The sequence below is a fragment of the Dendrosporobacter quercicolus genome, from assembly GCF_900104455.1.
Lineage (GTDB): Bacteria > Bacillota > Negativicutes > DSM-1736 > Dendrosporobacteraceae > Dendrosporobacter > Dendrosporobacter quercicolus.
Genome location: NZ_FNHB01000006.1, coordinates 115,343 through 158,203, shown reverse-complemented (window position 1 = coordinate 158,203; position 42,861 = coordinate 115,343). Strand labels below are relative to the sequence as shown.

Genomic DNA, 42,861 nt, shown 5'->3' with positions numbered 1-42,861 from the left:
TCCGTAGCGGCGGATTTCCCTGCGGCCGGCTCCAGGCTGACTTTATAAGCCGGGGAACGACGGTTAACCGCGAAGTACTCGAAGGACGCGAAGGGACGGGATTTTTTTGATGAACCACAGAGGGCACGGAGGACTCAGAGGGGCCGGGGGTATTGGGGGGCGGTTTTCCTGCCGCCGGTCGCAAGGCTTAGTTTAAAGGATGGGAAGGCGGCTCTTATCATAGTATGCGCACAGCAGATAAGCTGAGATTAACAAAAACCGGGAATATTCCCGGTTTACATTGCGGATTTGCAGGACTGATTATTGGGAATTGCGCTTTATTTTGGCCAGGCGCCCGCAGGTCATCGGCCCTTCACTGCAGTAGCCTTCGGCGACACAGGTTGGCCCGGCTTTTTTAAACAACAGCGGTGCAGCCCGCCTGGCCTGTTTGAGCATTTCTTCCGCCATTTGCCTGATTTCCCACTGCGCCCGCTCACAACAGCGCAGGGTAAAAAAATTCAATAAAGCCCTGGCATTCATCGTAACAACGATTTTGGTTTCAGTGGCATTCGCCAGGCAATAACGGGCATCCTCCCTATGAACGCCTAAAGCAATCAACTCATCATATGTATCGCGAATACGCGCCATCAGCTCGCGGAATCTGGCTTCGGCTTCAGCATTGGCGGCCACCGAGGGCGGTACAATATATTCAAAATCATGCTCGCTTACATAGCGCTGCGACTGCTGGGAATAAGAAGCAATCCGGTGGCGCACCAGTTGATGCGTCAAAACTCTCGATATCCCTTCAATGGCAAATGTAAAACTAACATGCTCCAATGTCGACCAATGCCCTAAATCGACGATTTTTCCGACAAGCCTGCCGACCTGCTCTTCCGACATGCTTTCCGCCAGCTGCTCAGCCCCAACCGGCGAATAACACAGGCGCGCCGCCATTGCCACTACTCTTTGCGGTTCCGGCGTATGCCAGATTAAATTTACCTTCATTTCTCTCCCACCAAGTTTTAGATTTTTTTCGCTGTATTTGTCATTTCCCGGGAAATGACCACGAATGCATTTTCAGCAATTTCCGACAGCCGGTCAAACTTTTCGCCAAGATACAGATATCCCAGCAGTGCTTCAAAACCAGTGCTGCAGCGGTATTCCGCGATGGTGGCGCTTTTGGGAACATTCACCTTGGCATTACGGCCCCGGCGAACGACAGACAATTCCTCGTCCGATAATATCGGCTCAATGCTGCGGTAGGCATAAGCCTGCATCACCGCCGATACCATTTTAGCGTCAAAACTATGCAGCACCCGGACTTTATTTTGCTCATAGGCCAACAATCTGGTGCGGACATATAACGCAAAATAAGCATCCCCGACATAAGCCAGCACTAAAGGATTCAGCCGTTCCACGGGAATACTGTCATATTTGGCCGGCAGGGCGCCATCTCCTTCAGCGCCCTGCTTAAATGCATTTGCAATTAGAAATTTAAAATGCTCAAAGTTCATCGATGCTTCCACCTTACGCCCTGCGGTGAATCCTCCAGCACAATTCCGGCGGCATTCAGCTTATCACGGATCTTATCGGCAGTACCCCAGTCTTTTTGCTGCCGGGCCGCCTGGCGCAGCTCAATGATAATATCCATCAGCTGATTGATCAGTCCGGCGCCGCCCTCAAGCTTGCCGGCGCGTTCTTCCACCAGTATTCCCAATACCTCGGCCATGGAAAAATAAATGTCTCTGGCGATAGCGTAAGCCTCGGCATCATGTTCCGACTTGCCGGAAGAAACAGCGCTATAATAAATATTCAGTTCCTTGGCCAGGGCAAACATACTGCTAATGGCCAGCGCAGTGTTAAAATCATCATCCATTGCCGCAAAAAATTCAGCCTGCGCCTGAACAGCCGACTTATGCAGCAATTTAGCGGCATCATTTTCACCGGTGTGTTCGACTTTGTTTAGTTCCAGACAATTGCCCACCGCTGTCCGCAGACGTTCCAGGCTGCGGCCGGCTTCGGTCAAACGCTCATCACTGAAATCCAGCGGACTGCGGTAATGGGTTGAAACAATGAAAAAACGTAGAATTTCCGCCGAATAATGCGCCAGAATATCCTTTACCAGGAAAAAATTCCCTAAAGATTTACTCATTTTTTCTTCGTTGAGTGTAATAAAACCATTATGCAGCCAATAGCGCACAAACGGCTCGCCGCCGATACAGGCTTCAGACTGGGCAATTTCATTTTCATGATGGGGGAAAATCAAATCGCTGCCGCCGCCATGAAAATCGAAACTCTGCCCAAGGTACTTTAGCGACATGGCCGAGCATTCAATATGCCAGCCAGGCCGCCCCGGCCCCCAGGGACTATCCCAGGACGGTTCTTCGGGCTTGGCGCTTTTCCAGAGCGCAAAGTCCATGGGATGCCGCTTGCGGTCATCAATATCTACCCGCGCGCCGGCTTTCATATCCTCCAGATTTCTCCCGCTCAATTTGCCGTACTCCGGAAACTTTTCCACACTGTAATAGACATCGCCGTCAACGGCATAGGCAAAGCCTTTATCCACCAGCCCCTGAACCATCGCTATAATTTCGGGGATATGCTCGGAGACCCGTGGGTAGCGGTCGGCCCGGCGAACATTCAGCTTATCCATAACCGCAAAGTAAGAAGCTATATAGCGGTTGGCAATGACCTCCCAGGTCACGCCTTCCTGCTTCGCGGTCCGGATAATTTTATCATCAATATCGGTAAAATTTTGCACATGGTGAACCTGATAACCACACTGCTCCAGGTAACGTTTAATAATATCCCAGGTAACAAACGGCCGCGCATTGCCTATATGCGGATGATTATACGGCGTTACGCCGCAAACATACATACTGACTTTGCCGGGATCTCTCGGCACAAACTCTTCTTTTTGCCTTGTCAAGGTATTATACACTCTCACTGTCATATTTCCTCTTCAGCTCCTCTTCTAGCTGGGTTACCCGGTCCTCAAGCATCAGGACAGTTTGCTGCAAACACATGATCATTTCCATTTCGGGGTCAGGCAGCATGCCATGCTCCAGATCAACCTCCGGCCGGTTAACCTTTTCGCCATACATACAGACAACCTTGCCCGGAATGCCGACAACCGTCGAATAAGGGGGAACCTCTCTGAGCACTACCGAACCTGCCCCGATTTTCGCATAATCGCCAACTGTAAAGGATCCCAGAACCTTTGCCCCGCTTGCAACCACAACATTATTGCCAATTGTGGGGTGCCGTTTCCCTTTTTCCTTGCCGGTCCCCCCCAGCGTCACTCCCTGGTAGAGGGTTACATTGTCACCAAGTTCAGCCGTTTCACCAATGACCACACCGGTCCCGTGATCAATAAACAAGCCTTCCCCAATGGTGGCGCCGGGGTGAATTTCTATGCCAGTAAGAAAACGGCCAAAGTTAGAGATCATCCTAGGTAGTATTACCCAACCGCGCTTAAAAAAATAATTTGCAATACGATACAGCCAAATAGCATGCAGCCCCGAATAACAGAGCAGCACTTCCAGCGAACTGCGCGCCGCCGGATCACGGTCAAAAACCACCTCGATATCCCGCTTCAAACGCTCCAACACAATATTCCCCTCCCACAAAATAGCACTTTTGCGCAAACAAAAAGACCATCGTCTCATACAGAGACGGTGGTCCGTGGTTCCACTCTGTTTGGGTAAATAATACCCCGCTCGAATGCAGGTAACGGGTGCCACCGGACTGGCCTACTTCTTTCGGCCAACCTGCTCCTGGGTGCATTTCTGTAACCGTTACCCGGTACCGCTCTCAGCCTATGACAGTACCTCTCTGCCGGATAATTGATCACATACTCTCCCAATCAGCGCAATTTTGTTATATAGCTTATGCCAAGATTATACTAGGGGTAACTATCAGTGTCAATGAAATTTAGCCAAAGTGGCGTTTAAACGTTGCAGGGTTCGTTCCTTGCCGATAATCGTAATCAGCTTTCCTAAATCAGGACCGTGCATTTTGCCGGTAATTGCCACCCGCACCGGCATGTAGACCTTCTTGCCGCCAATCTTTAACTCCTTAGTAATACTTTTTAAAACCGTCTGAACAGCGCCGCTGCTTAATTCTTCTAAAGCGGCGAGCTTTTCTTTAAAGCTCTGCATTACCAAAGGAATATCAGCGTCCAGCAATACCTGCCGCGCTTCCTCGCTTTCAAATTCAACCTGATCATTAAAATATACATCGACATGCTCTACCGCCTGGGCAGCATAGCTCAGCTGCTCCTGGATGATTTCAAGAAACTGAATCAAATTGCCCCGGGCCGTTTCATTCAGACTGCCGTCAATATAACCGGCCGCTTCAAGATGAGGGAAAACCAGTTCGGCAAGCTGCGGCGGCGTCAGTTGTTTAAGATAATGAGCGTTGATCCAGTTTAATTTATCAATATCAAAAACGGCCGGATTTTTGGCTACCCGGTCCAGAGAAAAATTCTCGACAAGCTCCTCCAGCGTAAAGATCTCCTGCTCACCGGCCGGCGCCCAACCCAGCAGCGCCAGGAAATTAACCAACGCTTCCGGTAAATACCCCAGTTTGCGATATTGCTCAACAGAGGTAGCGCCATGCCGCTTGCTCATTTTACTCCGATCCTGGCCTAAAATGAGCGAAATATGGCCAAATTTCGGTACTGGCAGGCCTAACGCCTGATACAGCAATACCTGACGCGGTGTATTTGACAAATGTTCCTCCGCCCGGATGACATGCGTAATTTCCATTGCCGCGTCGTCAATGACAACCGCATAGTTATAAACCGGAATGCCATCTGATTTTACGATAACAAAATCGCCAATTCCGTTTGAATCAAAACTAACCGTATCACGAACCAAATCCTTAAACGCGATTTGCTGGTTCTCCGGCACCCGGAACCGAATGGCCGGTTTTCGGCCTTCGCCAGCCAGCCGGATCTTATCCGCTTCGGAAAGACTGCGGCAACGCCCCTGATAACAAGGCGTCTTCCCTTCAGCCAATAACAACTGCCGTTCTGCTTCTAATTCTTCCTCGGTACAGAAACAGTGATAAACCTGTCCGCTCTCCAGCAATTTGTCCGTATATTGCCGGTAAATATCCAGGCGTTCAGTCTGGCGGTACGGCGCATACGGTCCGCCGATATCGGCGCCTTCGTCCCAGGTCAGCCCCAGCCAGCGCAATGCTTCCTTGATATTTTCCTCCGACTCTTTCGTTGACCGGTCTAAATCAGTATCTTCAATCCGCAAAACAAATTTACCGCCATTTTTTCTGGCGACCAGCCAGTTAAACAGCGCCGAACGGGCGCCGCCAATATGAAACGGACCGGTTGGACTAGGCGCAAACCGTACCCTAACTTGCTCAGACATGTACAACCCTCCAAAAGATTTCTGCATCCTATTCTAGCAGATTTTTCCCATTGATGTAAAGAAAACTTGGCAATAGCCAAGTTTTCTGTTGCTTAAACCCCGTGATTTGATTTTTACATGCCCGTTACCGGATTTTGAAGACGAAAAAACCATCGACGATATCCGGCGTTACCATTGTAGCAGGTTCATAGCCGCCGGTTGAGGCAGGCTTTGCACCATCCGGCGAAAACGCCAGCCGCCATACAACCTGTTCGTTATACCGCAACTCGCCCAGGGCAGTGCCGTCAGCCTGCCTGGCGATGCTTATATTTACTCTGAAACCGGCGGCGGAAGCACTGGCCGGCCAGATTAAGATCAGGGAAAGAGCCAATATCCACAGAAGCTTTTTCATATAGAACACCTCCGGACTATAGATTGCCGCCATCTCGCAGAAACGACGAGCCAGCTTGGCATTATCTATAATATATGCCCAAAAATTAGTTTTATACAAAAATTTTTCAACCTTCAACCGCGGCCACAGCATAAGCTGCAATCCCTTCCTTTTGCCCGGCAAACCCCAAACCTTCGGTCGTAGTTGCTTTTACATTCACCTGCCGGCAGTCAAGCTCCAGAACTGCTGCAATATTCCCGTTCATTGCCGGAATAAAAGGCGCCAGCCTGGGTTCTTCAGCCACAATGGTGGCGTCAATATTATTTATCTTGTAGCCATGCTCCCGTAAAATTTCGCCGATCCTGGCCAAGAGCAGCAGGCTTGACGCCCCTTTATACCGGTCGTCGCTATCCGGAAAATGACGGCCGATATCCCCCAGGGCCGCCGCTCCCAGCAGTGCGTCCTTAACCGCATGCAACAGAACATCAGCGTCGGAGTGTCCCAGCAAACCATGACTGTGAGGGATGTCTACCCCGCCTAAAATCAATTTACGGCCTTCCACTAACCGGTGGACATCATATCCCATGCCAAACCGAACCATTTCATCACACCCCTGTTTTAAAACTGCTGTTGCCAAACGCAAATCTTCCGGCGTGGTTATCTTTACATTATCGTAAGCGCCGTCAACGACTTTAACCCTAACGCCAAGCTGCTCTACCAGCGCCGCATCATCGGTCGCCAGCAACCCGGCTTTCGCAGCGTACTCATAGGCCTGCCGCAATACTGCACAGCGAAAAGCCTGCGGCGTCTGAACAGCCCACAACGAATGCCGCGGCAAGGTGGCGGACACAAAGCCGTCTTTATCCACTGCTTTAATGGTATTTTTGACTGGCACAGCGGCAATTGCCGCCCCATGGCGTCCGGCGGCCTGAATGACGGCGGCAATCAGCCCAGCCTCAACCAAAGGCCGGGCTCCGTCATGCACCAGTACAACCTGTGTGCCGGCCGCAACCGCCTGCAACGCATTGGCAACTGAATACTGTCTTTCACTGCCCCCGCTCACCAGCTTATACGGCTTGAGCCCCTGACAACCGCCTAGCAGCCGCTCGACAGCCGCCAGTTCTTCAGGCGCCGCCACAATGATCAGTTCGTCTATCTGGGGACACCGGGAAAAAGTTTCTATACAATGCAGCAAAACCGGTTTGCCCGCCAGCGGTAAAAGCACTTTGTTTACCCCCGCGCCCATCCGCTTGCCCTGCCCTGCTGCCGCAATAATTACCGAAACCACAGAAATACCCACTTTCGCGCTAAATTTATCCTCGGTGTACATATTCTAGCAAAAACGGCAGATCCCTGTCAAAGGCGGGGGAAACGACAGTTAACTGCGAAGTACCGCGAAGGGGGCGCGGAGGCTACTTATAGGCCGGGGAACGGGTTAACCGCAAAGTACTCGAAGGACGCAAAGGGGACGCGGAGGAACGGGACTTTTTTGAACCGCAGAGGGGACGGAGGAAGGCGGGAATATTGTTTTGTTGAAATGCAAAAGCCCCGCACGCGCAGCGTGCGGGGCTGGGGATTTTTTGGGGCAACAAGGCGCTAGGCTCCTCTTTCCATCGCTTTGGGTTTGGCAAAAATCATCCTGCCTGCCGCGGTTTGCAAAACAGATGTAACTAGCACGTCAATGGTCTCGCCAATGTGCTTCTTACCGCCATCCACAACAATCATTGTGCCGTCGTCAAGATACGCGACGCCCTGGCCAAATTCCTTGCCATCCTTCACGACATGCACGATCATATCCTCACCCGGCAGAACAACCGGCTTTACGGCATTTGACAATTCGTTAATATTCAAAACCGGTACACCCTGCAGCTCAGCCACCTTATTCAGGTTATAATCATTGGTGATGATCTTGGCATTGAGCACCTGAGCAAGCTTAACCAGTTTCGAGTCAACCTCGGCAATGTCATCAAAGTCACGATTGTCAATCTTAACATACATACCCATTTCTTTTTGAATACGGTTTAAAATATCCAGGCCTCTGCGACCGCGCGTGCGTTTTAATAAGTCCGATGAATCGGCAATATGCTGGAGTTCTTCCAATACAAAGACCGGAATCACCAAAGTTCCTTCGATAAAACCGCTGTTGCAAATATCGGCAATACGACCATCAATGATGACACTGGTGTCAAAAATCTTATACTGTACGTTGTCGGAAGTTTTATCTTTCGGCTTATCCTTCCCCATCCAAGGTATCACCTCGAACAGAGCAGCTAATTCATCTTTTTTCCGGATCGTTAGATTGATTCCCAAATAGCCCAATATTATGCTCAGCACTCCGGGGACATAACTGCCGACAATCGGCACAGGCAAAAAAGCTGTACCCAGCAAATTAGCAATGATAAGGCCAATAGCTAATCCCAGCGCCCCGGCTAAAACATCGTAGACCGGCATTTTATTCAGCCGCGCTTCCACCCAATACGTAAATTGCCAAAGATGCTTAATTAAAAATGGCGCTACAAGAAAACCAACAAAACCACCCAAAATACCGCCAATCAAAAATGATAGAATAGCGGTCATCGTCAAACCAAACAATCCCATTTGCAAAAACTCCGCGCCAATAATTGACGTTAAAAACGGATTGATTAGCTTAACCAGCATTAGCCCGGCAATAGCCGTTAAAATCGTAATAATAAATCTCAATACTTTATCCAACAAAGTCTCACCCCCTTCCATTGTTCGATTTTTTCACCAAAGCAAAATACAAAGGCGGAGCGTTTCCACCAAATTGTGGAAATCTAAAAATAGTTTACCCCAAAATTAATAAAAAAATACGTCAGTCGCCTGGCGTATTTTCTTTTAACAGTTCATATACCCATGCTTCGATACTTTCAGCATCCTTATCACAAGCCAATACCAATTCACTAACTAATATTTGCCGGGCAGTATCCAAAAGCCTTCTTTCACCTGTCGAAATTTTCTTGACCCTATCCTGCAGCATCAGGTTACGCACTACCTCCGCAACTTCATAAATACTGCCGCTTTTGATTTTTAATAAATTTGCGTTAAATCGCCTGTTCCAGCTTCCATTGACCTGACCTGGAGGCGTCCGGAGAATGTCGATGACTTTTTCTACCTCCGGTTGACCGATGACTTCCCTCAGACCAATATTTTCGACATTGTTCATCGGTATCATGACCCGCATCCCGCCGAAAGGCATGGTAAGTATAAAATAGAGCTGCCGCTGTCCCATCACTTCATGTTCTTCGATACCTTCGATAATCCCAGCGCCATGCATAGGATACACTACCTTATCTCCCACCGTCAACATCGCAGCACCTCCTGACGTTGACTATGATTATACCATGAATAAACGTTTTTGTCAAAATTTTATATTTTAGCACAATGACGGGATTATTGTCAATTGTCGATTTTCATTTAGCGCCATTGACAACGGTAGTTTTATGTATATATAATAATTTCAAAGCGAGGTGTTCACCGTGCATGATAAATGCTGCATTGACTTTCAAAACGCTGTTGATGATTATCTTATCCGTCATCGCAGTGTCTTAGATGTACTGACGAAATACCAGGAATCCGCCGCCCGCGTTAATCGGGCCTTTGCCAAGGCCGTAACCGAATGCGGTTGTGTGCAGGTTACCGCTTCCCGTCAACAAGTACCCTCCGATACCGACTATAGCAATATTAAGCAATTTATGTCTTCCCATTTGTCAGGCAAGCCGTGTAGTCACTGTCAGGAAATCATTGGCAAGGAATTGGGGCATAGTATTTTTTACTTAACAGCGTTATGCAACTTAGGCGGCGTAAGCCTGGCTGAAGTAATGCAGCAGGAATGTAAAAATGTCAATACGCTCGGGGTATTTCATTTGACCTGAACGGTAATGCAGCCGCACGGCTGCATTTTTATTACATAAACGGCCGAACGAAAGGACATGATAAGACTAACAATAGCTAGTGCTGTTGCAGTTTTAAATCCGGTGCATTCCTCCCTGGATTGAGCTGACACCGTACTAGGAAGAGGTGTTATCATGCGCTGTTTTGCTTTTCTCATTGCCTTGCTGCTGATCTGCAGCGCACCGGCCAACGCCAGCTTGCCGGACGGCGACAGTGATGAACTTGAATCCGGTTATATCACCATTATTGATGAGGCCGGAGAGATTGTTATGCAAACCGGCCGTAACGTCAGGCCTGGCGATCAATATATCAGTGAAGAAAACCACCTGTATGAAGTGACTGCCGTAGAAGGCCTGTCAGCCAAAGCCCGATTTATCCGAACCGAAACAGATATTGCAATGGAGGCCTCTGCCATACCGGCTCAAACCCAGTCGAATCCGGCTTTGCCAATCATCAGCGTCTATCACACGCATACCGACGAATCCTACATCCCTACCGACGGACGGTCGTCCATACCCGGCCGGGGGACCATTATGCTGGTTGGCGATGTTTTTACCAACCGGCTGAGAGAGCTTGGATATGAGGTCAATCACAGCAAGACCCTGCATGATCCGCATGACGCCAATGCTTACCACCGCTCCCGCCGGACCTTTATGAAACTGCTTCAAAATCAGCCGGTCGCCTTATTTGATCTCCATCGCGACAGCGGGCCGTTAAGTGCTTACAGCGTTACAATTAACGGCAAGCCGACAGCAAAAATCCTGCTGGTTGTTGGATGGCAGAACCAGAACCGCCGGACAACGTTAAACTATGCCAAACGGATCAAAGCAGCCGCTGACGCCAAATATCGCGGCCTGATCAGAGGAATATTCGTCGCCCGGGGCAATTACAACCAGGACCTCAATCCCCGCGCCATGCTGGTCGAAGTTGGCACACAGTATAACTCCCGCGATGCCGCCGAGCACAGTGTGGCTTTACTGGCCGATGTCGTCCCTTCTATTTTGCAGATAAGCGCGCGCAACAGCGCCTCCGCCTCGCCGGTTGAAGGAGCGGCGGATCAGCCCGGCGCAGCGGAGTCGCCGGCGGAAGAGTCTTATGCCGGCGACCTGCTGTATATCATTGGCGCAGTGGTGATTGGCGGGCTTGGCTATCTGTATCTTAGCACCGGCAGCTGGAACGAAGCAATAAACAAATTAAATCGTTTTATAAAATACGAGTTCAGGGATATTTTCAACTCCCGCCGGCGGCGAAAGTAAAGAAGGGAGGCCTTCGCATGCTCAAACGGCGACTTTTACTAATCGCGGGAGCGCTGCTGCTGATTGGGTGCATCGCGGTTAGTTCAATTCATCTCCTGCCTTTGGAAAACTTTTTGCTCATCCAGCAGAAACCTGAGCAAACACCGCAAAAAGTGTACGATTACTATATCATTGTTGATGAAGAAACAGGCAATCATTTGATGTATGTGCCATTGGTCGTCGGAATTGGCGATGAGGTGCTGTCGGAAGATAATAAACTGTACCAGGTCGTCAGGGTGGAAGGAAATCAGGCTTATGCCCGGTTTGTCCGGGATGTCGACTTAAATCAATAGCTCACGTACAACGGTCCAGAACGGCCTGCTCACGCAGCCTTCTCAGACCGTCTTTTATTGACTTGGCCCGAACCTCGCCGATTCCCTCGACATCGTCCAGTTCGGCAATACTGGCGTTATAAATGTGGTGGAGCGTTTTAAAACGTTCCACCAGGTTTTCCACCACCGCCATCGGCAAGCGCGGAATACGCCTCAGCAGCCGGTAACCACGGGGTACCACCGGCATATCCACCGAATTGGCAGTTACCCCAAAACCTAAAATACGGCAGACGGTGTGCGGATCCAAAGTTTCCTCCGGCAGCGCGGCTAGCTGCTCCCGGATGGAATGATGCGTTTTTTCGTCCGCACTCAGACAGTAATCCTTGATTAAATAATAAATGTCATTTTCGTCCGAAACCAGCTCAGCCATCTGCATACTAACCAGACGGCCTTCGGTGCCCAGTTCGATAATATTGCGTTCCACTTCTCTGGCGATTCTGCTGACTTGTTCAGCCCGGATAAGCGGGCCGGCAACATCAGCCATTGTCGCCAGATCTTCAAATTCCAGGCCATTCAAATGGGTAAGCCCCTTCATCAGCACAGCCTGATATTTTTCAAACGTTTGCAAGGCTTGATTCGCCCGGTTTAAAATCACCGTGATGTCCTTTAACACATACCTTATATTGCCCACATACACCGAAATAAGGTTGCGCCGCTGGGAAATGGAAACAACCAAAGCTCCGGTCTGGCGCGCCACCCGCTCGGCGGTTCTATGTCTTGTGCCGGTCTCAGAAGTGGCAATAGCCGAATCGGGTACCAGCTGAGCATTGGCCGATAGAATTCTTTTGGCGTCATGCGACAAAATAATTGCGCCATCCATTTTTGCCAATTCGTAAAATGCAGAAGGGGTATAATCGCAATTCAGCAAGAAACCGCCATCGACCAGATCCATAATGGTCGGGCTGTCGCCGACGACTACCAAAGCCCCCATCTTTGCCCGTAAAATATTTTCAAGACCCTCTCTAAGCGGCATTCCCGGAGCCAGCGACTTAATAATATTGATAAATTTCGCATCCCATAACCGTTCAACTCTAATAATTGTCATATTAACTGCCTCCAACACCGCTCTTTGCTGCATTCATAATCATCGCCACAGTACCTTGCAAACTTATACTCACTGTTTTAAATGACGCCAAGGCACTATTTATCCAGCTATGGTCAAATCATTACCAAATTTTTCATAATAGCTTAACATTACACCAAATTTTTAAAAAATCCTTCCGGATTTTAAATTTTTTCACTTAATCTTTATTCCAGTCCGGCCTCCAGCGCTTCAGCCACTGTTTCCACTCCCACCAAGGCAATTGACCCGCCATCGGGTAAATTTTTTAAATTTCCTTTAGGTAGTATCATCCGGCTAAAACCCATCTTAGCAGCCTCGCGCAGGCGCACTTCAACCTGCGACACCGCCCTGACCTCACCGGCCAGGCCCACCTCACCGACAAGAACGGTGTTAGCGGCCGTACGCCGGTTGCGGAAGCTTGACGCCAGCGCCAGGATAAGGCCTAAATCGACTGCCGGTTCATCCACCTTAATGCCCCCGGCTATTTTAACATAAACGTCGGAAGTGCCCAGCAGCATTCCAACCCGTTTCTCCAAAACCGCCAGCAGCAGCTGAATCCGTTTGATATCAACGTAATCCGCCGTTCGGCGCGGCGGCATGAAGGGTGAGTCGCTGACAAGCGCCTGAATTTCCACCAATAGCGGCCGGGTACCCTCAACGGTGGGAATAACCACACTGCCCGGCACAGCCATCGGCCGCTCGGATAAAAATAATTTGGAAGCGTCAGGTACATCAAGTAAACCTTCGCTTCGCATCTCGAACAGACCAATTTCATTGGTGCTGCCGAACCGGTTTTTCACCGCCCGCAATACCCTGAACTGGGCATTGCGCTCCCCTTCAAAATATAACACCGTATCTACAATATGCTCCAGCACGCGCGGTCCGGCCAACGCTCCGTCTTTTGTCACATGCCCTACCACAAAGATTGCAACAGCGTTATTTTTCGCCAGACGCAATAACTGCACCGCACTTTCCCTCACCTGGCTTACACTGCCGGGCGCGCTTGACAGCTCCGGCCGGAACATCGTCTGAATGGAATCAATGACCAGCAGCTTCGGATTCATCTTCATTGTTTGCTGTTCGATAACCTCCAGATTGGTTTCGCTTAACACATATAGCTGATCATCAATTGCAGCCAAGCGATCAGCCCGCAAACGCACCTGCCGGACACTTTCCTCCCCGGTTACGTATAGCACCTTGCCGGAGTGTTTAGCAACATAGGCGCAGTTTTTTAAGGTCAGGCTGGATTTGCCGACACCGGGATCGCCAACAATAAGCACCATGGAACCCGGGATAATCCCGCCGCCAAGCACCCGGTCCAGCTCACCTGAGCCTGTAGCAAACCGGGGCATATCGGCCACCTCCACCTCCGCAATCGGCACCGGCGGCCGACCGCCGGCCAAACCGCCCGTCCCGCCCCGAACCGGCTCAGTCCTGACCGTTTCTTCCACCATAGTATTCCAGGCCCCGCAGCCCGGACAGCGCCCCAGCCATTTGGGCGAATCATAACCGCATTGCTGGCAACAAAAAGCTGTCTTACGTTTACCCATAGGTTAACTCCCTTCAATAACGAAAAGCACTCTTATTAGAGTGCTTTTCGTTGTTTGTTATTTTATTTCCTGCACTGCGGGCGATTCCGGTTGGGAATCCCTACGGGAGAAGACCAGCTTGCCGTCACTATCGGCATCAACAACCACCGTAACGCCGGCCACAGCTTCCTGACGCAGCAGCATATCGGCAATTTCATCTTCAATCAGCCTTTGAATAGCCCGGCGCAGCGGGCGGGCGCCATAGGCATAATCCCGGCCTTCCTTCAATAGCTCACCTTTGGCTTTATCAGTAATCGTAAGCCCGATACCGTTATCAGCCAGCCGTTCGGCAACGCTGCCCAGCATAATGTCCACAATTTTGATCAGCTCATGATCGGTCAGGCTGCTAAATACAATCAGCTCGTCAACCCGGTTGAGAAATTCAGGCCGGAACGTCCGTTTTACTTCATCGAGAACCCGTGTCTTGGCATTTTGGTCGGAAGCGGCCCGGCTGTCGGTTAAAAAACCCATTGTACCGCTGTCCTGCTTAAGGTGTTTGGCTCCAACATTGGAAGTCATAATAATCACCGTATTTTTAAAATCGACCGTTCTGCCCTGACTGTCAGTCAGCCGCCCATCCTCCAGCACCTGCAACAGAATGTTAAAGACATCGTAATGGGCCTTTTCGATTTCATCCAGCAGGATTACGGCATACGGTTTCCGGCGGATCGCGTCGGTCAGCTGGCCGCCTTCATCAAACCCGACATAACCGGGGGGAGCTCCCACCAGCCGCGATACCGTATGTTTTTCCATGTATTCCGACATATCCAGTCTGATCATCGCACTTTCGTCGCCAAACAACGCTTCCGCCAGCGCTCTGGCCAGTTCGGTCTTGCCTACGCCGGTCGGTCCCAGGAAGATAAACGAACCAATGGGGCGTTTGGGATCTTTTAGGCCGGCCCGCGCTCTGCGCACAGCCCGGGCTACAGACTTGACGGCATCCTCCTGTCCAATCAGACGGTTGTGCAATACAGCTTCCAGTTTCAACAGCCGCTCGGCCTCGCCTTCAGCCATTCGTGCGACCGGAATGCCTGTCCAGGCCGCCACCACATGAGCAATATCCTCGGCGGTAACCACACTGCGCCCGCTCTGCCGTTCCCGCCATTGTTTCTGTTTGCTTTCCAGCTCGGCTTTCAGCCGGCCTTCCTCATCGCGCAGCTGCGCCGCCCGTTCATATTCCTGGGCAGTAATGGCAGCTTCTTTTTCAGCCCGCAGTTTTTCCAGCTTCTTTTCGCTATCCTGAATATCGGGCGGAGCCGAGAAAGACTGCAAACGCACCCGGGAAGCCGCCTCATCCATTAAATCGATGGCCTTATCAGGTAAAAACCGGTCTGAAATATAACGATGGGATAATTTGACGGCCGCGTCAATTGCTTCATCAGTAATCTGCGCCCGGTGAAACGCTTCGTATTTGTCGCGGATCCCCTGCAAAATGGTAATGGCATCCTCTACCGACGGTTCGCCTACAACAATGGGCTGGAAACGTCTCTCCAGGGCAGCGTCTTTTTCAATGTATTTTTTATATTCATTTAAGGTGGTTGCGCCAATGGCTTGCAATTCACCCCTGGCCAGAGCCGGTTTCAGGATATTCGCCGCATCGATTGCTCCCTCGGCCGCTCCGGCCCCAATCAAGGTATGCATTTCATCAATAAACAAAATCACATTGCCGGCTGTACGGATTTCTTCCATCACCTTTTTCAGGCGTTCTTCAAATTCACCGCGATATTTTGATCCGGCCACCAGGGAAGCCATATTGAGCGAAACAACCCGTTTGCCGCGCAAAACCTCCGGAACCGCACCCTGAACGATACGCTGGGCCAGCCCCTCCGCAATCGCGGTTTTACCGACGCCAGGCTCGCCAATCAGCACCGGATTATTTTTGGTCCGGCGGCTTAGGATTTGGATTACCCGGTCAATTTCATTATCCCGGCCCACCACCGGATCAATTTTGCCCTCTTTCGCTAGACTATTCAAATCCCGGCCGAATTCGTTTAAATTCGGCGTATTGCCGTTGGCGTTCTCCGGGCGGGCGCCGTTATTAGCCTGAGGAGCCGCCCCGGCATGATCGGCGCCGCCCAGCATTTTGATCACCACCTGCCTGACCACATTCAAATCAGCGCCCAGGCTTGCCAGCACCCGGCCGGCAACGCCTTCGCCTTCTCTGATCAGACCAAGCAGGATATGTTCAGTCCCGATATAATTATGCCCCAGCAGCTTGGCCTCCTCTACCGCCAGCTCCATCACCTGCTTGGCCCGCGGCGTATAGCCAATCTCAGTGGAAGCGCTGTCGCCCCGCCCGATTAAGGCCTCGGTCTGTGCCCGCACTGCGGCGAGATTGATATGAATCGAGGCAAGCGCTTTGGCCGCCACGCCTTCGCCTTCATGAACCAGGCCCAGCAGCAAATGCTCAGTGCCCACATACCCATGCCCCAGCCTTCCGGCTTCCTGCTGGGCTAACTCCAGAACTTTTATCGCTCTACCGGTAAATCTGTTGTACATATTATACCACTCCTTTAGCATTGTCTTGATCCATTGCCTCCAGCGTCTCCCGGATAAGCTGGGCGCGAAAACGGTTTAACTCCGATTGATTTAAGTCGTCATTGCCAATTATTTTCTGCAAATAATTGGGCCTGGTTGTCACCACCAGTTCATTGAACAGCGCGGGGCGTATTGCGTCAATGATATTCAGATCAACGCCCAGCCTGAGCTCACTTAACAAGGACAACGCCTCTTGCCCGGACATGCTGCGGGCATATTTAAGCAGTCCATAGGCCCGCCAGACTTTATCGGTCAGCGCAACCGGCGAGTGCTTATATAACGCCTGCCGCGCCGACCGCTCATGATTAAGGATCTGCCTGACGGCGCTGGTCAGGTTATCAATGATTTCCTGCTCGCTGAAGCCAAGCGTTATTTGATTGGATATTTGAAAAATATTTCCTGCCGCCTCGGTGCCTTCGCCGTAAAAGCCCCGGACCGCCAGGCCCAGCTGCGTAGCGGCATTGACAATCCTGGTTATCTGCCTGGTAAATACCAGGCCAGGCAAATGCATCATGACTGAAGCTCTCAGGCCTGTACCGAGATTGGTCGGGCAGGCGGTCAAATAACCAAGCTGCTCATTGAAAGCGATATCGAGCCTGGCCTCCAGCGTATCATCAATTTTATGAGCCAATACCAAAGCATCACCCAGGTTCAAGCCCGGAAACATGCATTGGATGCGCAAATGATCCTCTTCATTTACCATCACACTGACGGTGGCGTCATTGCTCACAAGCAGCGCCCGGTTTTCCGGCTGAGCGGCATGATTGGGACTGATGATATGCTTCTCAACAAGCACATTCCGTTCCAGTGACGTTAATTTATCAAGTGCAATGAACAAATAGTCATCACCGGTATCGGCCATCAAGTCCTCAGTCAGCCCCTCCAGTTTGTCCTCAACCTTGCTTAACTGGGCCGCTTCAGCCTTATTGGGAAAAGGAAGCTCACAAATATTGCGCGCCAGGCGAATACGGCTGGACAATACAACGTCGCCATCCTTGCCCGGATGGTTCATCCAGGGAGTAAGGGGTTGATCCAATAAATATTCATAAGCCATGCTCGCTCCTCCTAATCCTTAGCATTGAGTTCTTTCTCCAATTGCCTTATTTCATCCCTGAGACCGGCCGCCTGTTCGTACTCTTCATTCAACACATATTGTTCCAGGCGTTCCCGCAGCCCCTTCACCCGCTGCCTGAGCTTGAGATCGCCTTCCGATCGTTTTGGCACTTTGCCAATATGGCTGCTGGCGCCATGAATACGGCGCAATAACGGCTCAAGCTTGTCGCCAAAAACACCATAACACGAACTGCAGCCAATTTTTCCTGTCCGGCTGAAATCACGGTAGGTCATGCCGCAATTTGCGCAGGCTTTATCCTGCGGCTGAGCCGTTTCAGCCAGACTATTGCTGAACATGCCTTTAAGAAAATCATGTACGGAAAATGTATGATCTGTGGAAAAAACCAGCTCACCGCTTTCCCTTGCACATTGTTCACATAAATATTTATCCATTTTTTGATTATTGGTTATTTTCGTAATGTGTACACAGGCCGGTCTTTTCTTGCAATCATCGCAAAGCATATCTGATGCCTCCTCACGTAAAATCAGCTAAAGTCAAAAAGACTGAACGTAATAAGCCAACCCGTTCCTGCGGCGCCGCTTTTTGAAACATAAACGTTGCCACCTGCATAATCAGCGCCGCTTCCCGGCCGTTAATCAGACTATTGGCAGTCAGATAACGCACAATTTCTTTAATTTCAGCAAAAGAAGTGGCGTCATCTATTTGCTCGGCTATATTTTGATAAATCATATTTTGAATGGGCACGCGGGCAATCCGGATAAAGCCGCCCGACCCCCGCCTTGATTCCACCAAAAAGCCGCGGTCAATGGTAAAGCGGGTATTAAGCACATAGCTGATCTGAGACGGTGCACACTCAATTTCCTCAGCAATCTCATTACGTCGCAATATAACTATATTATTTTGTTCTGCTGATATGCGCCGCAAAATATATTCTTCAATAAAATCAGCAAGGTTGCTCATCCATATCACCTTCTGTCTGTATTGCATTAAGATCATTTTTTGACTTTTTGACCTTTGCCTATATTATATTTGACTTTTTGACCTTTATCAAGTATTTTTTCAAAAAAAGGGAACTATATTCAAATTCTTTCCTCATTATTGCCGGAATGCCCTCAAATTATGAACTGCCGCAGTCCGGGACGGAGCTTGTTATGCCGCCAGAGGCTGAAATTTAGTAGTACTATTATAGTGTGGCAGATACGTCCCCTGCTATTCGTAAAAAAAGAGGGCCTGCGCCCTCTTCCCTTTACCCATATTTATTGCGCCGTCACCTATTGTTAACAGCCAGGCTATAAGCTTCCCTTTATACAAGTTCAGGCGCTTTAACCAATACAGCCTGCGCTTCCCTGACGATGCGTTCAAGGATATCCCTGGCCGGCTCTATCTGTTTGAGCGGCAGCAAGGACTGGCCGGCCTGAATCATGCCATTCTCAATATCTCCGTCCACAGCCGCCAGACGGTTAGTGCCGGTTGCAAGCTTAATCAATTGCTCCTCAGGCGTTCCCTGTTGCTCCAATTCAACAAAATTCAGAGAGAATTTATTTTTCAGCCCGCGAACAGCATGCCCGATACTTTGTCCGGTTACGATGGTGTCGGTATCCACTGCATCAATCAGTTTTTGTTTAACTTTGGAATGAACTGCGCATTCTACAGCTAACAGGAATCTTGTGCCGATCTGCACACCGGCGGCTCCCATAACCAGAGCAGCCGCCAAACCGCGGCCATCGGCAAAACCGCCCGCAGCCACCACCGGTATGCTAACCTCAGGAATTACCTGGGTCATGAGCGCCATGCTGGTCAAAGCGCCAATATGGCCGCCAGCCTCCATGCCCTCAATCACTACCGCATCAGCGCCGGCGTCCTGCACTCTCTTCGCCAGCTTAACATTGGGCACCACCGGGATTTTTTTCACACCGGCCTGATCCAGTTTTTCAAAAAACGGCACAGGATTGCCGGCCCCCAAGGTGACAAAAGCCACCTTCTCTTCGCAGATGACATCAACAACTTCCTCTTTATTCGGAGCCATCAGCATAATATTAACGCCAAACGGCTTATCGGTCAGGGACTTAGCCAGCCTTATCTGCTCACGGACGAAAGCAGTATCGCGTCCGCCAGTGGAAATAATGCCGGCGCCGCCGGCCTCGGATACCGCAGCCGCCAGCTTCCCGTCGGAAATCCAGGCCATAGCGCCCTGAAAAACCGGATACTTAATCTTCAACAATGCAGTTAATGCTGTGTTCATGAACATATCTCCTTTGATTAAACATAGTATTTTATGGGTAATTTTTATACAACAGCGTGTATTCCTGCCAATGCAAAATCAGCTGCTGAACGAGGAATTAAAAAATCTTCTTTACAATTATGGTCAAGCAATCTATAATGAAAAATTGTATAATACTGAAAAGCAACTGCACTTATACTCATTATCCCGGTAAAACTTGTTATTTTATCAGGCCTTCACCATCAGGATCTTAAAAAGGGGCGATGTGATGAAAATCATTGGCAAACATCTTACTGTTGATATGTACGGCTGTAATTTTGACGCCTTAAATAATCTTGAGTTTGTTAAAAATGCCATGCTTACTGCTGTAAAAGAAGCAAATATGACCTTGCTGGATTTTTCTTCCTTTAAGTTTGAGCCGCAGGGACTGACGGCTCTGGCGCTATTGGCTGAAAGTCATATGAGTATTCATACCTACCCTGAGCTGGGCTATGCGGCAGTTGATGTTTTTACCTGCGGCGACCATAGCCGCCCGGATAGAGCCGTGGCAGTGCTGAAAACTTTCCTTAAACCGGAAAAAACAAAAACAACGCATATCAAACGCGGTGATTTTGGGTCAGAAAAAGACATGAGGCCCAAAATCAAAATAAGCGTCGCCCCGTTGCGCCGCATTCGCAACACCGGAGCCAGAGTAATCAAAATGCTGTCCCGTTCCAAGTAAAAAAGTTCCAGTTGCCGACCACTGCCAGAGCGGTGGTTTTTTCTATGACCAGCAGTAAGGGCGCTACGACAATAATAGCCAAACCGAAGACAATCCTCCAGCTTGGCCTCAATGCCAATTAGGCGCGGTCAGCGATAACCTTGTAGCCATCAACTACAATTTCGATTTCGCCAATTGCCGGATCGAACATCAGGCCATGAATAGGCACATCGTCCGGGATTAAAGGATTGGTTCTGATTTTAGCTACTGCCTGTTCCACATTCTCAACCGGATGATGGAATTTGTCAAGCCATTGCTCCAGTTCCCCTTCAACCATTTTAATAGCCTCAGGCGCAATGCCGCGGGCCAGCATTTTGGCTGTTAGCTCCCGGGAGCTGGTATGGGCTATGCCGCAGTCATAATGACCAATCACAATCACTTCATTGACATCCAGCTCAAAAATGCCCACAATCAAGCTGCGGATGGTAGCCTCGAATGGCCCGGTAATGGTATTGCCGGCATTTTTTATAATTTTGGCCTCACCGCGGCCAATGCCCAAAGCCGGTTCCAGAAATTCCACCAACCTTGTATCCATACAGGTGAACAGCGCTAAACGCCGGTTGGGAAACTTACTGTTTGGCGAGTAAGTTCGCAGCGGATCAGAAGGCAGATTCTTAATAAAGCTTTTATTTGCCTGTAGGATTTGTTCCAGTATATTCATCGCCAATCCTCCATCATGCCTCTAAAAATGCAGTATATTCAAATTATATATAAAAAACTTTCAGGTGTAAATGGAAGCATAAACAGCCGGAAAAGTCTGAGAATTTCATCGTTTATCGTATACATCGAAACACTCATCAGCCGATGAGTGTTTCGGTGTATACAGAAAGCAGATTAATCCCGGTGGCGCATATGCGGGAAAAGCAATACATCCCGGATGGAGTAACTGTTGGTCAATAACATAACCAGACGGTCAATGCCAATGCCGAGCCCTCCCGTTGGGGGCATGCCGTATTCCAGAGCGGTGATATAATCGGCATCCATCATATGGGCTTCATCGTCGCCGGATTCACGCTGAGCCGCCTGGGCTGAAAAACGGCTCTCCTGATCAATGGGATCATTCAGCTCAGAAAAACCATTCGCCATTTCACGGGCAAAGACAAAGGCCTCAAACCGGTCGGTAATTTCCGGATTGTCCTTATTGCGTTTAGCCAGCGGCGAAATTTCGGTTGGATGGCCGGTAATAAAGGTCGGCTGAATCAGATGTTCCTCAACCTTCTCTTCAAACACGCGATTTAATATACCGCCAATGCCGTCTTTTTTCTCATATTTAACTCCCAGCCGGTCGGCGGCCGCCCGCGCTTCCTCCAATGTTATAACAACAGAAAAATCAGCGCCGGTATATTTTTTTACCGCCTCGGTCATACTCAGCCGGTTCCAGGGCGGGGCCAGTTCAATTTCCTGCTCCTGGTAGGTAATTTTCGTAGTCCCCAGTACATCCTGGGCGATGCTGGCGATAATCCGCTCAGTTAGTCGCATGACATCCTCGTAATCGGTAAAGGCCTGATAAATTTCAGCCATCGTAAATTCAGGATTATGGCGAATGGAAATGCCTTCATTCCGGAAAGAGCGGTTAACTTCATAAACTTTCTCAAAGCCGCCGACAATTAGCCGTTTTAGATAAAGCTCCGGCGCTATCCGCAAATATAAATTCATATCCAGCGCATTGTGATAGGTGATAAAGGGCCGGGCGGCCGCTCCGCCGGCGATTGGCTGCATCATTGGAGTTTCAACTTCCAAAAAGCCCTCATTGTCGAGAAACTGTCTCAGGCTTTTCACAATTTTACTGCGCAATACAAAAGTATTCCGTACGTCAGGGTTGACAATAAGATCCAGGTATCTTTGCCGGTAGCGGGTTTCAACATCCTTTAGGCCATGCCACTTTTCGGGCAGCGGGCGCAGGGATTTAGCCTGGAATTCCACACTGACGGCCTTAACGCTTATTTCACCGCGCTGCGTTCTGAATACAACGCCTTCTACGCCAATGATATCGCCAATGTCCCATAACTGGAATTGGGCATAGGCTTCTTTGCCTAAAACATCCTGACGCAGATACAATTGAATCTTACCGGACATGTCCATCAAATGAATAAAACTGGCCTTGCCATGCCCGCGGATGGCCGTAATGCGCCCCGCTAAACGTACCGTTTGACCTTCCAGGCTTTCAAAACCGGCCAGGATATCGGCCGCGTGATGCGTAAAATGAAATTTACGGCCAAACGGCTCAATCCCCTGCGCCGCAATAGCTGACATTTTTTCCCGTCTGACCTGCATAATTTCATTCAGTTCTTCGCGTTGAATTTCTTGCTCATTTACTTCTGACATTGCTAAAGCTCTCCCCCAATGATGCCGCGTTACTGCCGCTTAATTTCTAATACTTCATATTTCAGCACACCGGCCGGAACATTTACTTCGACAACGCTGCCGACCTTTTGGCCTAAAATAGCCTGGCCCACCGGTGATTCGTTGGATATTTTAAACTCCGTAGGATCGGCCTCGGCTGAACCTACAATTGAATACTCCAGATCCTCATCAAATTCCAAATCTTTGAGTCTGACTATACAACCAATGCTGACGACATCGGTGCCAATATCGCCTTCCTCAATAATCTTGCTGTTGCGAAGCATTTTTTCCAGGGTCATGATTTCCCCTTCAATAAAAGCCTGCTCATTTTTAGCATCTTCATACTCGGAATTTTCGCTGATATCGCCAAACTCAATCGCTTGTTTAATTCGCTCCGCCACATCGGTGCGGCGAACGGTTTTCAGATGCTCCAGCTTTTGCTCCAGCTTTTTTAATCCTTCTAAAGTAAGCATAATCTGCTTTTCAGCCATGGTATTGCTCTCCTTTTGTGCATGTTAATCTCTACTATAGTATTCGGACCAAACCTGTTATGACAGTAAAATTCTTTGAATATAAGCCTGACAGACAATATAAATAGTGTCAAGTATAACTTGACACTTTTCATACTATCGGAAGCTATGCGCTTTCCTACAGTACAAGAATGACCAAAACTGCTGCTACTTAGGATGATCTGTAAACAACCAGACCTGTGCTAAACATGCCAGGCTATTCCTTCCTTACTTACTTATTGCAATATTATATGTTTAAAAACAGCTTTTGTCAATAATTTCTAGCTAATACTCCGGCATTTGGCTTCCATAGCAATCATGGCGTTATTTTTTATTGAACTAATTTCCTCGTAGGTCAGGGCGCATTCAAAGCTTCGCAGACCGGCAAGCTTGAACCCATGCTTTTTTGCCAGCTGCGTGATTGTTTCAATTTGTTTGACCGTTAAATTGCGGCCTATCGTGAAATTCTCATAGCGCTGTTCAAGAGCTAGAATCATTGTTTCGGCCATGCAGGCATAGGCGGTGCCTTCAGGAAAACCAAAATTAAGGCCAAAACTGATATCTCCCGGTACTTCAACAACTCCGCCTTCAATAACCAACACATCATTGCGCATTTGCGCCACACTGCGGGAAACATTGCGCGGCCGGGATACGTCACAGACAATAGCGCCCGGCTTTAGGTCCTCAGGCTCAATAATACTGTCAACTGCACTGGTTACAGCAATGATGATATCGGCTGCTTTTATTGCAGCCTTAGTATTTGCCGTCACCCTGACCGCTAAACCTGTCGTCCGTAAAATTTGCTCGGCAATTTTTTCCAGCTTGGCTTCATTCCTGGCCGCCAAGGTAAGAAATCTGATCTCCTGCGCTAAAATCTGGGCGCAGGCTGCGCCGATTGAGCCGGTCGCTCCAAGAATGAGCACATTGGCCCGTTCCAGTTCCACTCCCATCACCTTCGCCGCTTCGCGCGTACCCTCCAGTGCTGTCGCTACCGTATAGCTGTTGCCTGTCGTTACGGCAATATTAAGGTTTTTGGCAATGGTAACCCCTGCATCGCCGACAATAGATGAAAAAGCCCCCAGTCCGACAATTTTTGCTCCTAATTTCTCAGCCATTCGTCCTGCTTTGATAATTTTATTCAATACATATTGCTCCGGCAGGTCCAGCATTTGCCGGGACGTCAGCGGGCAAGCCACAAACCAGCCCTCGCCCTGTGCGTAAGGGGATCTCAGTCCCGTAATATGCGAAACCTTTATCGGCGGAATATGCTTCATAATCCCTTCAAGAAACCCATCAGAGCATTTTTTTGCAATGGGAAATTTACGGGCAAAATCTTTCGCTGTCAGCGGATGCAATATAAATGCAAACCTCTCCAAAGGTGAATCCCCCTTTCACCGGTCAAAGTGCTTGATCCGGGGCGCAATGCCAAACTCATTTAATAAATTTTCATACTCATTAGCCGTCAGTTCTTCCGGTCGCTTACCGGCGGCGGCCACAAGCATTCCTTCCAGGGCATTGGTGCCAAAAGAACGCCCGCCCATATCGGGAGTGGTTGTTACCAGTGTACGAACCCCGCGCTCTTTCAGCAGTAATTCATCTTCGGCAGTCACAGTGTTGGTAATGATCAGCTTGCCGTCTAAACACTCCGGCATATGCCGGCGAATAAAATGAAAGTCGCCGGCGATCATCTCGGCTGCCGCAAAATAGGCCCGGAAGCGTGGCTTTGTTTCATTTTGCCGGTCGCCGGTCGGATAAAACCAGCGGACCGGCAGCTTCGTTATCACCGGCGCAATGACCCGGGCTAATCGTGCTAAGCCGTCCAATGTACGAATGGGCAGTTCGAGGCCTAACCCAAACATGAGATCACCGAAAACGGTCTGGCTGCCGGCCTCAACCAGAGCCTCAGCCAGCCCGAAACGGTCAACCGCGCACATAACCAGTACCGGCTTGCGCTTAAACCTGATATCCTCGTGACGGGCTAAATAATTTACCACCCGCCGTTCCAGTGTGTTTTTCAATCCGCTGCCGTCAACAATCGGCGTAATTTTAGCTGCAGCCGCAATCTTCGCCGACTCCCGGAAAGTATAACGCCGGTTGCCGGCATAAATATAGAGGTCGGTACCGCCCAATCCGAATGCATCAACGCTTCCGTCCAAATTGCCGATCAGCTCAATCGCCTTTTGTTTATCCCCGTCGACGCCGATACGTTCAATACAAAAAGTATCCCTGCCAAGCTTTACAACCGTTTTATGATTACGTTTGGACGAGCCCAGGCTGATACTTACCACACGCTTCATGATTGCCCCCTTAGCCCTTATTAAAACCTGAGCTGCCTGACAATATGCATTAATTGCTCCGGCTCAACATATTTATCCTCTGCAATCGGCGACTCGCCAATGTTTATACCGATGACTTCCTTGTCCAGCAAGGCCTCCATTAGCTTAATACGCATATTGGAACCAATTATGATGACAACATCGTACTGCCGGAGCATGGCAACAATCTCCATTACCTGATTAAACAACTGCACGCCGGATTTACTCTCAACATAATCCCAGCGTTCGCGTTCCGACATCAACAGACAATAATCAATTCCCTGCTGGCCGGCAATTCGGCCCAGTTCCTCGCAGTTTTCGATCGGGAAACCAACCAGGGCAATCCGGCCGCCTTTGCGTATTTCTCCCAGACTCTCAAGTTTGGATATCACCGTCCGGTCAAGGCCAACCCGCTTGGCCGTATCCTGCTGAGACGAGCCTTTACTCCGCAGCTCCAGCGCCTCATCAATCACCTGATAAATCTTTTGACGGTTGATTATCTTATCGCCAATCCTCAGCAGCATCCAGACTCAACTCCCGCTATGTACTCAATATCATCAGCAAAATCCAGTTCCAGCTATAGTATATGTACACAATGTTGTGTACATACGTGATATACATATTTTAACACTAAAACTGGAAATTCACAAACCTGTACAGCAAATAGCTCCCCCGGCTGCAGAACAAGCCTCGCCGGTAAACTACTCTGATTGATACCTCTTTCAGTCAATGATTGCCGTCGTATGCCAAGCCGGTAAGCGCCGGTATCTGGAGTAAAATTTTCCTGAACTCCGCTTCGGACTCCGCCTGATTAAACCTTAGCCGCAATTCGGCCGAATGAGGCAGCCCTTTTGTGTACCAGGCGGCATGGCGCCGCATTTCTCTGATACCGACATATTCTCCTTTATACGCAACAAGCCTGTCCAAATGTCGAAATAGAACTGTCAGCCGCTCATCTAACGACGGAGCTGCTAAGAATTGCCCGGTAGCCAAATAATGCACCACTTGTTTAAACAACCAGGGATTGCCCTGACTGCCGCGACCAATCATAATGGCGTCACAGTTGGTTTGAGCCAGCATTTGCGCCGCATCCTGCGGTGAACGAACATCGCCGTTGCCAATGACCGGAATACCAACGCTTTGCTTGACCTCACGAATAATCCCCCAGTCAGCCTGGCCGCTGTAAAACTGTTCCCGGGTCCGGCCGTGAACAGCAATTGCGGCAATACCCGCCCGTTCGGCCAGCCTGGCCATTTGAACGGCGTTTACCGACTTGTCGTCCCAGCCTTTGCGAATTTTTACGGTTACCGGTAAATCCACAGCAGCGGCTACAGCAGCCATAATTTCATAGGCTGACTCAGGCTGGCGCAAAAGCGCCGATCCCTCGCCGTTTTTAACAATTTTTGGTGTCGGACATCCCATATTAATATCAATGACATCAGCCGCCCCGGTGGCCGCGACAATTTTGGCGGCCTGGGCCATACAAGCCGGATCAGCGCCAAATATCTGGACGGCAACCGGCCGTTCCCGGTCATGGCTTTTCAGCATCTCCAGGGTGTGGCGGTTTTGATAAAGCAAGCCTTTGTCACTGATCATTTCCGAATAGACCAGACCACAGCCCATTTCCCTGGCCAACAGACGAAACGGCAAATCGGTCACCCCGGCCATCGGCGCTAAAATCACCGGATTGACCAGTTCAAGACTACCGATTCTCATAGTATCGCTCCTTACCGATGTAAATACAATTTATTATAACCGCAAACAGACGAAAAAATAGTTTAACCACAGAGGATACCGCAAGGACGCGTTTTCCCTCGTCATCCCTCTGTGCCCTCCGTGTCCTCTGTGGTTCGCTACTCCTCTCATAACGAACGGCGCGACTGGTTATCGCGCCGTTGGCTGCTATGAATTGCGTTCATATAAAATCCTTAATCCTTCCAAAGTCAAAAAATGCTCTACAACATCAATCGTCCGGGACTGCTGGGCAATCATATTGGCAAGCCCGCCTGTCGCCACTACCTTGGCATTGCTGCCAAGTTCTTCCCTCATCCGGCGGACAATTTCATCCACCTGGCCGGTAAACCCGAAAATAATGCCTGACTGCATACTGGCGACCGTGTTGCGGCAAATCACCGTTTTGGGCTTGGCCAGTTCAATCCGCGGCAGCTTCGCCGCCCGCTGGAACAGAGCCTCAGTCGATATGCCAATACCGGGGGCAATGGCTCCGCCCAGATAATCGCCATTTTTCGCCACCGCGCAAAAAGTGGTTGCAGTTCCAAAGTCAACAATAATCAGCGGTCCGCCATAGCGGTCCAGCGCAGCCACAGCATTTACAATCCGGTCGGCGCCGATTTCGCGGGGATTTTCATATCTGAGGCAAATACCGGTTTTTATGCCGGGTCCTACCACCAGCGGCTCGACATTAAAATAGCGCTGACACATTCTGACTAACGGAACAACCAGAGGTGGTACAACCGAAGAGATAATCACCGCATCAATATCTTTAATACTTAAATTGTGGAAATTAAATAATTCATTGATCAGCATTCCATATTCATCACCGGTCTTGCCCCGGTCGGTAGATATTCGCCAATGTTGCAGCAGCCGTTCCCCTTCATAGGTACCCAGCACAATATTCGTGTTGCCTATGTCAAATACTAACAGCATATGTAATGAATCCCCCAAAAAAGTAATTAATCGCCTATTCCCGTTTGGTTTCAGTTTTTTTCGGTCGAAGAGAAACATCGCCGGCCAGTACTTTCTGAATGCCGGTTGCTGTTTCGACCAGTAATGCCCCGTCTTCATCAATATCGACGGCCAAGCCGGAATACTGCCGGTTAATGCCGGTGATATCAACAGTTTGTCCAAGTGTAACGGAATACTTGCGCCATTCGTTCAAAACCTCGGTAAAACCGCACGTAACTGCCGCCTGATACAATTCTTCCAGTTCCATTAATACGGCCGTCAACAACTTTAACCGGGAAACCGGCTGCCCGGTTATTTCGGCCAGTGAAGTGGCAATGGGTCTTAAGTCGGGCGGAAAGTCGCTGCTCCTCATATTCACATTTATACCCATGCCGATAATGATATGATTGATGGCATCCATCTCCGCGCTCATTTCAGTAAGAATGCCCACAAGCTTCCGGCCCTCATATAAAATATCATTGGGCCATTTTATGCCGCAGGTTACCTGGCAGACACTGCCGATTGCCCTGGTGATGGCAACCGCCGCCAGCAACGTACATTTAGGCGCGTCCTGCGGACTAAACGGCGGACGTAAAACTACCGACAGCCAGATTCCCAGCTGCTCAGGGGAAAACCAGCCGCGCGACAACCGTCCCCGGCCGCTGTTCTGCGCTTCCGACACGACCAGAGTTCCTTCTGCAGCGCCGGCGAAAGCTAATTTCTTTGCTTCATTATTCGTCGAATCAATATGTGTAAAATAATGGATTTCCCGCCCTAGTCTGCGGGTCCTGGCCGCCGAGCGAATTTCAGCCGGCAACAGCAGGTCGGGAACCTGCCGCAAACGATAACCGCGCCTGGAGTGCGCGTCAATGGCATAGCCTTCCTGTTTTAGCTCCTGCATATGCTTCCAGACTGCTGTGCGGGAAACGGCCAGTTGCCTGGCAATCTCCTCACCTGACAGGTAATCGCCCGAATGCTGACGCAGTAAATGAAGAATACTAGAACGCACCAATACTTCCTCCCAGTTTTAGGAACTACCGTCAGGTTTAGTCAGTTAAGCCCGCATAAACCAGTATTCCCTGCATAAGTCTCTAATACTAAATGATAAACATCCCGGCTCAATCTGTCAATCAGCGAATTTCACCATGCTGTTCGCCGCTCTGAATTTCGGCAATGGTATTATTCTCGTTTAAAAAGACCACCGTCGGCTGATAGTTCTGCGCCGTCTGGTCATCAAGCTGCACATAGGTGATAATAATTACTGTATCGCCAGGCTGCACCAGCCTGGCTGCCGCTCCATTCAAACAGATAATTCCTGAACCGCGTTCACCGGCAATCGCGTAAGTTTCCAGCCGCGCGCCATTGTTATTATTCACAACCTGCACTTTCTCGCCGGCGTAAATGTCGGCCGCCGCCATAAGATCGGCATCAATGGTTATGCTGCCAATATAATTAAGGCAGGACTGGGTTACTGTTGCCCGGTGCAATTTGGATTTAAGCATTGTCCTGAACATCGCTACCCCTCCCACACCATATTATCAATTAATCTGGTTTTCCCGATTCGAACCGCCAGAGCAATTAATACCGGTCCGGAGATGGCAGCGATTTCAGCTAAGCTGTCCCTGTCAACCACAGCAATATAATCAATGCTTGCCAGTGGCTCGGCCGCGATAAGCGCAGTCATTGCAGCACGAATAGCCGCAGCGCTGCGGCAGCCACCGGCCAGCAGGCGTACAGCCGCTTGCAGTGATTGATGTAGAACCAAGGCCGCCCGCCGTTCGGCGACGTTCAAAAAAACATTGCGGGAAGACAGCGCCAAACCGTCGGCCTCGCGGACCGTTGGCACCGTCACAATCGATATATTCATATTTAAATCTTCAACCATCCGCTTAATCACAGTCACTTGCTGCGCATCCTTCTGTCCGAAATAAGCGGCATCGGGTTCAACGATATGAAACAATTTATTCACAACTGTCGTTACGCCCCGGAAATGGCCGGGACGTGCTGCGCCGCATAAGACCCCGGTAATTGCAGCAACATCAACAACCGTAAGAAACCGCTTAACGCCCTGAGGATACATCTCTTCTACCGCCGGAACAAATAAAATATCGACATCGGCGCTTTCCGCCAGGACACTGTCCCGTTCCAGATCGCGCGGATAAACCGCCAAATCCTCCTTGGGTCCAAACTGCAGCGGATTGACAAAAATACTGGCAACGACCACCGCCTGTTCGACCTTGGCCCGGCGCATAAGGGACAAATGGCCCTCATGCAAATAGCCCATGGTAGGAACAAAGCCAATCGTCCCGCCCTTCTGTCTTACTTCGCGAATCATCCCTTTAACCTGATTAATCTGATGAACGATTTTCATAAAAATATCGACCTCCTAGTAAGTAATTCTAGTACAAGCCGAATTTTTAAAAAACGCCAGCCCTCCACTGTCTGACCAGTATCAATTCAATAAAAGACTTCCCTGTTTCAGCTTGGAACGACTTTGCATGATAACCGATCATCCGATTCCGTCTCAGCCTGATAGATCTAAGCGGACGCAGAGCTATTCGTATTTTGAAAATCCGGGTGCGGCTCATAGCGATGCCGCCCAGCACTGACATATTATCACCAGCTATCATAACATGTTTACCGGTAACGGGCAATCTTTAAAGTCGCCGGTAATTGTCTCTCCTTCGCATAGAAAAGAGGTGTGTTTAACTGCCCCCGGCACTTAAACACACCTCTCATTTTTTAGAACACAGTTTCAATTGTCCCAATAACATCGCCCCGGTGGTTCCTTAAAACCGGCGGATATTGGGCGGCAAGCTCGTCGTATTCAGCCTGGGTAATCAGTCCCAGACGCTTTAGCATACCAAGAATTACCGGATTAATTGCCCGGTGCCCGCCATCCTCTATTTTGAAGGTTATGCCAATTCCGGCCGCTACCGAAGCCAGGCAGTAAACAGCCTCAGCCCCAACTTTGGCCAGAATCCGGCCTTTGGTCAGCTGCATCAGTACGGTGTCAACCCGGCCGGTACCGGCGACAACCTGCGGATAACCCAGCATTGCATCCCTGATGGCGGTAACCGCCTGTTCGTTTTCGCCCCAGCCGGCCTGCTCCGGCAATGCCAGGCGGGCATAGGCCAGCGCCATATTGGCTAAAGGCAGGTAAAAGACGGGTACACCACAGCCATCAATGCCAATATCAACCTGCTGAACAGTCAGGCCGGCGCTTTGGGCAACCGACCGGTGCATGATTTGTTGAACCTCGTGCTCCGGCTCGGTATAACCCGCCACCGGCAAATTGAGCAGCCGGCATAAAGCCAGCATTCCGGCATGCTTGCCGGAGCAGGGATTATGCACAGCCTGCGGTTTTAGACCAAGCTTTACCAATTCCCGTGACGTCCGCCCATCCATGGGGCGGACAGCGCCGCAAGCCAGAGCATCAACGGTTAGCCCGACTTTCGCCAGAATTTGTTTTACCAATTCCACATGCCGGGGTTCGCCGCTGTGAGAAGATACCATAACGGCCAGTTCCTCTTCCTTGATACCGTATTTTTCCAATCCACCTTGCCGTACAAAAGGAAGAATCTGGAATGGCTTGGCGGCGGATCGCCAAAACATCGGCTTCTCAGCATTGCCAACACAATCAATTACTTTACCGGTTACATCTACAGCCACAATATCGCCCCGGTGGATACTTTCCACTCTGCCCGCCCGGGTATAATGCAACAAGATTTCACTCATTTGGTTTTCCTCCCGTCCCATACAATAAAAAACAAATGGCCCAGCCAGCGCTCCTGACAGTGCGTTTAGGCGGTACGCTAATACAGCATCAACCCTAAGCCGGAGGGCTGACGGGCTTCCCGCCCCGCCGCCGCACAGTTTAAGGCTGACGCTGTAACAGTTGCCGTGACTAACTAGTTACGACTGATATAAACAATTCTAGGTCCCTCGCCATCGCTCTGGACAGGCTGCCCGCTGTCGGCGATTTCGGCCTTCTTTGCAATGGCTCCTTCTTTCATCAGCTGTTCCAGTTCCTCAGCTTCCAGCGTTTCCCGTTCAATCAGAGTATTGGCCAGCAGATGCAGTTTATCAATATTTTCTTTCAGCATTGTCCGGCACTCATCATATGCGGTTTCGATCAATTTGCGAACTTCCTTGTCAATGGCATACGCCACTTCTTCGCTGTAATTTCGATCCCGGGAAATATCCCGTCCTAAAAACACCTGCTGATCCTGACGCCGGCCGAAAGTAATCGGCCCCAGGGCTTCACTCATGCCATACTCGGTAATCATTTTACGGACCAAATCGGTCGCCCGCTCCAAATCATTTTGCGCGCCGGTGCTAATTTCAGCCAGCACCACCTCTTCAGCCACCCGGCCGCCCAGAAGCGTTTTAAGCTGATCGAGCAGTTCCGATCTTGTGGCGTAATAACGGTCCTCTTTCGGCAGCATCAGGGTGTAACCGCCGGCCCGGCCTCTGGGTATGATGGATACTTTGTGTACCGGGTCGGTATGCGGCAACAACATGCCGATCAGGGCATGGCCTGCTTCATGATAAGCAGTCAGCCTCTTTTCCCTGTTGCTGATCACCTTGCTTTTACGTTCCGGTCCCGCAACTACCCGTTCAATTGATTCTTCCAGTTCGGGCATCTCGATACGCTTTTTATTGCGGCGGGCCGCCAGCAACGCCGCCTCATTAATCAGGTTGCTAAGATCAGCTCCTGTAAACCCCGGTGTACGCCGGGCCAAGACTTCCAGATTCGCCTCTTTGTCCACAGGCTTGCCCTTGGTGTGAACTTTAAGAATTTCCGCGCGGCCTTTAACATCCGGCTTATCAACAACAATCTGCCGGTCAAAACGCCCCGGCCGCAATAAAGCGGGATCAAGAATGTCAGGACGGTTGGTGGCGGCAATGATAATAATCCCTTCATTGGCGGCGAACCCATCCATCTCCACCAGCAGCTGGTTTAAGGTCTGCTCGCGTTCATCGTGGCCGCCGCCCAGTCCGGCTCCGCGCTGACGGCCAACAGCATCAATCTCATCAATAAATACAATACACGGCGCATTTTTCTTGGCCTGCTCAAAGAGATCCCGGACCCTTGACGCCCCAACGCCGACAAACATTTCCACAAAGTCGGAACCGCTGATACTAAAGAAAGGTACGCCGGCCTCACCGGCTACGGCTTTTGCCAGGAGGGTCTTGCCGGTACCGGGAGGACCAAACAATAATACGCCCTTGGGAATCCGGGCGCCCAAATCGTTAAACTTCTTCGGATGCTTGAGAAACTCGACAACCTCCTGTAATTCCTGTTTTGCTTCATCAGCACCGGCCACATCGGTAAAGGTTATTTTGATTTTCTCTTCACTGTGCAGCTTCGCCCGGCTTTTGCCGAAAGACATCACCCGGTTGCCGCCGCCCTGCGTTTGCTGCATGATAAAAAACCAAACCCCGATCAACAGCAGGATTGGTAAAATTGACGAAAAAATCGTTGTCCACCAAGGCGGTTGCGGTGGCTGCTCAGCTTTAATATTAACATTTTTTTCGCGCAGCGTATTAATGAGAGTAGGATCGTTTGGTGTAATTGTGGTAAACTCCGTACCATCTTTAAGCCAACCGCGAATTGAATTTTCAACAATCGTTACCCGCTCCACCTTCTGTTCATCCATTTGCTGTAAGAACTGCGTATAGGTTATTTCTTGCTTATTGGTTGTGCGTGTTGAATAGTAGTCAATAATAGAAATGGCGATAATGATAATAAGCAAATAGAAACTCACATTACGGAAAAATTTGTTCAACAAGTAGCCCTCCTCTCACTAGATCACATAACACCAGAATGTTCTCCATAGAAAAATATTATAACACCAAATCTAAGAATTAACAATCAAGGTACTAGGCTGATTTATTTATATACTTCCGGTTTCAGTATGCCAATAAATGGTAAATTGCGATATTTCTCCGCAAAATCCAGTCCATAGCCAACGACAAAATAATCAGGAACAGTAAAACCATTGTAATCAATCTGCACCTCGGCCTTGCGGCGTTCGGGCTTATTCAGTAAAGTGCAAAGCTTTATGCTGGCCGGTTTGCGCGATTTGAGATTTTCCAGTAAATACGTAAGAGTCAGGCCTGAATCAATAATATCCTCAACAATCAGCAGATGGCGGCCCTCAATATTCTCGTCAAGATCCTTTAAGATTCTCACTACACCGCTGGAATCCGTCCCGGCGCCGTAACTTGATACCGCCATAAAGTCAATCGCAACCGGAACCTTTATAGCTCTGGTCAGATCGGCCATAAATACCACTGCGCCGCGCAGTACGCCAATGGCTAGAATTTCCTTTCCCGCATAATCGGCGGTAATCTGCGCGCCTAACTCTTTGATGCGTTCCGCCAGTTGCGCCTCGCTAATTAATATTCGTTCCACATCGTTAATCATGATGTTCCTCCCCCGTACATAAACTAAGCTGTAAAAATTGCTGAGTATCCACCGGGATACCGCCCCGTTCAGCCTGACGGTATCCGCCTACCCACAGAATGCCTTTTCCATCATAAATGATTGGGGTAATCGCCCTTTTTTCACGCGGAATTTTAGCATCAATAAAAAAATCCTTGACTTTCTTACTGCCGTTAAACCCCTTCGGCCGAAACCGGTCTCCGTCCCTTCTGGTACGGATGTAAAGCGGCGGTTCCAGCTCCGACCATGCAAAAACCGCCGAAGCCGGCGGCAGCTTTTCCGGTACGGCAGTACACAGTTCAGCCACAATGGTCAAATGAAGCTCAGGCACATAAGTTTTACCAGGCAGATTCAGCCGGCGCGCTGCAACCGGCGGCGATAGCTCCGGTTCAGCTTGGCGGTATACCTCCACCTCGTCATACCCGGCCCTGGCCCGCAGGCGGCCGGGTAATTCCAGCACACTGCCCGTTCTTCCCGTTAAAGCCATTTCTATCAACTTTTCCACATGTACAAATGTAATTCCTCTTGAGCTGCCCTGTTTTTTTTCAATAGCCAGCCGGATGATTTCCCGTTGCTGGGCAATATGCAGGCCGGCCAATCCGGAACGCCTGACAAAAAAACGGTCCTGCTCTTCCCGGACAATCTGCGGCCAGACATCCACCAGCGTTTGCCGGATAAAGTCAAGCTCGCCGCCAATAAGCTCAGCCGTCCGGCATAAAGTTTCCTTAATCGCCTGGTTGTAGTTTTGCTCCAATTCAGGCAGTAAATTCAGCCTGATCCGGTTGCGAAGATAATCAGTTTTAAAATTGGAACTGTCCTGGCGGGGAATCAAGCCCTGGTTTTGACAATATTGTTCGATTTCGGCCCGGCTGATCCCCAAAAGCGGCCGGATAATTCCCGCATGATACGGTTTCATACCGCTTAGGCCGGTACTGCCGGCCCCGCGCAATAAGTTGATTAAGATCGTTTCCGCCTGGTCATCCCGATGATGCCCGGTTGCAATTTTAGCCTGGCCGATCCCGAGTGCAGTCTGCCGCAAGTACTCATACCGCAGTTTTCTGGCCGCATCCTGGAGCGACCTGCCCGTTTCGGCAATATAGCCAGGCACATCGACCGCCGTCCGGTAACACGCCAGATTGAGCTGCCGGCAGAATTTAGCCACAAACTCGGCATCAGCCTCGGAATCCTCGCCGCGCAGCATATGATCGACATGGGCGACAGCCAGTCTTATCTTGTATTTTGAGCGCAGTCGAACCAAGCTATGCACCAAAGCCAGCGAATCCGGCCCGCCGGAACACGCCGCCAGGACAAAATCACCGGAATTGAGCAACTCATACCGGTTAATCCAGCTTTCAATCTTTTCCAGCATTATGCATCTTTCTCTCTGTGTTATAGTTTATCAACAAGCGATATATTGTAGAACTGATAAAAATGCCGAAGGCAATCGCACCGGCGGTCAACACGGTCCGCATAAACATCGATACGCCTTCAACATAATGGCCTTCTACCATATACAGCATTGTCGTATAGGCTTCGCCGCCCGGCACCAGAGGGATAAAGCCCGGAATAATAAAAACAGCGGCTGGCTGTTTCAGCCGCCGGGCCAGAGTTTCAGCGCCAAGGCCGATTATTACGCTTCCCGCAAAATTAGCCATAATCAAGCTGCCGCCAATGCTTTTGATCAGCATGACAGTCAGCCAGGCCGCAACCCCCACCAGGCTGGCCGCTGCGACCAGCCGGCCGGGAATACGATATAATACCCCGAACGCCGCCGACATAAAAAAAACGGCCACCATTTTTAAAACCATAGCAATTACCTCATACCTCTCCGCCAACCGGGTTACCACGTATGAGTAGCCAGGACAAGAACCACGCCCATTGCCACTGCACCGGCCGTTAAAGCAGCTTCCATGCCCCTGGATATACCGCTCAGCAAATCACCGGCCATGACATCGCGTATGGCATTAGTAATTGCCATTCCAGGCACCAGCGGCATAATTCCGCCGATGATGACTGCATCCCGCCCCAGGAACGGCCAAAGCTTATAAAACAAAACTCCGCTCAGCGCAGCGGTCATCCCGCCCAGAAATTCATAAGTAACCTGAACGCCATGCAGCCTTGACACAACGTGGGCGATATAGCGCACCAGCGCAGCCGCTGCAAAAGCAGCCAGCATCTCATAAACGCCGCCATTTTGCAGGATTGCCGTACTGCCGCCCACCAGCCCGGAGGCAATCATCGACGGTCCCAGGGAAAACCCGGTGCGTTCCCTGGCAATCCGCTTTAATGCCAGCGCCGCGTCCCGGCAGGTTATTCGCCGTTCGGCCAGCCGGCGGGACAATGCGTTGATTTTGGCTACCCTGTCAAGATTTATGGTCCGGTTTCTTACCCGCCGCATCGTCGTTGCCGAACGTCCCGCCGCATCAGTGACCGTTAAAAAAACACCGGTAGGAATGACAAAGCTTTCAACATTGACGGCGCCGCACGCTTTGGCGATATGGATCATCGTTTCTTCCACCCGGTAAGTCTCAGCTCCGTTTTTTAATAGAATCTCCCCGGCCAAAACCGCCGTGTCCAGCATTCCCTCCAGGTGAGCTTCCACCATATCACCTCTCACACAGCATATATTTATTAAAGGTTCTCCCTGACCGCCGCAATTCCTCCTATCCCCTGCAATGATAACTTAGCCTTAAGACTTTTTATTTATACCACATTTTTCAAACAATTCATACCTTCTGCTGCCGTAATTCAGTCAAACAAGGATGTTTTGCCGGAAATTTTTCCACCGGCGAGGCGAAGGAGCCGTCACAGCTCGAATCTGTTGGGCGATGTCAACGAAGCAGGATGGACAAGCCGGCGAAAGGGCAAAAAAAGAACTGCCTTACGGCAGTTCGGACCTGTCGGTTATTCGGGCAACCACCACGCTCATGTCATCTCGGACCGTGTTGCCGGACAAAGCCACTGCCTCCTGCAAAATCCGGTCAGCCAGTTCCTGGGGATCAATAGTGCCTGTTCTTCGCAAAAAGTTTGCCACCCAGTTTTCTTTGCCGGCGGCAGGCTGCTGCGCATCGGCAATGCCGTCACTCACCATGACCACAACATCGCCGCCGACCAGCGTCGCTTTTACCGGTTCAATTTCCAGATGGTTTACAATTCCCATAGGCAGCGAAACCGACGTAATTGTGCTGACTTCCCGCACTCTTTTTACAAAACTGGGCGCTGAACCAACTTTAAGAAACTCTGCTTTGCCTGAATAGGTATCAATGACTGCAATGTCAATCGTGGCAAAGGTTTCCTCCGGATTACGAAGCAGCAGCATGGAATTTACCGTTCTGACCGCTACATCAACCTCGAACCCCGACGCCAGCAGCTTTTCCAGAAAACCGACCGCCATAGCGCTCTGGCCGGCGGCTTTAGCGCCACTGCCCATGCCGTCGCTGAGCATCAATGCTATTCTGCCTTTGTTTAACGGGACCACCGCACAGGTATCGCCGCAGATATCCTGACTCTCTTTAGCGGTTCTGGCGACTCCGCTTTCCACTGCAAACCGTTTGGCTGTCTGGATATTCAGCCGGCACTTTTCCTGCCTGGCCTTGTTGCCGCATGCAGCCTGCAGCGTCATTTTTTCCTGCATCATACCGGCGGCAAGAGGCAGTATGGTATTCACGCACTCCCTGGTCCCACTGCAGGGCTGTTTGCAGACCTCAATCATCCCGCTTCCCGGAGCGCCGGTAATCCGTACCTGATCCAAACGGCAGTCGATCATTGCTGCCTTGGTTTTAAACGCAGCCGCCAGTTCCCGGTCCGAAAGCGGTTCTTTGGTCATTTCCTGCACTAAGTTGGTAATGATGCTGCTGGTGGCCTTCATTTGTTCGGTAACTAACTGGCGGTGGTCAATCATTCGTTTCTGCCAATAGGAGCCGGCTTTATTTTTCTCAATTACGGCATTGACAACTTCGGTCAAAGCTTTCCGCCGTACGCAGTTCTCCCTGAGTCCGCCAGGCATGCCGTCAACCGTCAGCTTCGTATGCTCGGCTTGTCCCAGCATATCCAGCACGGCCTGATAAGTACGGTAAAAATCCTGCTCCCAGCATCTGGCCCGCCGGTCGCACTTCTCACATACCTTTTCGCCAACCGCGGTCAGCACCCTGGCCAGTTCCTCATCCCGGATTCTGGCCTGATTTTGGGCCACGATCATACCAAACGCCCCGGCCAGTTCATCAAACATCCCGGCGATACGGTTCATTTTGACCACAGCTTCATCGACCTGCGCGCCAGTACCTGCATCCGCTGCGCGGGCGGCGGCGTTGTCCCGGAGTAGAATCAGTCTTCCGGCCGGAATAAACAAAAACAATGCCGCCGCCAGGACAGTCTCAACCAGCGCCTGCATCAGCAGATTGATTTGCGTAAAACATAGATTAATCGCAACGCTGCCCAAAATGAAACCTAAAATGACAGCATATTTCCCCCAGGACTTGAAAGCTCCTCCGGCAGCGCCGGCGCCGGCATATAAGGATATGGCCAGCGGTACATTGCCGTCATGCAGCCCGGACACAAAACCAACCGCTACCCCGGCCGCAGCGCCAAGCCCGGCGCCGCCTCCCAGAGCAAGCAGCAATACCAGCACACTGCCGGCAATGTTGCGCAAACTGTATTCAAAGATTGTTGCCCCGCCAAAGCCCGCAACAGCCAGGGCCAAAACAACCATCAGGCAAACCAGGCCTTCACTGGCCGCCTGCAGACAAGCTGCGGCAATCTTTTTCCGGCTGACCATTAACGGCACGCCATACATAAACAGATAAGAGGCAATCAAACATATGGCGGCATTGAATAACACCGTCACACTGTGATAAAGCGTCCCTTGTTCAAGATAATTCAGCAGCAAACCGCCGCTCATGACTGCGCAAAACATCAATAACGGTACTGCCAGCATTTTGCGGTGCAGGCGCGTAATTTTGTTCCGCCAGCGCAAATACAGCGCTACAGCCCATAGATATACCCCGGCTTCGCCAAACTGGCCGGTACTTAATACCCCGGCAATGGCCCAGACCGCTACAATGGACGCCCGCTCGCGCGCAACCTGGGCGACAGCGGCAAACAGCGCCAGTCCGAAAGGGGACATTTCCCCCAGAATAGTCAGACGGCTGAGCAGCAGCGCCAGTACATTAAGCGGCAAATACTCCCAGTAAAATACCGGCGCGATGAAGCCGTGCAATTTAAGCAGGGCCTTTCTCCAGGCCAGTTTCCGACGCTGCGGTTTAGGACCGGCCGCCGGCGGCTGCTTAGGCCCGTGAAAAACCTGTTCCGGCATAGTTACAACAGTTACTTTCGGCATAGTATTCACCCCTAACCAATAGCCTTAACGTACAATATATGTGCTATTAATTGTACCTATACCGGTAAGCAAATATTTGTCTTAACAAGTCAGCCCAAAATAAAAAAAAACTGACATTACCCGGCTTTATCATACAAAAAAACTCTTGATTTACCGGCTGAGACAGCCATTGCCTGCGGCGGGTCAACGCGGTTGTGTCGAAACAGGCGTTTAATTAACCGGTCGGCGGGGAATTTTATGACAAAGAGTACCAACGGCCTGCTGCTCTTACTATAACAAGGGAGAGAAAAAAATGAAATTGCTTGTTCACCCTCTGCCGGTACGAATATGCCACTGGACGCTGGCAGCCGCTGTAACCGTTCTGCTGTTGACCGGCCTATACCTGAACAGCCCGGCTGAAACAATACAGCTGAAAGCGGGGCTTGTCCGGAAACTGCATTCGTTCTGCGGCGCTATACTGATCGCGAACCTGACCGTCCAAATCTATTACTATTTCCTTACCGCTAAATGGCCGGAAATCCTGTTCCTGCGGCGGGATTTCGCCAACCTCCCCAGCCTCGCCCGGTATCTGCTGTTCATCACCGACGGCATGCCCAATTACGGCCGCTACAACCCCGGACAAAAACTGCTCTACAGTGCCTGGCTGCTGGGTATCCTATGCGCCGCCGCTACCGGCGCCGCCCTGTTTTTCCCGTCTGACGCCATTGGATTCCAACGATTGCTGGGCGGCCTGAACGCCATCCGCCTGATGCACTTTAGCGTTGCCCTGCTCTTTGCCGCCTCTATTCCGGTCCACCTTTATCTGGTGTTTACTGAAAGTCCGGCCAGGCTCCAATCAATGTTTACCGGTTATGTAAATTCCGAACCAGCGGCAGGCCTGACGGAATTTACTACCGGCTTGCCTCCGGCGCCGCCAGAAGATGAACCGCACAGGTAAAACAGGGATCATAGGACCGGATGACCCGGCCTACTTCAATTAAGCTGTCGGTATTGGCCACCGGGGTGCCAATCAGCGCCTGTTCCACCGGCCCCCGTAAGCCGCGGTCATCCCGCGGGGAAAAATTCCAGGCTGTCGGTGTAACCACCTGATAATGGCTAAGCCTGCCTTTGCGGACGCTGATCCAGTGCCCCAGCGGTCCGCGCATCGCATCAGTTAAACCGGCGCCGTCACCATCCGGCGGCGGAGTGAACGGCCGGATGGCCGGTCCGTCAGGCGTTAGCTGCTGCAGCCAGCCGGCAGCCAGCTTACAAATTTTTTGCGTTTCTTGGGCTCTGGCCACCAGCCGGTCCATCACCGATATGCCCCGCCGGTAATCACCGTTAATCCAGCCCCGGGCCAATGGACCACCTTCAAAGCACCGGCCTTCATAGCGAGGCGCTTTCACCCAGGAATAAGCTTCCGGCTTATCACGGTCAGGGACGGTCCGGCCAGCGGACGGGGGCAGATTGCCGGTTTGATCCCGGTACCAGCTGTAGCGGATTTCTTCACCAATTTGATTGACGTCCAGCGGGCCGGCCTGGCCGCCTTCAATCACAACGCCAGGGGCAAATTGATACTTACCGGTAACCGGCTGGACAAACAGACCATAGGACAGCATATTGCCATAACCGGCCCCGATCTGGTAATAGTCCGGATAATACTCGGCAATTGTCATTACATCAGCCAGATAGACCGAATCAACCCACTCGCTGATTTCTTTCAGGATTGCGCCGTAAGCGGTGATTCTGTCGGCGGTCGCCCGTTCGGTCACCCCGCTAATCATGATTGACTGGGCCATTGGCGCCTTGGCCCCGAACAGGGCCATCATCTCATGAGCCCGCGCCGCTTTGGGGATTGACTCCCGGTAGTGGAGCATTAATTCATCATTCAATTTTCCGGGCAGCCGGTAATCGCCCTGGAGCCGGGGCGTGAAGGGCGGCTTATCCGGCCCTTTTACATAATCCAAAAGAGCCAGAATATAAAAATGGCGCAGATGGTTTTGAATGATATCAGCAGCAAAGATCAGGTTGGTAAGCTGCTGCCCGTTGGGCGGCGGTTCAACCCTGTAGGCCTGCTGCAAGGCATAGGCCGCAGCCACGGCATGGGCGGTCGAACAGATGCCGCAGATCCGCTGCGTGAATAACGCGGCATCCTGCGGGTCGCGGCCCTGCATCATGGCCTCAAAACCGCGGAACAGGGTTGCGCCGATCCAGGCGTCAACCACTTGGCCGTTTTGTACATCCACCTCCACTTTCAGCGGCTCATGGACGCGGGTCATGGGAAATATTGTTTTTATTGTCATTCGGTTTCATCCTTCTTCGGAGCTTGGGGTTGCAAAAAGCCACTTATTTTCTTCAACAGCCGTTTCTTGTTCCGGCGCTTACCCGGCCGGGCCAGCTTTTTGGCCTCAGCCAGCAAGGACTGCTGCCGTTTAATCAAATCATCAAGCTCTTGCTTAACCTGCTCCAGATTCTCCGGCGGCAGGGGTTGTTCCGGTTTTGTCCCCTTAAGGTAATGCCGATGAATGCGGCGGGCAAATATACTGGCCGCCAAATGGGTAACAACACCGCCTGCGCCGGCAGCTGCCAGGGCTGCACCAATTTTTTTCACATTCAGGGGCATCAGGCCGGCCTGCAGTTCCGGGAGATGATGAAAAAACGGCATCAGTCCGTCCGGAAACTGCGGGCTCGCGCAGCCAATGCACGGCGCTCCGGCTTTCACC

Annotated in this window: 41 protein-coding genes, 1 pseudogene and 1 other annotated feature (1 of these 43 running past the window's edge); of the genes and pseudogenes, 5 read left to right on the top strand and 37 right to left on the bottom strand. The window is 50.6% G+C overall.

Translation table 11 applies throughout. The annotated features are described in order from the left end of the window. Positions 1-300 precede the first annotated feature (300 nt). The 10 genes and pseudogenes from thyX to BLR06_RS12580 all read right to left on the bottom strand — a co-directional run bounded on the left by thyX (position 301) and on the right by BLR06_RS12580 (position 9,064). Positions 301-984, bottom strand: coding sequence for an FAD-dependent thymidylate synthase (gene thyX / locus BLR06_RS12620; protein ID WP_092073757.1), 684 nt, complete (start codon positions 982-984; stop codon positions 301-303). Positions 985-1,001: 17 nt separating this feature from the next. Further along, entirely contained in the window at positions 1,002-1,493 is a 492-nt protein-coding gene (locus BLR06_RS12615) for a Mini-ribonuclease 3 (RefSeq protein ID WP_092073755.1), read from the bottom strand. After that, a complete protein-coding gene (gene cysS / locus BLR06_RS12610) occupies positions 1,490-2,932 on the bottom strand; it encodes a cysteine--tRNA ligase (protein ID WP_092073753.1) in 1,443 nt (480 codons plus the stop codon). The genes BLR06_RS12615 and cysS overlap by 4 nt, the downstream gene beginning before the upstream one ends. After that, on the bottom strand, positions 2,913-3,590 hold the full coding sequence (gene cysE / locus BLR06_RS12605; protein ID WP_092073751.1) for a serine O-acetyltransferase: 678 nt from the start codon (positions 3,588-3,590) through the stop codon (positions 2,913-2,915). The genes cysS and cysE overlap by 20 nt, the downstream gene beginning before the upstream one ends. A gap of 56 nt (positions 3,591-3,646) precedes the next feature. Continuing rightward, positions 3,647-3,857: a binding site (T-box leader), on the bottom strand. 45 nt (positions 3,858-3,902) lie between these two features. Further along, complete coding sequence (gltX, locus tag BLR06_RS12600) at positions 3,903-5,366, bottom strand: glutamate--tRNA ligase (RefSeq protein WP_092073749.1); 1,464 nt, start codon at positions 5,364-5,366, stop codon at positions 3,903-3,905. A gap of 124 nt (positions 5,367-5,490) precedes the next feature. Then, on the bottom strand, positions 5,491-5,757 hold the full coding sequence (locus BLR06_RS12595; RefSeq protein WP_139164490.1) for a hypothetical protein: 267 nt from the start codon (positions 5,755-5,757) through the stop codon (positions 5,491-5,493). A 106-nt stretch (positions 5,758-5,863) separates the two neighbouring features. Next, a complete protein-coding gene (ispF, locus tag BLR06_RS20440) occupies positions 5,864-6,337 on the bottom strand; it encodes a 2-C-methyl-D-erythritol 2,4-cyclodiphosphate synthase (RefSeq protein WP_245698145.1) in 474 nt (157 codons plus the stop codon). Positions 6,338-6,364: 27 nt separating this feature from the next. Beyond that, positions 6,365-7,066 (bottom strand): annotated as a pseudogene (gene ispD, locus BLR06_RS20435) (2-C-methyl-D-erythritol 4-phosphate cytidylyltransferase); the annotation flags it as partial. A gap of 266 nt (positions 7,067-7,332) precedes the next feature. After that, positions 7,333-8,451 (bottom strand): PIN/TRAM domain-containing protein, encoded by a 1,119-nt coding sequence (locus tag BLR06_RS12585; protein WP_245698140.1) that lies wholly within the window; start codon positions 8,449-8,451, stop codon positions 7,333-7,335. A gap of 118 nt (positions 8,452-8,569) precedes the next feature. Continuing rightward, positions 8,570-9,064, bottom strand: coding sequence for a CarD family transcriptional regulator (locus tag BLR06_RS12580; protein ID WP_092073740.1), 495 nt, complete (start codon positions 9,062-9,064; stop codon positions 8,570-8,572). A gap of 169 nt (positions 9,065-9,233) precedes the next feature. On the opposite strand from BLR06_RS12580, the gene BLR06_RS12575 reads away from it, so the two are divergent. The 3 genes from BLR06_RS12575 (at position 9,234) to BLR06_RS12565 (ending at position 11,236) form a co-directional block, all read left to right on the top strand. Further along, positions 9,234-9,629, top strand: a complete 396-nt coding sequence (locus tag BLR06_RS12575) for a nucleoside triphosphate pyrophosphohydrolase family protein (protein ID WP_092073738.1) — start codon at positions 9,234-9,236, stop codon at positions 9,627-9,629. A 153-nt stretch (positions 9,630-9,782) separates the two neighbouring features. Next, positions 9,783-10,904 (top strand): stage II sporulation protein P, encoded by a 1,122-nt coding sequence (spoIIP, locus tag BLR06_RS12570; protein WP_092073736.1) that lies wholly within the window; start codon positions 9,783-9,785, stop codon positions 10,902-10,904. Positions 10,905-10,921: 17 nt separating this feature from the next. Beyond that, positions 10,922-11,236 (top strand): stage II sporulation protein P, encoded by a 315-nt coding sequence (locus BLR06_RS12565; RefSeq protein ID WP_092073734.1) that lies wholly within the window; start codon positions 10,922-10,924, stop codon positions 11,234-11,236. Between the two features lies 1 nt (position 11,237). Here the strand turns inward: BLR06_RS12565 and disA are convergent, their stop codons facing one another. The 7 genes from disA to BLR06_RS12530 form a co-directional block, all read right to left on the bottom strand. Continuing rightward, complete coding sequence (gene disA, locus BLR06_RS12560) at positions 11,238-12,320, bottom strand: DNA integrity scanning diadenylate cyclase DisA (protein WP_092073732.1); 1,083 nt, start codon at positions 12,318-12,320, stop codon at positions 11,238-11,240. A gap of 203 nt (positions 12,321-12,523) precedes the next feature. Next, a complete protein-coding gene (gene radA / locus BLR06_RS12555; protein ID WP_092073730.1) occupies positions 12,524-13,888 on the bottom strand; it encodes a DNA repair protein RadA in 1,365 nt (454 codons plus the stop codon). Between the two features lie 57 nt (positions 13,889-13,945). Beyond that, entirely contained in the window at positions 13,946-16,426 is a 2,481-nt protein-coding gene (locus BLR06_RS12550; protein WP_092073728.1) for an ATP-dependent Clp protease ATP-binding subunit, read from the bottom strand. A gap of 1 nt (position 16,427) precedes the next feature. After that, positions 16,428-17,519, bottom strand: a complete 1,092-nt coding sequence (locus BLR06_RS12545) for a protein arginine kinase (RefSeq protein ID WP_092073726.1) — start codon at positions 17,517-17,519, stop codon at positions 16,428-16,430. 11 nt (positions 17,520-17,530) lie between these two features. Next, positions 17,531-18,040, bottom strand: a complete 510-nt coding sequence (locus BLR06_RS12540) for a UvrB/UvrC motif-containing protein (RefSeq protein WP_092073724.1) — start codon at positions 18,038-18,040, stop codon at positions 17,531-17,533. Between the two features lie 13 nt (positions 18,041-18,053). Beyond that, positions 18,054-18,500 (bottom strand): CtsR family transcriptional regulator, encoded by a 447-nt coding sequence (locus tag BLR06_RS12535; protein WP_092073722.1) that lies wholly within the window; start codon positions 18,498-18,500, stop codon positions 18,054-18,056. Between the two features lie 343 nt (positions 18,501-18,843). Beyond that, positions 18,844-19,782, bottom strand: coding sequence for a nitronate monooxygenase (locus tag BLR06_RS12530; protein ID WP_092073720.1), 939 nt, complete (start codon positions 19,780-19,782; stop codon positions 18,844-18,846). A gap of 247 nt (positions 19,783-20,029) precedes the next feature. Here BLR06_RS12530 and speD point away from each other — a divergent pair, with 247 nt between their 5' ends. Further along, positions 20,030-20,482 (top strand): adenosylmethionine decarboxylase, encoded by a 453-nt coding sequence (speD, locus tag BLR06_RS12520; protein ID WP_092073716.1) that lies wholly within the window; start codon positions 20,030-20,032, stop codon positions 20,480-20,482. A 118-nt stretch (positions 20,483-20,600) separates the two neighbouring features. Here the strand turns inward: speD and BLR06_RS12515 are convergent, their stop codons facing one another. The 18 genes from BLR06_RS12515 to spoIIE all read right to left on the bottom strand — a co-directional run bounded on the left by BLR06_RS12515 (position 20,601) and on the right by spoIIE (position 40,159). Then, positions 20,601-21,182, bottom strand: coding sequence for a beta-class carbonic anhydrase (locus BLR06_RS12515; protein WP_092073714.1), 582 nt, complete (start codon positions 21,180-21,182; stop codon positions 20,601-20,603). Between the two features lie 173 nt (positions 21,183-21,355). Beyond that, on the bottom strand, positions 21,356-22,846 hold the full coding sequence (lysS, locus tag BLR06_RS12510; RefSeq protein WP_092073712.1) for a lysine--tRNA ligase: 1,491 nt from the start codon (positions 22,844-22,846) through the stop codon (positions 21,356-21,358). Positions 22,847-22,875: 29 nt separating this feature from the next. Further along, positions 22,876-23,355, bottom strand: a complete 480-nt coding sequence (gene greA / locus BLR06_RS12505; RefSeq protein ID WP_092073710.1) for a transcription elongation factor GreA — start codon at positions 23,353-23,355, stop codon at positions 22,876-22,878. Between the two features lie 299 nt (positions 23,356-23,654). Continuing rightward, on the bottom strand, positions 23,655-24,749 hold the full coding sequence (locus tag BLR06_RS12500) for a saccharopine dehydrogenase NADP-binding domain-containing protein (protein ID WP_092073708.1): 1,095 nt from the start codon (positions 24,747-24,749) through the stop codon (positions 23,655-23,657). Positions 24,750-24,764: 15 nt separating this feature from the next. Continuing rightward, positions 24,765-25,670, bottom strand: coding sequence for a quinate 5-dehydrogenase (locus BLR06_RS12495; protein ID WP_092073706.1), 906 nt, complete (start codon positions 25,668-25,670; stop codon positions 24,765-24,767). A 20-nt stretch (positions 25,671-25,690) separates the two neighbouring features. After that, entirely contained in the window at positions 25,691-26,212 is a 522-nt protein-coding gene (locus tag BLR06_RS12490; protein WP_092073704.1) for a transcriptional regulator, read from the bottom strand. Positions 26,213-26,414: 202 nt separating this feature from the next. Further along, positions 26,415-27,404, bottom strand: a complete 990-nt coding sequence (gene dusB, locus BLR06_RS12485; protein ID WP_092073702.1) for a tRNA dihydrouridine synthase DusB — start codon at positions 27,402-27,404, stop codon at positions 26,415-26,417. Positions 27,405-27,590: 186 nt separating this feature from the next. Further along, complete coding sequence (locus BLR06_RS12480) at positions 27,591-28,355, bottom strand: type III pantothenate kinase (RefSeq protein ID WP_092073700.1); 765 nt, start codon at positions 28,353-28,355, stop codon at positions 27,591-27,593. A gap of 34 nt (positions 28,356-28,389) precedes the next feature. Next, complete coding sequence (locus BLR06_RS12475; protein ID WP_092073698.1) at positions 28,390-29,382, bottom strand: biotin--[acetyl-CoA-carboxylase] ligase; 993 nt, start codon at positions 29,380-29,382, stop codon at positions 28,390-28,392. Positions 29,383-29,503: 121 nt separating this feature from the next. Next, on the bottom strand, positions 29,504-29,887 hold the full coding sequence (gene panD / locus BLR06_RS12470) for an aspartate 1-decarboxylase (protein ID WP_092073696.1): 384 nt from the start codon (positions 29,885-29,887) through the stop codon (positions 29,504-29,506). 2 nt (positions 29,888-29,889) lie between these two features. Then, positions 29,890-30,744, bottom strand: a complete 855-nt coding sequence (panC, locus tag BLR06_RS12465) for a pantoate--beta-alanine ligase (RefSeq protein ID WP_092073694.1) — start codon at positions 30,742-30,744, stop codon at positions 29,890-29,892. A 371-nt stretch (positions 30,745-31,115) separates the two neighbouring features. After that, positions 31,116-32,111: an asparaginase gene (locus BLR06_RS12455; RefSeq protein WP_092073690.1), complete on the bottom strand. Its 996-nt coding sequence runs from the start codon at positions 32,109-32,111 to the stop codon at positions 31,116-31,118. Between the two features lie 173 nt (positions 32,112-32,284). Then, positions 32,285-34,165, bottom strand: coding sequence for an ATP-dependent zinc metalloprotease FtsH (ftsH, locus tag BLR06_RS12450; RefSeq protein WP_092073688.1), 1,881 nt, complete (start codon positions 34,163-34,165; stop codon positions 32,285-32,287). Between the two features lie 104 nt (positions 34,166-34,269). Continuing rightward, complete coding sequence (hpt, locus tag BLR06_RS12445; RefSeq protein WP_092073686.1) at positions 34,270-34,806, bottom strand: hypoxanthine phosphoribosyltransferase; 537 nt, start codon at positions 34,804-34,806, stop codon at positions 34,270-34,272. Next, positions 34,799-36,193, bottom strand: a complete 1,395-nt coding sequence (gene tilS / locus BLR06_RS12440) for a tRNA lysidine(34) synthetase TilS (RefSeq protein ID WP_092073684.1) — start codon at positions 36,191-36,193, stop codon at positions 34,799-34,801. Before tilS ends, hpt begins: the two co-directional genes overlap by 8 nt. Then, complete coding sequence (locus BLR06_RS12435; protein ID WP_092073682.1) at positions 36,177-36,632, bottom strand: threonine/serine exporter family protein; 456 nt, start codon at positions 36,630-36,632, stop codon at positions 36,177-36,179. The genes tilS and BLR06_RS12435 overlap by 17 nt, the downstream gene beginning before the upstream one ends. 32 nt (positions 36,633-36,664) lie before the next feature. Further along, entirely contained in the window at positions 36,665-37,429 is a 765-nt protein-coding gene (locus BLR06_RS12430) for a threonine/serine exporter family protein (protein WP_218039507.1), read from the bottom strand. A 276-nt stretch (positions 37,430-37,705) separates the two neighbouring features. Continuing rightward, complete coding sequence (gene spoIIE, locus BLR06_RS12425; RefSeq protein ID WP_092073680.1) at positions 37,706-40,159, bottom strand: stage II sporulation protein E; 2,454 nt, start codon at positions 40,157-40,159, stop codon at positions 37,706-37,708. 292 nt (positions 40,160-40,451) lie between these two features. On the opposite strand from spoIIE, the gene BLR06_RS12420 reads away from it, so the two are divergent. Then, complete coding sequence (locus tag BLR06_RS12420) at positions 40,452-41,096, top strand: cytochrome b/b6 domain-containing protein (RefSeq protein ID WP_092073678.1); 645 nt, start codon at positions 40,452-40,454, stop codon at positions 41,094-41,096. Here the strand turns inward: BLR06_RS12420 and BLR06_RS12415 are convergent. Together BLR06_RS12415 and BLR06_RS12410 are read right to left on the bottom strand one after the other, a co-directional pair. Beyond that, the gene (locus tag BLR06_RS12415) at positions 41,050-42,441 is read right to left on the bottom strand and encodes a nickel-dependent hydrogenase large subunit (RefSeq protein WP_092073676.1); all 1,392 of its coding nucleotides are present in this window, start codon (positions 42,439-42,441) and stop codon (positions 41,050-41,052) included. The two genes, BLR06_RS12420 and BLR06_RS12415, sit on opposite strands and share 47 nt — an antisense overlap. Beyond that, positions 42,438-42,861 carry the 3' end of a hydrogenase small subunit gene (locus BLR06_RS12410; protein ID WP_092073674.1) on the bottom strand. Its footprint extends 818 nt past the window's final position, so only the last 424 of its 1,242 coding nucleotides appear in the window; the start codon falls outside the window, past its right edge; the stop codon is at positions 42,438-42,440. Before BLR06_RS12410 ends, BLR06_RS12415 begins: the two co-directional genes overlap by 4 nt.

Coding starts and splice junctions, on each gene's coding strand:
- thyX (WP_092073757.1), bottom strand. CDS start 984: ATGAAGGTAAATTTAATCTGGCATACGCCGGAACCGCAAAGAGTAGTG.
- BLR06_RS12615 (WP_092073755.1), bottom strand. CDS start 1,493: ATGAACTTTGAGCATTTTAAATTTCTAATTGCAAATGCATTTAAGCAG.
- cysS (WP_092073753.1), bottom strand. CDS start 2,932: ATGACAGTGAGAGTGTATAATACCTTGACAAGGCAAAAAGAAGAGTTT.
- gltX (WP_092073749.1), bottom strand. CDS start 5,366: ATGTCTGAGCAAGTTAGGGTACGGTTTGCGCCTAGTCCAACCGGTCCG.
- BLR06_RS12595 (WP_139164490.1), bottom strand. CDS start 5,757: ATGAAAAAGCTTCTGTGGATATTGGCTCTTTCCCTGATCTTAATCTGG.
- ispF (WP_245698145.1), bottom strand. CDS start 6,337: ATGGTTCGGTTTGGCATGGGATATGATGTCCACCGGTTAGTGGAAGGC.
- BLR06_RS12580 (WP_092073740.1), bottom strand. CDS start 9,064: ATGTTGACGGTGGGAGATAAGGTAGTGTATCCTATGCATGGCGCTGGG.
- spoIIP (WP_092073736.1), top strand. CDS start 9,783: ATGCGCTGTTTTGCTTTTCTCATTGCCTTGCTGCTGATCTGCAGCGCA.
- BLR06_RS12565 (WP_092073734.1), top strand. CDS start 10,922: ATGCTCAAACGGCGACTTTTACTAATCGCGGGAGCGCTGCTGCTGATT.
- disA (WP_092073732.1), bottom strand. CDS start 12,320: ATGACAATTATTAGAGTTGAACGGTTATGGGATGCGAAATTTATCAAT.
- radA (WP_092073730.1), bottom strand. CDS start 13,888: ATGGGTAAACGTAAGACAGCTTTTTGTTGCCAGCAATGCGGTTATGAT.
- BLR06_RS12550 (WP_092073728.1), bottom strand. CDS start 16,426: ATGTACAACAGATTTACCGGTAGAGCGATAAAAGTTCTGGAGTTAGCC.
- BLR06_RS12545 (WP_092073726.1), bottom strand. CDS start 17,519: ATGGCTTATGAATATTTATTGGATCAACCCCTTACTCCCTGGATGAAC.
- BLR06_RS12540 (WP_092073724.1), bottom strand. CDS start 18,040: ATGCTTTGCGATGATTGCAAGAAAAGACCGGCCTGTGTACACATTACG.
- BLR06_RS12535 (WP_092073722.1), bottom strand. CDS start 18,500: ATGAGCAACCTTGCTGATTTTATTGAAGAATATATTTTGCGGCGCATA.
- BLR06_RS12530 (WP_092073720.1), bottom strand. CDS start 19,782: ATGAACACAGCATTAACTGCATTGTTGAAGATTAAGTATCCGGTTTTT.
- speD (WP_092073716.1), top strand. CDS start 20,030: ATGAAAATCATTGGCAAACATCTTACTGTTGATATGTACGGCTGTAAT.
- BLR06_RS12515 (WP_092073714.1), bottom strand. CDS start 21,182: ATGAATATACTGGAACAAATCCTACAGGCAAATAAAAGCTTTATTAAG.
- lysS (WP_092073712.1), bottom strand. CDS start 22,846: ATGTCAGAAGTAAATGAGCAAGAAATTCAACGCGAAGAACTGAATGAA.
- greA (WP_092073710.1), bottom strand. CDS start 23,355: ATGGCTGAAAAGCAGATTATGCTTACTTTAGAAGGATTAAAAAAGCTG.
- BLR06_RS12495 (WP_092073706.1), bottom strand. CDS start 25,670: ATGAAGCGTGTGGTAAGTATCAGCCTGGGCTCGTCCAAACGTAATCAT.
- BLR06_RS12490 (WP_092073704.1), bottom strand. CDS start 26,212: ATGCTGCTGAGGATTGGCGATAAGATAATCAACCGTCAAAAGATTTAT.
- dusB (WP_092073702.1), bottom strand. CDS start 27,404: ATGAGAATCGGTAGTCTTGAACTGGTCAATCCGGTGATTTTAGCGCCG.
- BLR06_RS12480 (WP_092073700.1), bottom strand. CDS start 28,355: ATGCTGTTAGTATTTGACATAGGCAACACGAATATTGTGCTGGGTACC.
- panD (WP_092073696.1), bottom strand. CDS start 29,887: ATGTTCAGGACAATGCTTAAATCCAAATTGCACCGGGCAACAGTAACC.
- panC (WP_092073694.1), bottom strand. CDS start 30,744: ATGAAAATCGTTCATCAGATTAATCAGGTTAAAGGGATGATTCGCGAA.
- BLR06_RS12455 (WP_092073690.1), bottom strand. CDS start 32,111: ATGAGTGAAATCTTGTTGCATTATACCCGGGCGGGCAGAGTGGAAAGT.
- hpt (WP_092073686.1), bottom strand. CDS start 34,806: ATGATTAACGATGTGGAACGAATATTAATTAGCGAGGCGCAACTGGCG.
- tilS (WP_092073684.1), bottom strand. CDS start 36,193: ATGCTGGAAAAGATTGAAAGCTGGATTAACCGGTATGAGTTGCTCAAT.
- BLR06_RS12435 (WP_092073682.1), bottom strand. CDS start 36,632: ATGGTTTTAAAAATGGTGGCCGTTTTTTTTATGTCGGCGGCGTTCGGG.
- BLR06_RS12430 (WP_218039507.1), bottom strand. CDS start 37,429: ATGGTGGAAGCTCACCTGGAGGGAATGCTGGACACGGCGGTTTTGGCC.
- spoIIE (WP_092073680.1), bottom strand. CDS start 40,159: ATGCCGAAAGTAACTGTTGTAACTATGCCGGAACAGGTTTTTCACGGG.
- BLR06_RS12420 (WP_092073678.1), top strand. CDS start 40,452: ATGAAATTGCTTGTTCACCCTCTGCCGGTACGAATATGCCACTGGACG.
- BLR06_RS12415 (WP_092073676.1), bottom strand. CDS start 42,441: ATGACAATAAAAACAATATTTCCCATGACCCGCGTCCATGAGCCGCTG.